The following is a 57671-nucleotide window of genomic DNA, read 5'->3' as shown; positions in this document are numbered from 1 at the left end:
AGACTCTGCGAAAGAATGAACAGCACTCCCCGCCCGTGACACCTGCGTCGCCGGCGCGGAGCGGTTGCGATGGAGAACTGCATGACCCGTTACGCTCTGATCACTGGCGCTTCCAGCGGCATCGGCCTGGCGATGGCCGAAGCGCTGGCCCGGCGCGGCCGCAGCCTGATCCTGGTGGCCCGACAGCGTGATCAGCTGGAAAGCATTGCGATTGAACTGACCCAACGTTTTGACGTAGAAGTGTTGTTCCGTGCCTGTGACCTGGGTGAGCCACTGCGGCTGTCCGGTTTCCTGCTCGAGCTTGAGGAAGGTGACCGGCAGATCGACCTGCTGGTAAATTGCGCCGGCATTGGCACATGCGGCCCGTTCCTCGCCCAGGACTGGATGACCGAGCAAGACCTGATCGAGGTGAACATCCTGGCGATGACTCGCCTGTGCCATGCCGTCGGAAACAGCATGGCCTTGCAGGGTGGCGGACAAATTCTCAACGTCGCGTCGGTTGCAGCCTTTCTCCCCGGCCCGTGGATGAGCACCTATTACGCCAGCAAGGCCTATGTGCTGAATTTCTCCGAAGGGCTGCGGGTGGAACTGAAGAAATGTGCGATCAAGGTGTCGGTGCTCTGCCCCGGCCCGACGCGCACCGGTTTTTTCCGCACGGCGCAGTTGAATACCGACAAGCTGGAGAACACCAACCTGATGATGAGCCCCGAGGAAGTTGCGCTCTACACCGTTCGCGCGCTTGAGAAGAATCGCGCCATCATCATCCCAGGTCGACGCAACCGCTGGCGGGCGTTCCTGCCGCGCCTCGGCTCACGCTGGCTGAACCGGACAATCGCCGGCATGGTCAACAAGGCCCACTGCCCGCGCTGAAGCCTTTCGCGTTAAATCCCTGGGCCCGGGCCAGACCCGTGGGTACACTCAGGCCAGATCAAATAACGGAGAAAACAGCTGTGGATACTCTGTTCACCAAGATCATCAACCGGGAAATTCCGGCCAAGATCATTTACGAGGACGACCAGGTTCTGGCCTTCCACGACATCGCTCCACAGGCCCCGGTGCATTTCCTGGTGATTCCGAAGAAGGCGGTGCGCACCTTGAACGACCTCACCGAGGACGACAAGGCATTGGCCGGGCACATCCTGTTCACCGCCCAGCGCCTGGCTCTGGAACTGGGTTGCGAGAAAGGCTTTCGCGTGGTGATGAACTGCAATGAAGATGGCGGGCAAACCGTTTATCACATTCATATGCATGTATTGGGTCAACGGCAGATGACCTGGCCACCGGGCTGACCCAAATTCTTCTTCTGTTTCGCTGCCTTTCCTGTGGGAGCAAGGCTTGCCCGCGATGGCGTCGTCAAAATCGCCATCGCGGGCAAGCCTTGCTCCCACAGAATCACAGGTATCAAAGGTATCTGTGGAGTTCCTGCCACAAATGACCCAACGCAAACTTTCCCCTGCCTAATCGGTTAAACTGGCCGCCGAGATTCTTCCCGGAGGTCAGCATGACTACCCAACGTCACTACTCGCCCATTGACCGTCTTCTGCTGCAAGCCGATGCCGCGATGCGTACCCTGCTGCCCTTCAGTGGTCAGCCGTACCGCCCGTCCCCCGCTATTGTGCAGCCGGAAGTGCAGATGAGCGACGAGGACACCCGGCACGTGGCCGGCCTCATGCGCATCAACCATACCGGCGAAGTCTGTGCCCAGGCGCTGTATCAAGGCCAGGCATTGACCGCGAAGCTGCCGCATGTGCGTGCAGCCATGGAACATGCCGCCGAAGAAGAGATCGACCATTTGGTCTGGTGCGAACAACGCATCCACCAATTGGGTAGCCACACCAGCATTCTCAATCCGCTGTTCTACGGCATGTCGTTTGGAATTGGCGCGGTGGCCGGGTTGATTAGCGACAAGGTGAGCCTGGGCTTTGTGGCCGCCACCGAGCATCAGGTGTGCAAGCATCTGAATGAACACCTGGAGCAATTGCCGGCCGAGGACGAGAAGTCCCGGGCGATTCTTGAACAGATGCGCATTGATGAAGAACATCATGCGGAAAGTGCACTGGATGCTGGCGGGTTTCGTTTTCCAGCGCCGGTGAAGTTCGGGATGAGCTTGTTGGCCAAGGTGATGACCAAAAGCACCTATCGGATCTGATCTGATCTGATCTGTGGGAGCAAGGCTTGCCCGCGACGGCATTCTCCAGATCGCCATCGCGGGCAAGCCTTGCTTCCACAAGAGCTCTGCATCCGCCAGTGATGTGCGCAAACCATAAAAAAGGCGACTACCGTGAGGAAGTCGCCTTTTTTTGTGCACGAAGATTTTAGGTCGGCATGTTGCGCGCGTAGAAGATTTCCAGCATTTCGTGCTTCACACGGTCGGTCACCTGGGCGCGTTGATCAGAGGACAGGCTGTTGGTGGCATCGCCGAACAGGTAGTTATCCAGTTCGAAGTTCTTCAGCAGCATTTTGGTGTGGAACAGGTTTTCCTGGTACACGTTCACGTCAGTCATCTGGTAGTTGGCGCGGGTGTCTTCGGACAGGTAGTTCTGGATCGAGTTGATCTCGTGGTCGATGAAGTGCTTCTTGCCTTCAACGTCACGAGTGAAACCGCGCACACGATAATCCACGGTCACGATGTCCGAATCGAACTGGTGAATCAGGAAATTGAGCGCTTTAAGCGGTGAAATGACACCACAGGTCGACACGTCAATGTCTACACGGAATGTCGCAATACCATCGTCCGGATGGATTTCCGGGTAGGTGTGCACCGTGATGTGGCTTTTGTCGAGGTGGGCCAGGATGATTTCCGGCAACGGGCCCGGGGACTCTTCGATCTGGCTGTCGGTCGGGGTTACCGGCTCTTCAGAGATCAGAATCGTGACGCTGGCACCCTGTGGTTCATAGTCCTGACTGGCAATGTTCAGGATGTTGGCACCAATGATATCGACAACTTCCGTGAGGATCTGCGTCAGGCGCTTCGCGTTGTACTCTTTATTGATGTACTCGACGTAGGCCTGCTGGTCTTGCGGGGTTTCCGCGTAGCAGATGTCATAGATGTTGAAGCTCAAGGTCTTTGTCAGGTTATTGAACCCGTGGAGCTTGAGTTTGCTTTTCACCGTTAAAAACTCTCTATGTATTGCGGCCCGGGCCGCGTGATCAAGCATGCCCGTCAGATGCGAACAACGCACCTGCGTAGGACGGTTAACACCTCTTCGCGATGGCGATTTTGGTTGTCTGTTCGGGTGAGTGGCCTGTCGGTAGACGGTCCACGACCCTGAAAAAAGTGGCGCATTATGCAGACGTCAGCTTGGGATCGCCAGAGTCTGCACTGCTTTTATGATAGTTGAATGTCGATTCAACCGAGTTCGATGATCTCGTAGTCGTGGGTAATCGCCACGCCTGCCGCCCCAAGCATGATCGAAGCCGAGCAATACTTCTCGGCGGACAGTTCGATGGCACGCTTGACCTGCGCTTCCTTGAGCCCCCGGCCCTTGACCACGAAGTGCATGTGGATCTTGGTAAAGACCTTCGGGTCCTCGCTCGCGCGCTCGGCTTCAAGGAAGGCTTCGCAGCTTTCGACCGCCTGACGGGATTTCTTGAGGATGCTGACCACATCGAAATTGCTGCAACCGCCGACACCCAGCAGGAGCATTTCCATCGGCCGGACACCCAGGTTGCGACCGCCTGCATCGGGCGGACCGTCCATGACTACGACATGACCGCTGCCGGATTCACCGAGGAACATGGCTTCGCCAGCCCATTGGATGCGTGCCTTCATCGCCCAGACTCCACTACATAAAAAAGGGTCGCCAGCTTAGCACAGGGCCCCGTTTTGACAGCGCTCACCCGCGCAGGACTTAACCTGCCCGCACTGCGGCAAAATCTCGAATATTGCAGAAAGTGTCTGTTATGCTGGCGCCAAATCGCTGGCGCATAACCAGCGCTGAAGCGAACTACAAGATCGTCCGATCGCGGCCCGAACTGTCGTCAGCTCCTGCAAAAAAACCAAATCTACCGTGCAGTCTTTTCGGGATACAACCATGGTTGCTATTGCCCCCACCCCCAAGATCAAGAATCTCGACAAGTTGCTGATGCACTGCCAGCGCCGTCGTTACCAGGCCAAGAGCAACATCATTTGCGCCGGCGACCGATCGGAGTCGCTGTTCTTCATTATCAAGGGTTCGGTCACCATCCTGATCGAAGACGATGATGGCCGGGAAATGATCATCGCGTACCTGAACACCGGGGATTTTTTTGGTGAGCTGGGCCTGTTCGAACAGGCCGGCCAGGAACAGCAACGCAGTGCCTGGGTGCGCGCCAAGATCGAGTGCGAAGTCGCGGAAATCAGTTATGCGAAATTCCGTGAACTGGCGTTGCAGGATCCGGACATTCTTTACGTGCTCAGCGGCCAGATCGCCCAGCGCCTGCGCAACACCACCCGTAAGGTCGGCGACCTGGCCTTCTTCGACGTGACCGGCCGCGTCGCCCGCTGCCTGCTTGAGTTGTGCAAGCAGCCAGACGCCATGACCCATCCCGACGGGATGCAGATTAAGGTAACCCGTCAGGAAATCGGGCGGATTGTCGGGTGTTCCCGAGAGATGGTTGGTCGCGTGCTCAAGGATCTTGAGGAGCGCAACCTGGTGAACGTCAAAGGCAAGACCATGGTGATCTTCGGCACGCGCTAAGCGCCGAACATCTGCGCCAGCATTTGCCGGTAGAGCTGTTCAAGCCGCGTCAATGCGTTCGGCGCGCTGAATTTCTCATGCAAGGCTATGTGGCTTGCTGCGCGCACTCGCTGCTCCAGGCCACAGGCTTCGTTGAAACGATTGACGGCGGCGACCATGAATTCGCGCTCGTTATCGAGCAACAACGCCCCATGTACCAATCCTACCGGCCGGGTGCCGCCCTTGCTTTGTCGCCAGCGCTGAGCGGTGCCGACCATTTTGCGCCCGTCGAGATTGACGTTGAAACGCCCGTCACAGAATGCGCCTTCCACTTCGCCAAGAGACGACGAGCCGCCCAGCTCATCCAGCAATTGACAGATTGGATCGCAAAGGCGTCGATAAGCAGTTTCGATACGATTCTGATCACCCTCGCTGCGCGGCGGCGCGTAGACCAATGCGATGTTGATTGTGGCGGCGGACTGCGGCACCGGCTCGCCCCCGGTTTCACGCAGGAGCACTGGCCAACCTGCCGCTGCGGATACTTCGCTGGCGGCTTCGAAGGCGGGCAAGCGACTCAAGCGCCTAGGCATGACCAGCGCCCGATCACTGGGCTGCCAGAACAGCAGGCCGAATTCTGCTTCGCCGGTGCAGATCTGGGCGAGCAGGTCTTGTTCGGCCAACAGGCCGGCTTCTACAGTGAGTGAGGTCGGGAGCATGAAGTATTCCGTGGTGATCTGAAAACCGCTATCGCGAGCAGGCTCACTCCTACATTTTGATCCGGGTGTACACAAGTTTTGTGTTCACCAACAATCACTGTAGGAGTGAGCCTGCTCGCGATGCTTTTCAGTCGAGTGTAGAAACGCTAACCGCACTACCGCGCTCAGGGAAAAACAACCGCTGCAACTCGGTGCCCGGGCTTTCTGCACGCATGAACGCTTCGCCCACCAGGAATGCATAGACATCGCTGATTTCCATCAGCTCGACATCGGCCCGGTTAAGAATGCCGCTCTCGGTAATCACCAGGCGATCACGCGGAATACGCGGCAACAGATCCAGGGTGATTTCCAGGCTAACGTCGAAGGTATGCAGATTGCGGTTGTTGATGCCCACCAGCGGAGTGTCGAGGGTTTTCAAAGCCCGCTCCAGCTCGTCACCATCGTGGACCTCTACCAGCACATCAAGGCCGACGGCTTTGGCCACAGCCGCCAGCTCGGCCATCTTCACGTCATCCAGTGCGGAGACGATCAACAGCACGCAGTCCGCGCCCAGCGCCCGGGCTTCGACGATCTGGTACGGGTCGATCATGAAGTCCTTGCGGATCACTGGCAGTTGGCAGGCGGCGCGCGCTTGCTGCAGGTAGGCATCGGCACCCTGGAAGTAATCAATATCGGTGAGCACTGAGAGGCAGGTGGCGCCGCCCTTTTCGTAGCTGCGGGCGATGTCAGCCGGCACGAAGTTTTCGCGGATCACGCCTTTGCTCGGCGAGGCTTTCTTGATCTCGGCAATGACCGCCGGCTGCTTCGACTTGGCCTGAGTGATCAGTGCGTTGGCAAAACCACGGGGGGCATCGGCCGCCTTGGCCAGGCCTTCCAGCTCGGCCAGGCTCACACGAGCACTGCGCTCGGCGACTTCCTGGACTTTGCGCGCCAGAATGTTTTCCAGAACCGTCGGTACACTCATCCTTCATTCTCCACTCTGAATACCGCGGTAAATGCACCCAGCTCCTCAAGCTTTTCCCGAGCAAGACCTGTGTGCAGCGCATCGTGCGCCAGGGCAACGCCCTCTTTCAAACTGGTGGCATGGTCGGCGGCGTACAGCGCGGCACCGGCATTGAGCACAATCATCTCCGCCGCTTTCTGACCATTCTCGGTTTTGCGCTTGCCCAAGGCATCGCGGATCAGTTCGAGCGACGCCGCCGGACTGTCGACTGCCAGGCCGTGCAGGCTCTGGCTCTTCATGCCGAGGTCTTCCGGCTCGACCCAATATTCGGTGATCTGGTCGTTCTTCAATTCCGCCACAAAGGTCGGCGCGGCGAGACTGAACTCGTCCAGGCCATCTTTCGAGTGCACCACCAGCACGTGCTTGCTGCCCAGGCGCTGCAGGACTTCGGCCAATGGCCGGCACAACGCCTGGCTGAACACGCCTACCACTTGATGTTTGACCCCAGCCGGATTCGTAAGCGGGCCGAGCATGTTGAACATAGTGCGCAAGCCCAAGTCGCGGCGCGGACCGGCGGCATGTTTCATGGCGCTGTGATGGGTCTGGGCGAACATGAAGCCGATGCCGACGTTGTCGATGCAGCGCGCTACCTGGACCGGTGTCAGGTTCAGGTAGATACCGGCCGCCTCCAGCAAATCGGCGCTACCGCTCTTGCCCGACACTGCGCGGTTACCGTGCTTGGCAACGGTGCAACCGGCCGCCGCGACTACAAACGAGGAAGCGGTGGACACATTGAAGATATTGGCACCGTCACCGCCAGTGCCCACCACGTCGACCACGCCGTTCAGGGTCTTGAGTTCGACCTTGTCGGCCAGCTCGCGCATCACCGACACGGCGCCGACGATCTCGTCGATGCTTTCGCTTTTCATGCGCATGGCCATCATGAATGCGCCGATCTGCGCATCCGTGCATTGTCCGGTCATGATTTCGCGCATGACATCACGCATCTCGTCCGTGCTCAGATCGAGGTGGCCGACGATACGGCTCAGGGCTGTCTTGATATCCATGGAAAGTCCTTAGCGCGTGCCGCCGGTTTGTTTGAGGAAGTTGGCGAACAGTTCGTGGCCCTGCTCGGTAAGGATCGACTCGGGGTGAAACTGCACCCCCTCGATGTTCAGCGTCTTGTGGCGCAGGCCCATGATTTCGTCCACCGAGCCATCTTCCAGCTGAGTCCAGGCCGTCAGTTCAAGGCAATCAGGCAAGGTTTCGCGCTTGACGATCAGCGAGTGATAACGGGTGACCGTCAGCGGCCGATTCAGGCCTTCGAACACACCCTTGTCCTCGTGGAATACCGGGCTAGTCTTACCGTGCATCACTTGGCGCGCGCGGACCACATCACCACCAAAGGCCTGGCCGATGGACTGGTGACCGAGGCAGACGCCGAGGATTGGCAGTTTGCCGGCGAAGTGCTTGATGGCTTCAATGGAAATACCGGCTTCGGTCGGCGTGCAAGGACCTGGAGATACCACGATGCGCTCAGGGTTGAGTGCTTCGATTTCGGCAATGGTGAGTTCATCGTTGCGCACGACTTTGACCTGGGAGCCGAGCTCACCAAGGTACTGCACAACGTTGTAGGTAAAAGAGTCGTAGTTATCGATCATCAGCAACATGGCGCTGGGAACCTCTTGAATTCACTGAGTTTGAACATGACCTTCAGACGATTACCCGCAGGGCGCTACGCTTTGTCGGGTGCTGGAAGGGCGCCAGCAAAGCGGCAGGTACAACGGGTAGAGAAGGTAAATCGGTACAGGTCCGGCGAGGCCGGCAAAGAATTCAGGCGCGCCAACGCCAGCGGGCGTGTGCCTTGATGACTTGATCCAGGATTTTGCTGATGATCAACACGGGGAAGGTCTCATTCATACGTTTAAGCACAGTAACTTAGCTGGGCGGAGCGTGCAATATGGCGGTGACGCTGGCTGCGCAAACAATAGAAGGGATCACGACGGATGGCAAAAGGCCGGATTTTTTTGGTACTGTCGTTCCGTCACTACAACAATAAATAAAACGGACTTGCTCATGATCAAACAGACGCTGTTTGTACCGCTTGCTGGATGCCTGCTCGCCATGGCTTGCGCACAGGCGATTGCTGCTCCCAATCCCTACTCGAATTTCGTCGTCTTTGGCGACAGCCTCAACGACGCCGGTACCTTCACCGACACGGGCGGGCCGGCCGGCGCCACCCAGCGCTTCACTAACCGGACGGGGCCGGTCTATCAGGATGGCAGCGGCGAGTTTCGCTCGCTCAACTCAACCCAGCTACTCGGCGGGCGCCTCGGTTTTTCAGCAGACGAGACGGCTGCATCGACCTCGGCGGTGCGCGCCAATGCAGGGCTGGTTGACGGCAATAACTGGGCAGTCGGCGGTTATCGCACCGACCAGATCCTCGACTCGATCACCACCCAGTCCGCTACAGGCGAGCGCACCCGGGTCGGTTATCTGCCATCGAACAATTTCCGCGCCGATCCGAATGCACTGTATTACCTCTCCGGTGGCGGTAACGACTTTCTGCAGGGGCGCATCCTCAGTCCGGCCCAGGCCAACGCGGCAGCGGACCGCCTGGCTGACAGCGTGCAAGTGCTGCAGACCGCCGGCGCCAAGTACGTGATGGTCTGGTTACTGCCGGATATCGGCCTGACGCCAGCGATCAATGGCTCCCCACTGCAAACGGCGGCCACCCAGCTCAGCAACCAGTTCAACCTGCAGCTGGTGCAACGCTTGCAGGGCATCAACGCGGAAATCATCCCGCTGAATATTCCCCTGCTGTTGCAGGAAACCTTTGCTGACCCGGGACGCTTCGGCCTGGCGACCAATCAGAACCTGACGGCCACCTGCTTCAGCGGCAACGGCTGCACGGAGAACGCCACCTACGGCATCAACAGTGCCACGCCGGACCCGACCAAGCTTATCTATAACGATGGGGTGCATCCGACCGAAGCCGGGCAAAAGCTGATTTCCGATTACGCCTATTCCCTGCTCGCGGCCCCCTGGGAACTGACGCTGCTCCCGGAAATGGCCCACGCTACATTACGCGCGCATCAGGATGAGCTGCGCAGCCAATGGCAATCGGACTGGGAAGACTGGCAAGCGGTCGGACAGTGGCGCGCCATTGTGGCCGGCGGCGGCCAGCACCTGGACATCGACAGCCAGAGCAGCGGCGCCAGTGCCGATGGCAGCGGCTATAACCTGAACGTGGGTGGCAGCTATCGCCTCAATGACGCCTGGCGCGTGGGTGTCGCGGGCGGTTTCTACCGGCAGAACCTGGAAGCTGGCAACAACGATTCGGACTACAAACTCAACAGCTATCTGGCCACGGCCTTCGCTCAGTTCCAGCAGAACCGCTGGTGGGCGGATGCGGCGCTGACAGGCGGCAATCTGGACTACGAAAACCTCAAGCGCAAGTTCGACCTGGGCGCCAGTGAAGGCGCGGAAAAAGGCGACACTGACGGGCATCTCTGGGCGTTCAGCACTCGCGTGGGCTACGACATTGCGCAACCGGGCAGCCAGTGGCACCTGTCGCCGTTTGTCAGTGCCGATTACGCCAAGGTGGAAGTTGACGGCTATTCGGAGAAGAGCAATCGGGCGACCGCATTGACGTTCGATGACCAGACCCGCGACTCGAAGCGCCTGGGCGTCGGCTTGCAGGGCAAATATCAGATCACCTCGCAAACCCGGGTGTTTGGTGAGTATGCCTTCGAGCGCGAGTACGAGGACGATGTGCAGAAGGTCAACATCGCCCTCAACAGCTTGCCGGCAAACGATTTCACACTTGAGGGCTATACCCCGCAAAGTCATTTGAACCGGTTGAATCTGGGCGTGAGTCACAACCTCACCAAGGACCTGGCGTTGCGCGCCAGCTACATCATTCGCAAGGATGACGACTTTACCCAGCAAGGCGTCAACCTGGGGGTGGCGCTGGATTTCTGATCCGCTGATCTGCAGGCACAAAAAAACGCGACGCCCTCACAGGCGCCGCGCTTATTTGTGAACAAAATTCCTGTAGGAGTGAGCCTGCTCGCGATAGGCCGGCACAGCTGACATTTATGCAGTCTGACCCACCGCTATCGCGAGCAGGCTCACTCCTACAGAGGGGGGTTGCTGAATCAGGTACCCGGGGTTTGCTCGGCCAGTGCCACCGCGCGGAACATCGCGCGACGCTTGTTCAGGGTTTCTTCCCATTCCAGCGCCGGTACCGAGTCGGCGACGATGCCGCCACCAGCCTGAACATGCAGTTCGCCATTCTTGATCACTGCCGTGCGGATCGCGATGGCGGTGTCCATGTTGCCGTTCCAGGCAAAGTAACCCACCGCCCCGCCATAGACTCCGCGCTTGACCGGTTCGAGCTCGTCGATGATTTCCATCGCGCGAATCTTCGGTGCACCGGACAAGGTACCCGCCGGCAGAATCGCCCGCAGCGCATCCATCGCCGTCAGCCCGGCTTTCAATTGGCCGGTGACATTGGAAACGATGTGCATCACGTTGGAATAACGCTCGATGACCATCTTCTCTGTGAGTTTCACCGAACCGATTTCCGATACCCGGCCAGTATCGTTACGGCCGAGGTCAATCAGCATCAAGTGCTCGGCGATTTCCTTGTCGTCGGACAGCAGGTCCTGCTCCAGCGCCAGGTCCGCCTCTTCGTTGGCGCCCCGCGGACGAGTGCCGGCAATCGGGCGCACAGTAATCAAGTTGTCTTCAACCCGCACCAGCACTTCCGGCGAACTGCCGACGACGTGGAAGTCACCGAAGTTGAAGAAGTACATGTACGGCGTCGGATTGAAGCAACGCAGCGCCCGGTACAGATCGATCGGGGCCGCCTTGAAGTCGATCGACATGCGCTGGGACGGCACGACCTGCATGCAGTCACCGGCAAGGATATATTCCTTGATGGTGTCGACGGCTTTTTCGTAATCGTCCTGGGTGAAGCTGGAACGGAACACCGGGTCAGCCGACTGCTGCTTGCTGAAGTCCAGGCCGCGGCGCGGAGTGATCGGCTGGCGAAGTTTTTCCAGCAGCTCCTGCAGGCGCGCCTGGCCTTGCTCGAAGGCATCTTCCTGCGCCGGGTCCGCCAGGACGATGGCGTGCATCTTGCCGGCGAGGTTGTCGAATACCACCACGGCATCGGAAACCATCAACAGGATGTCCGGCACGCCCAGCGGGTCGGGGTTCGGGCACTTGCCCAGACGCTTCTCGACATAACGCACGCAGTCATAACCGAAGTAACCCACCAGGCCGCCGTTGAAACGCGGCAGGCCAGGGATGGTTGGCACGTTGTAGCGAGCCTTGAATTCTTCGACGAAGGCTAGCGGATCTTCAGTCTCGTGAGTCTCGATCTCGGCGCCGTCGTGGGTCACGCTGACGTGGTGATCGTGTACACGCAGCACGGTGCGGCACGGCAGGCCGATGATCGAATAACGGCCCCACTTCTCCCCGCCCTGCACCGATTCCAGCAGGTAGGAGTTCGGCTCGTCGGCCAGTTTCAGGTAGATCGACAGTGGCGTGTCGAAGTCGGCCAGAGTTTCGCAGGCCAGGGGAATACGGTTGTAGCCGGCAGCGGCCAAACGCAGGAATTCTTCACGGATCATGGGGTAGCCTCGTGGCTTGAGGTGCTAACAGTCAGGTGTGCAAACGCGCCGGATGACCGGCCAGAATCAAGTCAGGCGCGCCAACGCCAGCGGGCCAGGGCCTTGATGACTTTCATCCAGAGTTTGCGGGTGACCACCACGATGGCGTTTCCAGAAGGGGGTTGGACAGCGTCGGGCAACGTTATCCCAGAGCCCGCATCCAGGCAACCGGGAATTAGCTTGCGCAAGTCATCGATCACCAGTGCCGGCAATTCTTCGGCAATCGGCCGGCCGTGGTTGTAGCCGTAACTGAGCGCGACACACTTGACCCCTGCCGCTTTCGCCGCCAACACGTCGCTGCGCGAATCACCGACGAACAACGATTGCGAAGCCGGGATGTTGGCCATTTTCATCACGAAGAACAGCGCGGCCGGGTCGGGTTTCTTCTGCGGCAAGGTATCGCCGCCGATGATCCATTTGAAGTAGCGACCGATCTTCATCTGATCCAGCAGCGGTGCGACGAAGCGCTCCGGCTTGTTGGTGATCAGGGCCATTTCCACGCCCTGCTTGTGCAGCCATTTCAGTGTGTCGCGCACACCCGGGTAGACCACGGTGAGTTCATGGCTATCGCTGTAGGCTTGCATGAAGATATCCAGCGCGCCTTCGGCTTCACCATCATCAACCGTCGAATGATCGATGCCGCCAGCCAATGCACGGCGCACCAGCACCGGCGCGCCGTTGCCCACCCACTCGCGCACCGACGCCAGGCCCGCCGGTTGGCGGCCGAGCTTGAGCAGCATGTTATCCACGGCCACCGCCAGGTCGGGGACGGAATCGATCAGCGTGCCATCCAGATCGAACATCACCAGGCGCGGCAAAGACCCCGGGAACAGCTGCTCAAAGCCACTCATGGACGCGCCAGCGCCAGTTCGGCGCGCATCTTCTCGATCACTTCCTGATAGTTCGGCGCATTGAAGATGGCCGACCCGGCGACAAAAGTGTCGGCGCCCGCTGCAGCTATTTCACGAATGTTGTTCACGTTGACGCCGCCGTCGATTTCCAGGCGAATGTCACGCCCGCTGGCATCGATCAATGCCCGCGCTTCACGCAGCTTGTCGAGGGTGCCGGGGATGAACTTCTGCCCGCCGAAGCCCGGGTTGACGCTCATCAGCAAGATCATGTCGACCTTGTCCATCACGTACTTGAGTACGTCCAGCGGAGTCGCCGGGTTGAACACCAGGCCCGACTTGCAGCCGCCCTCGCGGATCAGTTGCAGGGAACGGTCGACGTGCTGCGTGGCTTCCGGGTGAAAGGTGATGTAGGTCGCACCCGCTTCGATGAAATCTCCGACGATGCGGTCCACCGGGCTGACCATCAGGTGCGCATCGATCGGCGCGGTCACACCGTACTTGCGCAGCGCCGCGCAGACCATCGGGCCAATAGTCAGGTTGGGCACATAGTGGTTGTCCATGACGTCGAAGTGCACGAAGTCGGCGCCAGCGGCCAGGACATTGTCCACTTCCTCGCCCAGGCGGGCGAAGTCGGCGGAGAGAATCGACGGAGCAATTACGAAGGGCTGCATGACGCACCTTTTCTGAGCAAAATCACGATGGCGCGCATTGTATACCTCATGCTTTGACGCGCGCGACGTGACTGCGATGATCAGTACGCCGCCCGGTAGATCTTCTCGATATCGACGGCGCTCAATTGACGGGGATTGTTGCGCATCAGGCGCTCGATCCCCGCCGCTTCAACGGCCATGGCTGCAATAGCGTCCTCGGGCACCCCGAAGCTGCGCAGTCCCTGTGGGATTTCAACCGCGGCGCACAATCGCGCCATGGCCTCGACGGCTTTGTCTGCTGCCTCACTCGCACTCAGATGAGCGGTCCTGACCCCCATGGCCTCGGCAATATCCTGCATTCGCTCGACGCACGCCATCTTGTTCCAGGTCATCACATGGGGCAGCAACAACGCATTGCTGACGCCGTGGGCGATGTTGAAGCGCCCGCCCAGGGGATACGCCAACGCATGCACCGCACCGACCCCGGCATTGCCGAACGCCATGCCGGCCATCAGGCTGGCGGTGGCCATGTCCTCACGGGCTTGCAGGTTCGAAGGATTGGCGTAGGCCTTGGGCAGCGCCTTGGCAATCAACTTGACGGCGCCAATGGCCAGGGCATCGGTAATGGGCGAGGCATTGACCGACAGGTAGGATTCAATCGCGTGCACCAGCGCATCGACGCCACTGGCGGCCGTGACACTGCGCGGGCAGGTCAGGGTCATCTGCGGGCTGACCAGCGCGACGTCCGGCAGCAGGTAATCGCTGACGATGCCCTTCTTCAGTTGCGCGAGCTTGTCGGACAGGATCGCCACGTTGGTGACTTCCGAACCGGTGCCGGCGGTGGTCGGAATGGCAATCAGCGGCGGGCCTTTGCGCGGTACCTGGTCGACACCGAACAGATCTTCCAGCGCGCCGTGATAACCGGCGTAGGCGGCGACGCTCTTGGCGATATCGATCGCACTGCCACCGCCCAGGCCGATGAGTCCGTCGTGGCCGCCTGCGCGATAAACGCGCATGCAATCTTCGACGATGGCGATTTCCGGGTCAGGCAGCACCCGATCAAAAATCTCGTATGACCGACCGCCCAACTGCGCGAGTGCCAGCTCGACGGTACCGGATTTGACCAGGGCCGCGTCGGTGACGATCAGTGGGTTGTCGATATCCAGGCGGGTCAGTTCGGCGGCGAGTTGCTCGATGGCGCCTGCGCCGGTGAGCAGTTTGTGAGCGATTTTGAAGGAGGAAAGACTCATGTGCGCAGCCTCTTATAAGTAGGGGAGCTGGGCAACAATAGTAGCTGGGGATTGGGGGTTGTCTGCTATTCAGGTCATGAATGACCGAAGATCTCGAGGGCCATACAAATCCCCCCCTGTAGGAGCTGCCGAAGGCTGCGATCTTTTGACTTTGCTTCTTAAGATCAAAAGATCGCAGCCTTCGGCAGCTCCTACGGGGGATGCTTCAGACCTGGGCGGTGCGCAGTTTCTCGCTGCGCCCGCGCAGCCATTCCAGAGTCAGCAGCAGGATCACCGAGAAGGCGATCAACAGCGTCGCCGCTGCGGCAATGGTCGGGCTGAGGTTTTCGCGAATTCCGCTGAACATCTGCCGAGGCAAAGTCGCCTGCTCGGGACCGGCGAGGAACAGCGTCACGACCACTTCATCGAACGAAGTCGCGAAGGCGAACAGCGCACCGGAGATCACGCCGGGAGCAATCAACGGCAATGTCACCCGACGGAATGCCGTCAGTGGCGAAGCCCCCAGGCTTGCAGCAGCCCGCACCAGATTGTGGTTAAACCCCTGCAAGGTCGCCGACACGGTGATGATCACAAACGGCACGCCCAACACCGCGTGCACCACGATCAACGAGAAGAAGCTGTTGCCCAATCCCAGCGGTGCAAAGAACAGATAACTGGCCACGCCAATGATCACCACCGGCACCACCATTGGCGAAATCACCAGGGCCATGACCAGCGCCTTGCCGGGAAAATCACCCCGGGTCAGGCCGATCGCCGCCAGCGTGCCGAAGATCATTGCCAGCACCGTGGCTGCCGGGGCGACGATGATGCTGTTCTTCAGTGCACGCATCCATTCCGCCGATGCAAAGAAATCGTGATACCACTGCAGCGAGAAGCCTTGCAGCGGGTACACCAGGAAGCTTCCCGAGTTGAATGACAGCGGGATGATCACCAACACTGGCAGAATCAGGAACAACAGGATCAGCCCGCAGAGGATCCGCAAACTGTAGAACCACACCCGTTCGATCGGCGACATGTAAGGATTCAGCATTTCGTTCTCCCCTTAGCTCAGGCGCAGGCGACTGGCGCCCACCAGCCAGCTGTAAATCAGATAAAGCACCACGGTCGCCAACAGCAGCAGCCCACCGAGCGCGGTCGCCATGCCCCAGTTGATACTGGTGTTGGTGTAGAAGGCGACGAAGTAACTGACCATCTGATCGTTCGGGCTGCCCAGCAACGCCGGGGTGATGTAGTAGCCGATGGCGAGGATAAACACCAACAGGCAACCGGCGCCGACACCGGCATAGGTCTGCGGGAAGTACACCCGCCAGAAGCTGGCAAACGGATGGCAGCCGAGGGAAATCGCGGCGCGCATGTAAGTCGGCGAGATGCCTTTCATCACGCTGTAGATCGGCAGGATCATGAACGGCAGCAGGATGTGCACCATCGAGATGTAGACCCCGGTGCGGTTGAACACCAGCTCCAGCGGTTTGTCGATGATGCCCATGGCCATCAACCCGCTGTTGATCAGGCCACCCGATTGCAGCAGCACGATCCACGCGGCGACTCGCACCAGGATCGAGGTCCAGAATGGCAACAGCACCAGGATCATCAACAGGTTGCTTTGCCGGGACGGCAGGTTAGCCAGCAGATAAGCCAGCGGATACGCCAACACCAGGCAGATCGCCGTGATGACCAGGCCCATCCAGAAAGTGCGGGCGAAGATGTCCAGGTAAATCGCCTGGTCAGGGGTGGCCGGGGCGACTTCGCCGAGGTCGTCGATGCGGTGATCGACGGCCGCCAGCAGGTAATAAGGCGTAATGCTACTAGTGTTGCGGCGCACGGCTTGCCAATAGGCAGGATCGCCCCAGCGCTCGTCGAGACCTTCCAGCGCTTCTTTATAAGAGGCCGGTTCAGTGGCGAATGGCAAGGCACGGGCGGTCTTGGTCAGCAGGCTGCGGTAGCCGGCCAGCTCCATGTTCAGGCGCTTGGACAGGTCGCCCAGGGTCTGATTCTTGCGGGCTTCGGCGAGGTCTTCGCTGGCGGCCTTGTACACCGGTTCAGCGGGCAGGCCGCGGCCGTCCCAACTGGCGATGGCGGTCACGGTGCGCGGCATGCCGCCGACCACTTCCGGGTTGCCAACACTTTTATAGAGCAGCGCCACAATCGGCACCAGGAACACCAGCAGCAGGAACAGCACCAGTGGCGCGATCAAGGCCTGGGCCTTCCAGCGGTTGATCCGCTCGGCGTGCTTGAGCCGCTGCTTCAAGGTGGGGTCAGTGCCCGCGTTCAGGGGAATGGCGGTGGCCATGGCGTACTCCGGAAATCTTTGGATGGGCGACATCACTCTCGGTGATGCCGCATTACATCAATATTCTTGAAACAGACACCGGCCCTGTAGGAGCTGGCGCAGCCTGCGATCTTTTGCTTCTGGCTTTGCGAAACCGCATTTAAACCAAGATCAAAAGATCGCAGCCTTCGGCAGCTCCTACAGGCGAAGCATTACTTCGCTGCCCAGGAATTGAAACGCTGCTCCAGTTGCTCGCCGTTGTCAGCCCAGAAGCTGACGTCGATCTGCACCTGGTTGGCGATGTTTTCCGGGGTGGTCGGCATGTCTTTCAGCACTTCCTTGGACAGCAACGGTACGGCCTGGGTGTTGGCCGGGCCGTAGGCGATGTTTTCCGAGTAGGTCTTCTGCTGCTGCGGTGCCACCGAGAACGCGATGAATTTCTTCGCCGCTTCAGCCCGTGCTTTATCCAGACCCTTTGGAATCGCCCACGCGTCGAAGTCGTAGATGCCGCCGTTCCACACGACCTTCAGGTTGCTTTCTTTCTGCACGGCAGCGATCCGGCCGTTGTAGGCCGAGCTCATGACCACGTCACCGGAAGCGAGATATTGCGGCGGTTGTGCGCCGGCTTCCCACCACTGAATGCTTGGCTTGAGTTCATCGAGCTTCTTGAACGCGCGGTCCTGACCGTCTTTGCCGGCCAGCACTTTGTAGACGTCCTTCGGCGCTACGCCATCGGCCATCAAGGCGAATTCCAGGGTGTATTTGGCGCCTTTACGCAGGCCGCGCTTGCCCGGGAAGGTCTTGGTGTCCCAGAAGTCGACCCAACTGGTCGGCGCGGTTTTCAGCTTGTCGGCGTTGTAGGCCAGCACGGTCGACCACACGAAGAACCCCACGCCGCAAGGCTGGATGGCGCCCTTGACGTAGTCTTCGGTCTTGCCGAACAGCGCAGGGTCAAGCTGCTCGAACATGTCTTCGTCGCAACCGCGGGACAGTTCCGGCGATTCAACTTCCACCAGGTCCCAGGACACGCTCTTGGTATCGACCATGGCCTTGACCTTGGCCATCTCGCCGTTGTATTCGCCCGCCACGATCTTGCCGTTGCCCGCTGCTTCCCACGGTGCGTAGAAGGCTTTGACCTGAGCCGCCTTGTTCGCCCCACCAAAAGACACGACAGTCAGGTCCGGACCTGCCGCCATTGCGTGTGCCGCACCGATCATGCCCATGACCAGGGCGGTGAATTTCAGGGATTTCAACATTTATATTGTTCTCCACGTGCAGGGTTGGTGTTGCAGGGGGCGATCAATTCGCCTCTAGAAGGGGGTCGAGCGCGCGAACGTGTTCGACTTGCCAGCCAAGCGGTACCACGTCACCAACGGCCAGCGCGGGATCGAGCTCGGCAATCGGCTGTTTCACAAAGAAATCGGTCTTGCCGCAGACTTCCAGGCGTACCCGGACGTGGTCGCCCAGATAGATGAATTCCGCCACCCGTCCCGAGAAGCGATTGACGCAGGACTCGCTGGAACCGTTAAGGCTCACCCGCTCCGGGCGAATCGATAACGTGACGGGTTCGCCGGTCTTGCCAACGTTCACCGCCAGCGCCTCGACCTTCTCGCCGCGGCCCAGCTCGACCACGCAGCGGTCGCCGGTGTGGCTGTGCAAGCGACCATTGAGGCGGTTGTTCTCGCCGATGAAGTTGGCGACGAAGGTGTTTTTCGGTTCTTCATAGAGGCTGCGCGGCGGCGCGATCTGCTGGATTTCACCCTGGTGGAACACAGCCACTCGATCAGACATGGTCAGGGCTTCACCCTGGTCGTGAGTCACGTAGACCACGGTCACGCCGAGGCGCTGGTGCAGATGTTTGATTTCCATCTGCATGTGCTCGCGCAGCTGTTTATCCAGTGCGCCGAGGGGTTCGTCCATCAGCACCAGCTGGGGTTCGAATACCAATGCCCGGGCCAGGGCCACGCGTTGTTGCTGACCACCGGAAAGTTGCGCCGGGTAGCGCTGGGCGAAGGCGTCGAGCTGCACCATGCTCAGGACTTTCTTGACCTTGTCGCTGACGTCGCTCTTGTTCAGGCCGCGCACGGTCAGCGGGAACGCGAGGTTCTCGGCCACGGTCATGTGCGGGAACAAGGCGTAGTTCTGGAACACCATGCCGATGTCGCGCTTGTGCGGCGGCACATTGTTGATGGAGCGCCCGGCGAGGAGGATTTCGCCTGCGGTCGGGGTTTCGAAACCGGCGAGCATCATCAGGCTGGTGGTCTTGCCGGAACCGGACGGCCCGAGCAACGTGAGGAATTCGCCTTTGCGAATATCCAGGTTGAGGTCTTTGACGATCAGGTTCTCGCCGTCGTAGCTCTTCTGCACTCCACGAAAGCTGACCAGAATATCGCTGGCCCCTGCGCTTGAATCGACCTGGCTCATACCCACACCTTTGTTGTTGATGACTGCTGTGGACTAAGCCTAGTGGACGCTGGGAGCGGCGCAAATCGGGGGGCAGGAGAGAATGGCCTCAGCCGGATGGAAGGTTGGGGGTAGGGATTGCCCTACAAGGATGGCGCGTTTTGACTAATGCAGCGGCGAATTACCGGCTGCAACCCTCAAGCACAGGCGAAAACAGTTTTGAGGGATGTCGCAGATGGATACGTCGCCGCATCCTCCACTGTAGGAGCTGCCGAAGGCTGCGATCTTTTGATCTTTCTTGAAGGCGCCAAGATCAAAAGATCGCAGCCTTCGGCAGCTCCTACGCCGGTCACCGCAATCAGAGGAGTTTATGCTCCATCGCATACTTCACCAGCTCTGCCAGGGAGGTGATGTTGAGCTTCTGCATCAGCCGCGCCTTGTGGGTGCTGATGGTCTTGCTGCTCAGGGCCAGTTGCTGGGCGATGTCGTTGACGTTAGCGCCCTGGGCCAGGCGTTCGAACACCGAAAATTCGCGCTCTGACAGCAGCGAATGCAATGGCCGCGAATCGGTCAGCCCCACCTCGAAGACCATCCGATCAGCCAGGTCAGGATCGATATAGCGCCCACCCGCTGCCACCTTGCGGATCGCCGTCAGCAGCAGCGCCGGATCGCTGTCCTTGGTCGCGTAGCCTGCCGCGCCCACCTTTAATGCACGCGCAGCCATTTGCGCTTCGTCGTGCATCGACAGCACCAGGATCGCCGGTGGATTGTTCAGCGCGCGAATCCGCGGGATCGCCTCCAGGCCATTGACCCCAGGCATGGAGATATCCAGCAGCACCACTTCGCAAGGCACATGGCGCAGGGTCTCGAGCAACTGTTCGCCATTGCTCGCCTCGCCTACCACCAGCAGGTCCTTGGCCAGGCCGATCAGCTGCTTGATGCCTTCGCGGACAATGGTGTGGTCTTCGGCTACCAGTACACGGATCACATTTTTCTCCATTTTTCTTGTGTCAGATCCAAAATCTATCGCGAGCAGGCTCACTCCTACAGGATCGGAGTCGGTGCACAGACCCTGTAGGAGTGAGCCTGCTCGCGATGGCGCACGCACAGACAAGACAAAATTATCAGGCACCCGCCAAAGGCACCCGCACCATCAGCGTCGTGCCCTCCCCCGGTTCACTCTCCAGCGACAACCGCCCGCCCATGATCAACACCCGCTCGCGCATGCCCACCACCCCAAAAGATGTCGGCCGACCGCTACTGGCGACAAATCCTACGCCATCATCACTCACCGTCAGGCACAACTCGCCGCCTTCGCGCACCAGTGTCAGTTCAACAGTATGCGCCTGGGCATGGCGCATGACATTGGTCAGTGCTTCTTGAAGAATGCGGAACAGCCCAATGGCCATGGCATCGCTCAGCACTGGCAAGTTATCCGGCACCTGCACCAGGCACGGAATCTGCGTGCGCGCCTCGAAGCGCCGGGCCTGCCATTCAATAGCCGAGGCGATCCCGGCGTCGAGAATCGGCGGGCGCAATGCCGTCGCTACATCGCGCACCAGCTGGAACAACTGGGCGATCAGGCGCTTCATGCTGTTCAAGCGTTCCTGCAGACCAGGGTCAAGCTGGGCGTAGGCCAATTCGCACATGGAGGTTTCCAGTTTCAGCACGGTGAGCATCTGACCGAGCTCATCGTGAACCTCCCTGGCAATGCGCGCCTTTTCCTCTTCTCGCACGCTTTCCAGATGCGCGGACAACTCACGCAGTTGTTCACGGGAGCTGGCCAGCTCCAGTTCGATGCGCTTGCTCTCGCTGATATCCCAGACAATGCCGTCCCAGACGTAGGCGCCATCTTCGAGGCGACGGGTAATGGCCTTGATCTCGGCCCAGCGCTGTTCGCCCTGACGGGTGAGAATTCGCCCCTGCCATGACCAGTCGCTGTCGGTATCCAGCGCCAGGTCCTGGGTTTGGTGATAGCTGGCCTTGTCATCCGGATGCACCAGACTGCGCAAGCCCTTATCACGATGGGCCAGGGTCGCCGGGGAGTAACCCACCAGGCTTTCACTGCCTTCGCTGATGTAGGCAAAGTCGATCTGCCCTGTCACCGGCGCCCGCTCCAGGCGAAAGACCAATCCCGGAACGTTGGCGGCGATCCCCTGCAGCCGCGCTTCACTTTCCTGCAGCGCTGCCAGCGCACGGCGGCGCTCGGTGACATCGTTGAGGTAAACCACCAGGTACTCGCCATCGCGAAATCGCAGGAAGCTCAACGACACATCCGTGGGCAAGATACTGCCGTCCGCCCGCACACAGTTGCTTTCGAAACTTTGCGGACCCTCCTCACTGGCCCTCGCGCGCTTCCACAGACTCAGCCAGCGATCCATGTGCAGGCCTGGCTCGAAGTCGATCAAGGGTCGATCCATAATGCCGCCAGGCGCATAACCGAGCATGGTTTCGGCCGCGCGGTTGGCGTAACGCACATGGCTATCCCAGTTCACCCAGAGGATACCGACGGTACTCTGATCGATGGAAAACTGCGTCAGCCGCAAGGCTTCTTCGCTGGCTGCACGCAAGGCAATGTCCTCACGGGCAGCGACCAGGCGCTGTTCCAGGCTGTGCTGCTGGCGACGTTGCCAGAACACGATGGCCATACTGCTGAGCATCAACACTGCAAACAACAGGCATAGGTTCTGCCAGAACCCCGGAGACTCACTCAGCCTTGGATATTTGGGTTGCAGCCACTGATTGTGCAATTGCTCGAGATCCTTGGCCGGAATCGCCCGCAACCCCGCCTCGACAATGCCAGCCAACTCGGGCCAGTCGCGACGAGTCGCTACCCGCAGCAACTGCGGCAAGCCAATGTCGCCGACCACCACCAACCCGGCAAACTCCGGCTCAGCCGACAGTCGTCCGAGCTGCGCTTCATCGACCACCGCGTAGCTGGCCTGCTGGCTCAACAGCAGTTGCAAGGCCTGGCGCTCGATGGGCACGCCCTGCAAATTCAGGTGCGAATAATTGCTGCGCAGGTAATCGGCGGTGGCGCTTGGCATGCGCACCGCAACACGGGTCTGGCTATCGAGTTTTTCCAGCTCGACTACGCCTGCGCTTTTCTGATCACTAACCACCAGTTGCGGCACCCGCATGTACGGGTCGGAAAATTGCCACAGGCGCAGACCGTTCGGGGTTTGCGCCAGGCCTGGGGCAATATCGATTTCGCCTTCTCGCGCCGCGGCTTCCAGTTGCGCAAGGTCAGGGAAATTGCGCCAGCTCAACTCGACCTTGAGCGATTTGGCCAACCATTTCATCAACTCGACATTGACTCCGGACAGCCTCTGCAAGCGTCGATCGTATTGGGCATAAGGCGCTTGCAACACCAGGCCCACGCGCAACTTGTTGTGGCTCGCCAACCACTGGCGCTGCGCTGACGACAGTTGCGCGGCGTGCTCGGGGGGCGCGGATGCCGCCCAACCCGCCAAGGGAAACCACAGGAAGCCGATCATTAACAGGCAGCGCACAACCATCATTGAAGCCCCATACACTGACAAATACTGACTAACCCATTAGGCTGCCGGAATCACTTCTGGCCTGGAATATCCGATGCCCCCTGTCTACCGCCTGGCACTGCCAGCATTGTGCCTGTCGCTGATCCTGCCTTGCGCGTTTTCCGTCGAGGCGGCTGAACCATCCCCAGTTACTGCGGATAGCCCCGCGACAACAGAACGCCAGCCGCTGCTTGAGCGTAGTCAGGAAGACGCCGCAGCACTTGAGCGCACCCTGCCCGCCCAGGAGCAGCAACAACTGCAAGCTGGCAGCGAAACCTTCCTGGCGCTATGGAAGCCGGCGAACATCGCCGAGCCCAGGGGCGCGGTGATTATCGTCCCGGGCGCCGGCGAGACTGCTGATTCACCGCAAGCAGTCGGTCCATTGCGCCGCAAACTGCCGGACGCGGGCTGGAGCAGCCTGAGTATCACCTTGCCGGACCTGCAAAGCGATGCCATCGCCCCGCGCGTTCTCGATGTACCCCCAACCATCAAGGCGCCTGACACCGAAACCAAGGACTCGACAACCTCCAAGCCAATTGAACAAGCGGCCGGTGGTGAGGCGGATGTGGCCGACAAAGCCGTGGTCGAAAGCGTCGACGAACAGCGCAGAGTCGATGCCGAACGAATATTCGCGCGCATCGACGCGGCAATCTCCTACGCCGAAGGGCAAAGCGCCCGCAACATCGTGCTGTTGGGCCATGGCACCGGCGCTTACTGGGCGGCGCGCTACCTGAACGAGAAACAACCGCCGCAGGTCGAGAAGCTGGTGATGGTGGCGGTCAAAACGCCGGCAGCGATCAAACCCGAGCTGATCGAGCTGACCTCGACCCTTAAACTGCCGACCGCAGACATTTTCTACATGGACAAGCCGCTGGATCGCGATTCAGCACTGGAGCGGTTGCAGGCGAGCAAGCGGCTGAAGACGCCAGCGTTCAGCCAGGTTTCGTTGAAAGCCTTGCCGGGTAATGCCAAGGATCAACAGGAGCAGTTGGTGCGCCGGGTGCGGGGTTGGTTGAGCCCGCAGCCGGCGGATTGAGTTGATCGCTAGCGGAAATCCCGGCGCTGACGGATTACCGTGTAGGCGTTGTGCAACTCGCGGGTTTTGTCCGTCGCCTCGCGAACCTGCGAAGTGGTGGCGCCGCTGCCGGCGATCTTGTCCGGGTGATGCCGGCTCAGCAGGCGCCGGTAAGCGCGCTTGATCTGCGCCGGCTCGCTGGTGGCAGACACCCCCAATAGCCGCAAGGCATCCTGATAGGTCACCGTGCTGCTGATCACCTGACGTTTCTGCGGTTCGTAGTCATTCGCCAATGCCTGCACTTGCTGCGGCGTCCAGCCCAGCCAACGGCCCCACTGGGCAATCAGTTCGCGCTCGCTGCGACCGGCGCGACCGTCAGCCCAGATCATTCGCCAACAGGCGCGCAACACGCCCTCGGCAGCGAACGGCTGCGCGCTCAAGCGCCGCAGATAACCGCGCAGGCGGTCATGCCCCGACTTGCCACGGTTGAACGCGGCAATCGCCCGCCGTTGCGCCGCCTCGGTCATATCCAGCGCTCGCATCTCGTCGCGGGCCTGCTGGATGTGACCCGCCACCACCTGCCCGTCGGATTTGGCCAACCGCCCCAGCAGGATGAACAGCAGTTCATCGTTGCGCAGGACCGGCCGGCCACCGAGCTTTTCCCGCAAATGCGCCCAACTGTGCAGTTGCAAACGTCGATCCAGCGCCTGTCCCAGCAGCGCGCCGAGCAAGGCCCCCGGAATGCTGGCTATGGCAAAGCCCGCTCCGGCTCCAATCAGAGTCCCTGGCCACAGCATGTCAGCGGCTCGCTTCGATCAGGATTTCGGCTTCCGCCAGGCGCTCATGAGTGCCGACATCCACCCAGCGCCCTTCGAGATGCTCGCCGGTCACTTGTCCTTGCGCCATGGCGTCGCGCAGCAAAGGGGCGAGTTTGAACGCACCCGCTGTGCAATTTTTGAACAACTGCGGATGCAGCACGGCAATACCGCTGTAGGTCAGCTTCTCAGCACCCGCTTGCCCATCCAGCACCTCCCCGTCACGGAGGATGAAATCACCAGTCGGGTGATGCGCGGGGTTGTCCGCCAAAACCAGATGCGCCAGCCCGGTGATGGGCTGATGCAATGCGCTGAAGTCGTAGTCGGTCCAGATATCACCGTTGACCACCAGGAAAGCCTCCTCGCCCAACAGCGGCAGCGCACGATGAATACCTCCGCCGGTCTCCAGCGGCTCACCTTCCGGTGAGTAGCGGATCCGTACGCCGTATTGCGAGCCATCTCCCAGATAATTCTCTATCAGTTGGCCGAGCCACGCGTGGTTGATCACAACCTCGGTAAACCCGGCGATCGCCAGGGCCTTGAGGTGATACTCGATCAGCGGCACGCCGCCGGCGCGAACCAGCGGTTTGGGTGTAGTCAGGGTCAGCGGGCGCATGCGCTCGCCTTTGCCTGCTGCAAGAATCATTGCCTTCATGCTGGAGCTCCAGCGCGCATGCTATCGAGCAGCGCACCCATTTCGGCCAGTTCCGGCCGGCGTGCGATCACTGCATCTATATAGGCAAAGAAGCGCGGCACGTCGGCCAGGTAGCGCGGCTTGCCGTCGCGGTGACAGATCCGGGCGAAAATGCCGATGACCTTGAGGTGACGCTGCACGCCCATAAGGTCGCTGGCGCGCAAAAAGCTGTCGAAGTCCGATTGCACCGGAATGCCCAAGGCACCGGCCTGCTGCCAGTAATCGTGCAGCCAGCCGTGCACACGCTCCTCGGGCCAGCTGAGGAAGGCGTCCTTGAACAGGCAGGTCACGTCGTAGGTAACGGGGCCATAGACCGCGTCCTGGAAATCCAGCACGCCGGGGTTCGGCTCGCTGAGCATCAGGTTGCGCGGCATGTAGTCGCGATGCACAAGGACCTTGGGCTGAGCCAATGCGCTATCGATCAACAAGTCGCTGGCTTGCTGCCAGAGTGCTTGTTGAGCGGAGTCGAATTCGACGCCCAGTTCGTGCTTTACGTACCAGTCCGGAAACAATTCCAGCTCACGACGCAGCAAGGCCACGTCATAACTCGGCAGCGGCGCCACCATCGGCAACTGCTGGAAGGCCAACAAGGCCTGCAAGGCGTCCTTGAACAGGTCGTCGGCGTTTTTGCTGTCGATCACATCCAGGTAGGTCTTGTTACCCAGGTCGTTGAGCAAAAGAAAACCGCGTTCGAGGTCCTCGGCGTAAATTTTCGGCACGTTGATGCCAGATTTCGCCAGTAAAAATGCGATATCGACGAAGGGTTTACAGTTTTCCTGGGGCGGCGGCGCATCCATCACGACGAAGCTGCGCCCCTCGCCTTCCCAGCGGAAATAACGCCGAAAACTCGCATCGCTGCTGGCCGCAGTCAACGTGGCCGGGGGTACGGCACCCCAGCCCTGCTCTGCAAAGAGGGTTGCCAGCTGTTCTTCGAGCCAAACTTTCAGGTGTTGCAAACGTACATCTTGGTCAGGCATTGCAAGGGTCTCCGACGGCGCTAGCCGTCAAGCGGGTCATGCTTTATTATCCAGCATCTTTTTCAGACCATCGAGAGGCGTGCGGCCCACACCGCGGGCAGATGGCACGCAGGAAGCCCGGACTAATAAGATGGCATTGAAATCCCCCGCGTTTCGTAAAAAATTTCCGTTGTTGGTTACCGGCAGTCTGCTGGCCCTGCAACCTCTAGCCACTTCGTTCGTGGTTGCCGCGGAACAGTATGACTGCTCAGTCTCTGCTTCGGGTGCCTGGGACTGTGCGCCAAAATCCCCAGCCGCTGCTTTGCCACCGCGCCCCGTCCATGACGGCAGTGCGGTAAGTGCAAGCGGCGAGACGCCTGCCGACAGCGGTACGAGCGAGGACACTGGCGCCAAACCGGCACTGGTGACCGAGGCCAAGGGCCGCGGCCTGAAGTCGCGCAGTGCAGACTACAGTCACCTCGACTGGGTTCCGCGCGAGAACCTCACCGCTGCGCAATTGGCTGAAACAGGTCCTTACTGCTCTGGTTCCTATATCGAACCAATTCGTCCTGGCATGAATGACAAGACGAATAAAAGTGACGCCCCGACCTTTATCGGCGCCAAGGCCTCTCGCTACAAGCAGGAAGAACAGGTTGCAGCACTGGCCGGTGACGTTGTCATGCGCCAGGGCAGCATGCAGGTCGAAGCCGACGAAGCAAACCTGTACCAGGCCGAGAGCCGCGGTGAGCTGAGCGGCAACGTGCGTATCCGCGACAACGGCGCCCTGATCGTTGGCGATCACGCCGACGTGCAGCTCGACACCGGTGAAGCCAAGGTCGACAACGCCGAATACGTGATGCACAAGTCGCGTATCCGCGGTAGCGCCCTGTACGCCAAGCGTGCGGAAAACGCGATCATCCGTCTCAAGGACGGCACGTACACCACGTGCGAACCGAACAGCAACGCCTGGCAGCTCAAGGGTAATAACATCACCCTGAACCCGGCGACCGGCTTCGGTACCGCGACCAACGTGACACTGCGGGTCAAGGACATTCCAGTTCTGTACACGCCGTACATCTATTTCCCGATCGACGACCGTCGCCAGTCCGGCTTCCTGCCGCCGACTATCGGCACGGGCAGCGATACCGGCTTCACGCTGGTGACTCCGTACTACTTCAACCTGGCACCGAACTACGACGCCACGTTGTACCCACGCTACATGAGCAAGCGCGGCCTGTTGATGGAAGGCGAGTTCCGCTACCTGACGCCGTCCAGCGAAGGCCAGTTCGGCGCTGCGTACCTGAACGACGACGACACCGAACGCAGCAAGCAGACCGACTACGAAAAAACCCGCTACATGTACAACTGGCAGCACAAGGGTGGCCTCGACTCGCGCGTTCTCACGCAGGTCGACTACACCAAGATCAGCGATCCTTATTACTTCCAGGATCTGCAGACTGACCAGATTGGCGTTAAAAGCTCCGACTACGTGAACCAGCAAGGGTCTGTCAGCTACCGTGGCGACAGCTACACCGCACGCGTGAACGCCCAGGCTTATCAGCTGGCGACTGTTTCGAACATCACGCCGTACGACCGCTTGCCTCAGGTAACCTTCGATGGAACCCTGCCGTATCATCCGTCCGGACTGGATTTCACGTACAACACGGAAGTAGTGCGGTTCGATCGAGACCTGAAGAAAGGCAACTTCTTTGACGAAGACGGCATAGATACCGGACCTCGCCTCGATCAGAACGTTTTTGGTCTGGCGCGCGCCAACGGCACTCGCCTGAATCTTGCTCCGGTGGTCAGCCTGCCGATGGAAGCGAGTTATGGGTTCATCAAGCCATCGTTGAAGTATCAATACACCCAGTACGATCTGGATCTCGATGGCAAGGGTAAATCCGACATCGCCGCTCAGGGCGCCGAGGGTGACCGACTCAACGGCACCTTCAGCAGCAACCAGAATCGTGCCGTACCGATCGCCAGCATTGATAGCGGTCTGTACTTCGATCGGAAAACCAGCTGGTTTGGCAAAAACTATAACCAGACTCTCGAGCCGCGCCTGTTCTACCTGTACGTTCCAGAGAAGGATCAGGCAGACATTCCGGTCTTCGACTCCAGCGAATACACCTTCAATTATTCGTCGCTGTTCCGGGACAACCGCTTCTCCGGTGTCGACCGCATCGGCGACGAGAACAAACTGTCGCTGGGTATCACCAGCCGCTGGATCGAAGACGATGGCTTTGAGCGCCAACGTTTGAGCGTTGGTCAGGCGGTCTACTTCAAAGATCGTGAAGTCCAGTTGCCGGGTATCGATGCCAAGACTCGTGATGACGCGAAATCCAATGTTTCGCCTTACGCGCTGGAATACGAGTACCGCTGGAACCGCGATTGGCGCACGACCGCCGATTACAACTGGGATCCGGACAGCCGCAGCCCTCGTTCGGGTAGCGCGATGTTCCACTACCAGCCTGAAGACAATCCGAACAAGGTTATCAACGCCGGTTATCGCTATCGCAATGACCAGGTCCGTTACGACCAGACCACTGGTAAGTGGACTGTGGGCGGCGGTGACTACGGCACCCCGGGCACTCCTGGCTACGTGAAGGATTACTACAAGATCCAGCAGCACGACTTCTCGGTTATCTGGCCGATCGTGCCGCAGTGGAATGCAATCAGCCGCTGGCAGTATGACTACAACCGCAACCGTACCCTGGAAGCCTTCGGTGGTTTTGAGTACGACAACTGCTGCTGGAAACTGCGCGTGATCAACCGCTACTGGGTTGACTACGACGAAACCAGTCAAGACGCTCCGCAAAACGAAAAAGGCGATCATGGCGTCTTCCTCCAAATTGTTCTGAAGGGACTCGGCGGCCTCACCGGCGCCAAAGTAGAGAGCTTCCTCGACAAAGGCATCCAAGGTTATCGTGAACGTGAAGACCAAGCTTTCTGATTGTCTGCGCCCGCTCATGCTGGGCGCGCTGTTCCTGGGTACTGCGGCCAACGCCGCGGTACAGTCCATCGATAAAGTGGTGGCCATCGTCGATAACGACGTGGTCATGCAGAGCCAGCTGGATCAACGGGTTCATGAAGTTCAGCAAACCATCGCCAAGCGTGGGGCCGCTGCGCCGCCGCCTGGCGTGCTGGACCAGCAGGTACTTGAGCGTCTGATCGTCGAAAACCTGCAACTGCAGATCGGCGAACGTTCCGGCATACGCATTACCGATGAAGAACTGAACCAGGCTGTCGGCACCATCGCCCAGCGCAACAACATGTCGGTGGATCAGTTCCGTGCCGCCCTGACACGTGACGGTCTGTCCTACGACGACGCGCGTGAGCAGATTCGTCGCGAAATGATCATCAGCCGCGTGCGCCAGCGTCGTGTGGCAGAGCGCATCCAGGTGTCCGAGCAGGAAGTGAAGAACTTCCTCGCTTCTGACCTGGGCAAGATGCAGCTGTCCGAAGAGTTCCGCCTGGCCAACATCCTGATTCCTACGCCGGAAAGCGCCAACTCCGAAGCGATTCAGAATGCCGCCAAGCAAGCCGACTCGGTGTACCAGCAGCTCAAGCAAGGCGCTGACTTCGGTCAACTGGCCATTGCCAAATCCGCCAGCGAAACCGCACTGGAAGGCGGCGACATGGGCTGGCGTAAAGCTGCTCAATTGCCACCTCCGTTCGACCGCATGCTGAGCACCATGACAGTGGGCGACATCACCCAACCAATGCGCACGCCGGGTGGCTTCATCATCCTGAAGATCCTCGACAAGCGTGGCGGTGAAGCTCAGGTGCGTGACGAAGTGCATGTACGTCACATCCTGGTCAAGCCAAGTCCGATCCGCGACGAAGCGAAAACCAAGGCCCTGGTCGAGTCGCTCTACACCCGCATCGAATCGGGTGAAGACTTCGCCGAACTGGCGAAAAGCTATTCGGAAGACCCAGGTTCTGCCCTCAACGGCGGCGACCTGAACTGGATCGACCCGAACGCACTGGTACCGGAATTCCGCGAAGTGATGGCCAATACGCCCCAGGGCAAGCTGTCCAAGCCATTCCAGACCCAGTATGGCTGGCACGTCCTGGAAGTACTGGGCCGTCGCGCCACCGACAGCACCAACCAGGCCCGCGAACAGCAAGCGATGACCGTACTGCGTAACCGCAAATACGACGAAGAGCTGCAAACCTGGCTGCGTCAGATCCGCGACGAAGCGTACGTCGAGATCAAACTCCCTGGTGCAGACCAGGCAGCACAGTGAAACCCAGACGTTTCGCGCTGACACCCGGCGAACCGGCCGGCATAGGTCCTGACCTGTGCCTGCTGCTCGCCTCGCAAGCCCAGCCACACCCCCTGATTGCCATCACCAGCCGCGACCTGCTCATCGAGCGGGCCGCGCAACTGGGTGTGGTCGTTGATCTGCTGGCTGTGACACCGGGCAACTGGCCAGACGTTCCAGCGCCGGCCAATAGCCTGTATGTCTGGGATACGCCGCTCAACGCCAAGGTGACTGCCGGACAGCTGGACAAGGCCAATGCCGCGTTCGTCCTGGAAACCCTGACCCGCGCAGGCCAAGGCTGTCTGGACGGCGTTTTTTCCGGGATGATCACCGCCCCGGTGCACAAGGGCGTGATCAACGAATCCGGGATCGCCTTTTCCGGGCACACCGAATTCCTCGCTGACCTGACCCACACCGCACAAGTGGTGATGATGCTCGCAACCCGCGGCTTACGCGTGGCGCTGGTCACCACTCACCTGCCCCTGCGCGAGATTGCCGATGCAATCACGCCGGAGCGCCTGGAGCGGGTCACCCGCATCCTGCACACCGACCTGAAAGAAAAATTCGGCATCGCCCAGCCACGCATCCTGGTCTGCGGCCTCAACCCGCACGCCGGTGAAGGCGGCCACCTGGGCCATGAAGAAATCGACATCATTGAACCTACATTAGAGCGCTTGCGCGGTGAAGGCATGGACCTTCGCGGCCCCCTCCCCGCCGACACTCTGTTTACCCCCAAATATCTGGAGCACTGCGACGCAGTGCTGGCGATGTACCACGACCAGGGCCTGCCAGTGCTGAAGTACAAAGGCTTCGGCGCGGCAGTCAACGTGACCCTCGGCTTGCCGATCATCCGCACATCGGTCGACCACGGCACAGCCCTGGATCTGGCCGGCAGCGGCAAAATCGACACCGGCAGCCTGCAAGTCGCCCTGGAAACCGCCTACCAGATGGCCGAGACCCGTTTATGACCGAGCACTACCAACACAAGGCGCGCAAACGCTTTGGCCAGAACTTCCTGCACGATGCCGGCGTTATCGACCGCATCCTGCGCTCCATCCATGCCAAGGCCGAAGATCGCCTGCTGGAAATCGGCCCGGGCCAGGGCGCGCTGACCCAAGGCCTGCTGAGCAGCGGCGGTCAACTTGATGTGGTGGAGCTGGACAAGGACCTGATCCCGATCCTCAACCAGCAGTTTGGCGGCATGAGGAATTTCAACCTGCACCAGGGCGATGCGCTGAAGTTTGACTTCAACAGCCTGAATGCAGCACCGGGCACCCTGCGGGTGGTCGGCAACCTGCCGTACAACATCTCCACACCGCTGATCTTCCACCTGCTGCACAACGCCCACCTGATCCGCGACATGCACTTCATGCTGCAAAAGGAAGTGGTCGAGCGCATGGCTGCAGGCCCTGGCGGCGGTGACTGGGGTCGCCTGTCGATCATGGTGCAGTATCACTGCCGGGTCGATCACCTGTTCAATGTCGGCCCTGGCGCGTTCAACCCGCCACCGAAGGTTGATTCGGCAATCGTACGCCTGGTGCCTCACGCCGTGCTCCCGCATCCGGCCAAAGACCACAAGCTGCTGGAACGGGTCGTTCGCGAAGCCTTCAACCAGCGCCGCAAGACCCTGCGTAACACCCTCAAGCTGCTGCTGAGCAACGCCGAAATCGAAGCCGCCGGCGTCGATGGCAGCCTGCGCCCGGAACAACTCGACCTCGCCGCCTTCGTGCGCCTGGCCGACAAGCTCAGCGAGCAGGTAGTGCAGGCACCTGCCGCAGACTGACCAGCGATGAACGCTATCGGGTAGGACGCCAGTCTGGTTTACTACCCGGTACTTGGCCTAGACTGAAACCATCAGCTACGCCCCGCGTCCCGCTTCGTTTTTAAGGCCTCTTGCATGTCCGATCCTCGCTATCAGGTCGACGTCAGCGTCGTCACCCGCTATCTGGCAGAACAATCGCAACCCGAGCACGAACGCTTTGCCTTCGCCTACACCATCACCGTGCAGAACAATGGCGCGCTAGCGGCCAAGTTGTTATCGCGGCACTGGGTGATCACCGATGGCGACGGGCATGTCGAGGAGGTTCGCGGTGCGGGCGTCGTTGGCCAGCAACCGCTGATCGATCCGGGCAAGAGCCACACCTACAGCAGCGGCACCGTCATGACCTCCAAGGTTGGCACCATGCAGGGCACTTACGAAATGATTGCCGACGACGGCAAGCACTTCGACGCCATCATCGCGCCGTTCCGCCTGGCGGTGCCCGGAGCCCTGCACTGATGGCAACGTACGCCGTCGGTGACCTGCAAGGCTGCCTTGACGCACTGCAATGCCTGCTCAAAAAGGTTGCCTTCGACCCCGCCCGCGACCGGCTTTGGCTGGTAGGCGACCTGGTCAACCGTGGCCCGCAGTCGCTGGAAACCCTGCGCTTTCTCTACGGCATTCGCGAATCACTGGTGTGCGTACTGGGCAACCACGACCTGCACTTGCTGGCGGCCGGAAATAACATCGAGCGCCTGAAAAAAGGCGACACCCTGCGTGAAATTATCGAAGCGCCCGATTGCGCGCAGTTGCTCGACTGGTTGCGTCAGCAAAAACTCATGCACTACGACGAACTACGCAACGTGGCGCTGGTGCACGCCGGCATCCCGCCCCAGTGGTCACTGCGCAAAGCCTTGAAGTGTGCCGCCGAAGTCGAGACCGCCTTGCGCGACGACAACCTGCTGCCGCCCTTCCTCGACGGCATGTACGGCAACGAGCCGGCGAAATGGGACAGCGAACTCAAAGGCGTGACGCGCCTGCGAGTGATCACCAACTATTTCACGCGCATGCGCTTCTGTACTGCCGAGGGCAAGCTCGACCTCAAGAGCAAGGAAGGCCTGGACTCGGCGCCACCGGGCTACAAACCCTGGTTCCAGCATAAAGAGCGCAAGACCAAGGGACTGAAGATCATCTTCGGCCACTGGGCCGCGCTGGAAGGCAAAGTTCTCGAGCCTGACATTTCAGCCCTCGACACCGGCTGCGTCTGGGGCGGAGCCCTGACCCTGATGAATGTCGACAGCGGCGAACGCCTGTCCTGCAAATGCGACGCGCATGGCCATGTTGCCGTGCCCATCGCCCCAACCCTCACCGCATCATCGTCAGCCAACGCCCAGCGCTAGGCTGCGCTTTCAGCCGAGCCACAGGAGCCCGCCATGAGCGAATTCAAACGTATCCCCCCAGAACAAGCCCAGGCCTTGCGTGAACAAGGTGCCGTGGTGGTCGACGTGCGTGACCCTGCGACCTTTGCCGCTTTGCACATTGCCGGGTCCAAACACCTGGACAATCACTCCCTGCACACCTTCATTCAGGGCGCCGACCTTGACGCTCCCACCGTCGTGGTCTGCTATCACGGCAACTCCAGCCAAGGCGCGGCCGCTTATCTGATCAGCCAGGGCTTCTCCGACGTCTACAGCATGGATGGCGGTTTTGAGCTGTGGCGTACGACTTATCCTGCAGAAACCGCGCAAGGCACCTCGGAATAATTTTTTTGTAACGCGCAAGCCCCGGCCCCCGCGGGCTCGCGCGGTGGCAGACGAACGGTCTGCCACAACTAATTACGTATCTCGCCTTTACCTGCCGAATTCCCAACTATCCTTAAGCCCAGGCCATCCAAAACAGGGGAGAGCCGGTACACCGGCGCGCGGGTCATCGGGAGTAGCTTTCGGAGTAGTCAGCTCTGGAAGAGTTCTGGGGGGTAAACAGCGACCGCCTGTTCGGTTGCTGCCAGCATCGACTGAGTGATCCGGCGTCGGCTCCACGTATCGAGCGAGGTGACGTCATGAGTATCTTTAGCCACTTCCAACAACGCTTCGAGTCCACACGCCAGGAAGAACTCTCGCTGCAAGAGTATCTTGAGCTGTGCAAACAGGACCGCAGTGCCTACGTTTCCGCCGCCGAGCGTCTGCTGCTGGCCATCGGTGAACCGGAACTGCTGGACACCTCGACCAACTCGAGACTGTCGCGAATCTTTTCCAACAAGGTGATCCGTCGCTATCCGGCCTTTGAAGACTTCCACGGGATGGAAGAATGCATCGACCAGATCGTGTCGTACTTTCGCCATGCTGCTCAGGGTCTGGAGGAGAAAAAACAAATTCTCTACCTGCTCGGTCCCGTTGGTGGCGGTAAATCGTCCCTGGCCGAGAAGCTCAAGCAGCTAATCGAGAAAGTGCCCTTCTACGCGATCAAGGGCTCGCCGGTATTTGAATCTCCCCTGGGTCTGTTCAACGCTACTGAAGATGGCGCGATCCTCGAGGAAGACTTCGGCATCCCGCGGCGCTACCTCAACACCATCATGTCGCCATGGGCCACCAAGCGCCTGGCCGAATTTGGCGGTGACATCAGCCAGTTCCGTGTGGTGAAACTCTATCCGTCGATCCTCAACCAGATCGCCGTGGCCAAGACCGAGCCAGGTGACGAAAACAACCAGGACATATCGGCACTGGTGGGCAAGGTCGACATCCGCAAGCTCGAGGAATACCCACAGAACGACGCCGACGCCTACAGCTATTCCGGTGCGCTGTGCCGGGCCAACCAGGGCCTGATGGAATTCGTCGAAATGTTCAAGGCGCCGATCAAGGTGCTGCACCCATTGCTGACCGCCACCCAGGAAGGTAACTACAACAGTACCGAAGGCCTCGGCGCGATCCCCTTCACCGGGATCCTGCTCGCTCACTCCAACGAATCGGAATGGCACACCTTCCGTAACAACAAGAACAACGAAGCCTTCATCGACCGGATCTACATCGTCAAGGTGCCGTACTGCCTGCGCGTCAGCGACGAAGTGAAGATCTACGACAAGCTGTTGTTCAACAGTTCACTGGCCAAGGCCCACTGCGCGCCAGACACCCTGAAAATGCTTGCCCAGTTCACCGTGCTGTCGCGTCTCAAGGAACCGGAGAACTCCAACATCTACTCGAAAATGCGGGTGTATGACGGGGAAAACCTCAAGGACACCGATCCGAAGGCCAAGTCGATCCAGGAATACCGCGACAACGCGGGCGTCGATGAGGGCATGAACGGCCTGTCGACCCGCTTTGCGTTCAAGATCCTGTCCAAGGTCTTCAACTTCGACCCTCACGAGATTGCCGCCAACCCGGTGCACCTGCTCTACGTTCTGGAACAACAGATCGAACAGGAACAATTCCAGGCTGAAACCCGCGAACGTTATCTGCGCTTTCTCAAGGAGTATCTGGCACCGCGCTATATCGAGTTCATCGGCAAGGAGATCCAGACGGCCTACCTCGAATCCTACAGCGAGTACGGGCAGAACATCTTCGATCGTTATGTGCTCTACGCGGATTTCTGGATCCAGGATCAGGAGTATCGCGACCCGGAAACCGGAGAAATCCTCAACCGTGTAGCCCTGAACGAAGAGCTGGAGAAAATCGAAAAACCAGCTGGCATCAGCAATCCGAAGGATTTCCGCAACGAAATCGTCAACTTCGTGCTGCGCGCCCGTGCCAACAACAACGGCAAGAATCCAACCTGGCTCAGCTACGAAAAACTGCGGGTGGTCATCGAGAAGAAAATGTTCTCCAACACCGAGGACCTGCTGCCAGTCATCAGTTTCAACGCCAAGGCCAGCAAAGAGGACCAGCAGAAACACAACGACTTCGTTACACGAATGGTCGAGCGTGGTTACACCGACAAACAGGTACGGCTGCTGTCCGAGTGGTATCTGCGGGTGAGAAAGTCCCAGTAAGGGAGCGGCAGGCGGCAAACGACGAAATACTCACAACTACGCGGAGTTTGCGTATTTGTGGCCATATGTCGCGCGCCGCTTGTTTCTGAAGCTTCTGTCTTGCAGCTTGAAGCTTATGACTCGAAGCTCCCCGGAGGGCCTATGAGCTATGTGATCGACCGACGTCTCAATGGCAAGAACAAGAGCACAGTAAACCGCCAGCGGTTTCTGCGACGCTACCGTGACCACATCAAAAAGGCCGTCGAAGAGGCGGTCAGCCGGCGCTCCATTACCGATATGGAACACGGCGAACAGATCAGCATTCCTGGTCGCGACATCGACGAACCAGTGCTTCATCACGGCCGTGGTGGCAAGCAGACCGTCGTGCACCCGGGCAACAAAGAGTTCACCAGCGGCGAGCACATTGCCCGCCCGCCCGGTGGGGGCGGCGGCAGAGGTCCCGGCAAGGCAGGCAACTCGGGCGAAGGGATGGACGAATTTGTCTTCCAGATTACCCAGGAAGAATTCCTCGAATTCATGTTCGAGGACCTTGAACTGCCCAACCTGGTCAAGCGCAATCTGACTGGCACTGACACCTTCAAGACCGTTCGCGCGGGTATCAGCAACGAAGGCAATCCGTCGCGGATCAATATCATCCGTACCTTGCGCTCGGCCCATGCACGGCGCATAGCCCTGTCCGGCAGCAGCCGGAAAAAGTTGCGCGAAGCCAAGGAAGAACTGCTGCGTTTAAAGCGGGATGAGCCAGACAACTTCGGCGATATTCAGGAAATCGAGGCGGAAATCGAGAAGCTCAGCGCACGCATTCATCGTGTGCCGTTCCTCGATACGTTCGACCTCAAGTACAACCTGCTGATCAAGCAACCGAACCCCAGCTCCAAGGCGGTGATGTTCTGCCTGATGGACGTGTCGGGCTCCATGACCCAGGCGACCAAGGACATCGCCAAGCGGTTTTTTATTCTGCTGTACCTGTTCCTCAAGCGTAACTACGACAAGATCGATGTAGTGTTCATTCGCCACCACACCAGTGCCCGCGAAGTGGACGAGGAAGAGTTCTTCTATTCCCGCGAAACCGGCGGCACTATCGTCTCCAGCGCCCTGAAATTGATGCAGGAGATCATGGCCGAGCGGTATCCGAGCAACGAGTGGAACATCTACGCGGCACAGGCCTCCGACGGTGATAACTGGAACGATGACTCACCGATCTGCCGCGACATCCTGATCAACCAGATTATGCCATTTGTGCAGTACTACACTTACGTGGAGATCACCCCCCGCGAGCATCAGGCCCTGTGGTTCGAATACGAGCGCATTGCCGAAGCCTTCTCTGACACTTTTGCCCAGCAGCAGCTGGTATCGGCCGGGGATATCTATCCGGTCTTCCGTGAACTCTTCCAGCGCAGGTTAGTGACATGACCGCCAAAGAGCAGAAGCGCCAACCCATTTCCACCGGCTCCGAGTGGACGTTCGAGCTGATCCAGGCCTACGACCGTGAAATCAGTCGTATCGCCGCTCGCTACGCGCTCGATACCTACCCCAACCAGATCGAAGTGATCACCGCCGAACAGATGATGGACGCCTATGCATCGGTCGGCATGCCACTGGGTTACCACCATTGGTCCTATGGCAAGCACTTCCTCAGCACCGAGAAATCCTACAGTCGCGGTCAGATGGGCCTCGCCTACGAGATTGTGATCAACTCGGACCCGTGCATCGCCTACCTGATGGAAGAAAACACCATCTGCATGCAGGCGCTGGTGGTGGCGCATGCGTGCTACGGCCACAACAGCTTCTTCAAGGGTAACTACCTCTTCCGCACCTGGACCGACGCCAGTTCGATCATCGATTACCTGGTGTTCGCCAAGCAGTACATCATGCAATGCGAAGAGCGCCACGGCATCGATGCAGTCGAGGACCTGCTGGATTCCTGCCACGCTTTGATGAACTACGGTGTCGACCGTTACAAGCGCCCCTACCCTATTTCCGCTGAAGAAGAACGCCGCCGGCAGAAGGATCGTGAGGAGCATCTGCAGAAGCAGATCAATGACCTGTGGCGCACCATTCCAAAGGGCGCGGACAAATACAGCGATAAGGACAACGCACGCTTCCCCGCCGAACCTCAGGAAAATATCCTGTACTTTATCGAAAAACATGCACCACTTCTTGAGCCGTGGCAGCGCGAAATTGTGCGCATCGTGCGCAAGATCGCCCAGTATTTTTATCCGCAGCGCCAGACCCAGGTGATGAACGAAGGCTGGGCTACGTTCTGGCACTACACGTTGATGAATGACCTGTACGACGAAGGGCTCGTCACCGACGGCTTCATGATGGAATTCCTGACCTCGCATACCAGTGTGGTCATGCAGCCGGGGTTCGACAGCCCGTATTACAGCGGCATCAATCCCTATGCCCTGGGGTTTGCCATGTACCGCGATATTCGGCGCATGTGCGAAAGCCCAACCGAGGAAGATTACCGCTGGTTCCCCGACGTTGCCGGTACGGACTGGTTGTCGAGCATCAAGTTCGCCATGAGCAGCTTCAAGGACGAGAGTTTCATCCTGCAGTACCTGTCACCCAAGGTGATACGTGACCTGAAGTTGTTCAGCATTCTCGACGACGATCAAAAGGACGACTTGCTGGTCCCGGCGATTCACGACGAAGGCGGTTATCGGACTATCCGGGAAACCCTGGCGGCGCAATACAACCTCGGTAATCGTGAGCCTAACGTGCAGATCTACAGCATTGATCGACGCGGCGACCGCTCCCTGACCCTGCGGCATCAGCAGCACGACCGCAAACCACTGGGCGATTCAACTGACGAGGTGCTCAAGCATCTGCACCGACTGTGGGGCTTCGACATTCACCTGGAAACCCTGCAAGGGGATCAGGTGATGAAAACCCAGCATGTGCCGCCCAGGAGTGAACACAGTGAAGGCGATTACGGCCGGCTGGACCTGGCTGTTATCCATCTTTGAAACCGTTTGTGCCTCCGCTGGCTCGACGCAAAGGTTATTCTGTCGAGCTAATGGAGGTTTTTTATGCAGATTTATAAAGTCGGCGGTGCCGTGCGCGATCGCCTGCTGGGTATTCCGGTCTCCGATATCGATTGGGTGGTAGTGGGCGCCACGACTGAAGAAATGCTCGCCAAGGGCTTTCGTCCTGTCGGCGCAGACTTCCCGGTGTTCCTGCACCCAAAAAGCGGGGAGGAATACGCCCTCGCCCGCACTGAACGCAAAAGCGGGCGCGGTTACGGTGGTTTCACCTTCCATGCCAGTCCCGACGTCACGCTCGAAGAGGACCTGATCCGCCGCGACCTGACGATCAATGCCATGGCCGAGGACGAGCAGCAGAACTTGACCGATCCCTACCACGGCCAGCGTGATTTACAGGATCGTATTCTGCGTCACGTTTCCCCCGCTTTCGCCGAAGATCCCCTAAGGGTACTGCGCGTAGCCCGCTTTTCGGCACGCTACGCCGCGCTTGGTTTCAACGTAGCGCCTGAAACCTTGGGCCTGATGCGTCAGCTCTCGGATTCCGGGGAGCTGGAGGCCCTGACGCCGGAGCGCAGCTGGAAGGAAATCTCACGGGCGCTGATGGAAGACCAGCCGCAAGTATTTATTGAAGTGTTGCGCGAGTGCGGCGCGCTCAAGGTGCTGATGCCGGAAGTCGACGCTTTGTTCGGCGTGCCACAACCAGAAGCCCACCATCCGGAAATCGATACCGGAATCCATACGCTGAGCGTGTTGCAGCAGTCAGCGCTGCACAAGCAACCACTGACGGTCCGCTGGGCCTGCCTGCTGCACGATCTCGGCAAAGGGCTGACACCCGCCGAGGAATGGCCGCGGCACATAGCCCACGAGCACACGGGCCTGAAGTTGATCAAGGCGGTCAATGAACGGTTCAAGGCACCGAAAGACTGTCAGGAACTGGCGCTATTGGTCGGTCAATATCATACCCACGGCCATCGCGCCCTGGAGCTGAAGCCCTCAACTTTGCTGGAGCTGTTGCAGAGTTTTGATGTGTACCGCCGGCCGCAGCGCTTCGAGGAGTTCATTGTCGCGTGCGAAATGGATGCGCGGGGACGCAAGGGGCTGGAGCAGCGGAGTTATCCACAGGCGGATTATTTGCGCGGGGCCGCGACAGCAGCAAGGGGCGTGGCAGTTCAGCCGCTGCTTGAGCAAGGATTCAAGGGGCCGGAGCTGGGTGAAGCGATCAAGCGCGAGCGGCTCAAGGCGCTGAAAGCCTACAAGCAACAAGCCTAAGGCAAGATCAAAAGATCGCAGCCTTCGGCAGCTCCTACGGATTAATGCACATCCTGTAGGAGCTGCCGAAGGCTGCGATCTTTTGATCCATGGGTTTTACAGCAGCTCAGAAGGCGTCAACTGCTCCCCACGCCACTCAAACGCCACCGGCGCCAACACCTGATCAATCCGCGCTTCACCCCACAAAGTCGCAAAGCTCTTGCCTACCCCCGGATGCACACGATCCGGTGCAATCAACGACAACGGCCACAACACAAAGGCATTCTTCAAAATCTCAGCCCGCGGCAAGACCAAACCGTCGAAATTACCCACCAGATCGCCAAACAACAGCACATCGATGTCCAGCGGCAAGCCCTTGCGCTCAGGCGCGTAACGGCCATTGTCCGCCTCGATGAACTTGAGCCGACGATCCAGCTCGATCAGCGGCAGATCGGTATACGCCGACACCACAAAATTGAAAAACGGCCCGCTCTTGATGCCCACCGGCTGGCTTTCGAAGACCGCCGAGCAGCGTATCTCCACCAGGAACCCCGCGAGGGCTTCCAGGCCCGCGTGCAAGTGCGCTTCGCGCTCGATATTGCTACCGAGCCCGAGATAAACCTGGGTCAGCGACATCCGCGCTCGATCTCCACACCCACACCACCGGTTGCAGCCGGCACAGCGCCCGGCTTGGTCAGCTTGAGCCGCACCCAGGTGATCTTGAATTCGCTCATCAACACTTCGACCAGGCGCTCGGCAAAAGTCTCCACCAGCTGAAACTGCGCCTGCTCGGCAAAAGCCTGGATGCGCGAGGACACACTGGCGTAATCAAGCGCCAGGGTCAGGTCGTCGCCAGCAGCGGCCGGGCGATTATCCCAGGCGAAACTCAGATCAAGACGCAAGCACTGTCGGATGCCTCGCTCCCAGTCGTAGGCACCAATGACGGTGTCGACTTCCAGGCCCTCGATAAACACTCTGTCCAAGCACTTCTCTCCACTGCACGACAAGGGCGCAATGCGCCGTTAGAATCAGGGCGTCCTCGCCCGGAATAGTTAGCATGTTTTGGTTACTGGCGACTCTCGCCTACCTGCTCGGCTCGCTGTCCTTCGCCATTTTGCTCAGCCGCCTGACCGGTAACCCGGATCCGCGAATGAGTGGATCGGGCAATGCCGGCGCCACCAACATGTTGCGCCTGGCCGGCAAGAAACTGGCGGTCATGACCTTGCTCGGCGATCTCTGCAAAGGCCTGCTGCCCGTATTGATCGCGAGCGCTGCGAGCCTGTCACTGCAGGAGCAGGCGTGGATCGGTCTCTGCGCCGTCATCGGTCACCTGTTCCCGTTGTACTTCCGCTTTCGCGGAGGCAAGGGTGTCGCCACCGCTGCCGGAATGTTGCTGGGACTCTACCCGCCTGCAGCGTTACTGGCCGTTTGCGCCTGGCTGCTGACGTTCTACCTGACCCGCACCAGCTCGCTCGCTGCGCTGATCGCCACACCCCTGACCCTGCCACTGCTGGCGTGGCAAGAGCCGGCGGCGCTGCTGCCCATGTGCGCGCTCACCGGGCTGATAGTCTGGCGTCACCGGGGCAATCTACGCGACCTGTTTGCCGGGCGCGAACGCCATTTCTGATTCCGCATATGAGCAGCGCTCATCACGGATCAATCATAGCGCCGACAACTGCTCCATTGGCCAGCGCGCCTGCACGCTGATCGCCAGACTTTCATGCTGGCCGGCCTGCAAGCGCTGACAACCGGCAAACGCAATCATCGCCCCGTTGTCGGTACAGAATTCCGGACGCGCGTAAAACACATCGCCCTGCATGTCGCCGAGCATTTTTTCCAGCGAAGTGCGCAGTGCCTTGTTGGCGCTGACGCCCCCAGCGATCACCAGGCGCTTCATACCGGCCTGCTTCAGGGCACGCTTGCACTTGATGGTCAAAGTCTCCACCACGGCCTGCTGGAACGCCAGCGAGATGTCGCAACGGGCTTGATCACCGTCGTCTCCGGCGCGTACGCACTGCTGCCAGGTATTCAGCGCGAAGGTTTTCAGGCCGCTGAAGCTGAAGGCCAGGCCAGGGCGGTCGCACATCGGCCGCGGAAAGGTGAAGCGTCCCGCTACCCCTTGTTCCGCCAGACGCGAGATCTCCGGACCACCTGGATAATTGAGGCCCATCATCTTCGCAGTCTTGTCGAAGGCTTCACCGGCAGCATCGTCGAGGGTTTCGCCCAGCAGGGTGTATTGGCCGATTCCGTTGACCTGAACCAGCTGCGTATGCCCACCGGACACCAACAAAGCGACGAACGGGAATTCAGGCGGTTGCGACTCCAGCATCGGCGCCAGCAAATGACCTTCCATGTGGTGCACCCCCAGGGCCGGAATGCCCCAGGCGAAGGCCAAAGCCTGGGCGCATGACGCGCCCACCAGCAATGCGCCGACAAGCCCGGGACCTGCGGTGTAGGCGATCGCGTCGATCTCGGTAGGCACGCAGTCGGCCTCGGCCAGGACCTGACGAATCAGGGGCAGCATGCGCTTGACGTGATCGCGCGAAGCCAGCTCAGGCACCACGCCACCATAGGCGCGATGCAGGTCAATCTGGCTGAACAGCGCGTCGGCCAGCAGGCCGCGTTCACTGTCGTATAATGCGACACCAGTTTCGTCGCAAGAAGTCTCTAATCCCAGTACTAGCATGGGTTTGCGCCTTGTTTAGGCTGAATTCGAAGGCGCGCATAATAGTCCCCACGGGATGCGCCGACTAGCGGTTTTCGATCAGAGGCTTTGCATTCCGGGCGATGAGGGGTTAACATCCGCAACCCTTAAAAACCGACGTCTTCAAGTGCTCTTTTGCCACGAGGATGTTGACCCCGGTAATGAATGAAGGTAGCTCTGGATGCCAGCCGTCAAAGTAAAAGAGAACGAACCCTTCGACGTAGCTCTGCGTCGTTTCAAGCGCTCCTGCGAAAAAGCCGGTGTACTGGCTGAAGTTCGTAGCCGCGAATTCTACGAGAAGCCTACTTCTGAGCGTAAGCGTAAAGCAGCAGCCGCTGTTAAGCGTCACGCCAAGAAAGTACAGCGCGAACAGCGCCGCGCCGTTCGTCTGTACTAATACACAGACGTTCGTAGCAAGCTTCTGCCAAGCCCGGCCTTCAAGCCGGGCTTATGGCATTTGCGGAAAACGCTTGATGCTTCACCGTCAAAGCCGCAGACGCGACCAAGACAAATCTGCTTCACAGCGTCAGACCTGGCTCTTTTGCCAGCGGTGCACGTCTTTTCTGACGAGCCTTCCAAGGCTACTGACGAGCACACCCACTGATTCCTCTCACGACGATCAGCCCAAGGCGCCTTCTTGCGTGCCCGCTTATGAGCTATCCGAGGCCACCGACTGGCGGTAGCGGATTTCAGCGCAATATTTTCAAATGGTCGAATACTGACAGGTACTAACGTCGGTTGATTTTCGACAGATACACTTCCCTACAGCGATTACGCAAACGACAGGTTCGAGCCGCCTTCATACGCGCCTCAAGCAACGAACCGCGCTCGCTCGCCGCAGGTTTTGGATCCATTTCAGCGCAGATGACGAGAACGCCATGGCCGGGCTAATTCCCCAGAGCTTCATTGACGACCTTCTGAACCGCACCGACATCGTCGATGTGGTGAGCTCGCGCCTGCAAATGAAAAAAGCCGGCAAGAACTACACTGCCTGCTGCCCGTTTCACAAAGAGAAAACCCCCTCCTTCAGTGTCAGCCCCGACAAGCAGTTCTACTATTGCTTCGGTTGCGGCGCTGGCGGTAACGCGCTCGGCTTCATGATGGACCACGACAACCTGGATTTCGTCCAGGCGGTCGAAGAACTGGCTAAAGCAGCCGGCATGGAAATACCCCGGGAAGAAAGCGGCCGGCCGCACAAACCGCGACAGCCGACTGACTCACCGCTGTATCCCCTGCTCACAGCGGCTGCCGAGTTTTATCGTCAGTCGCTGAAAAGCCATCCATCGCGCAAGGCCGCCGTGGACTATTTGAAAGGCCGCGGCCTCACCGGCGAAATCGCCCGGGACTTCGGACTCGGTTTCGCTCCGCCTGGCTGGGACAATCTGTTCAAGCACTTGAGCAGCGACACCTTGCAACAGAAAGCCATGGTCGACGCTGGCTTGCTGATCGAGAACGCCGAAACCGGCAAACGCTATGACCGCTTCCGCGATCGCGTGATGTTTCCGATCCGCGACAGCCGTGGCCGCATCATCGCCTTCGGCGGCAGGGTGCTGGGTGACGACAAACCCAAATACCTGAACTCGCCGGAAACCCCGGTGTTCCATAAGGGCCAGGAACTTTACGGCCTGTATGAAGCCCGCAAGAACAACCGCAATCTCGATGAAATCATCGTCGTCGAAGGCTACATGGACGTCATCGCCTTGGCCCAGCAAGGCCTGCGCAATGCTGTCGCGACCCTAGGTACGGCCACCAGCGAAGAGCACTTGAAGCGACTGTTTCGTGTGGTGCCCAACGTGCTGTTCTGTTTTGACGGCGACCAGGCCGGTCGCAATGCCGCCTGGCGCGCGCTCGAAGCGGCGCTGCCGTGCCTGCAGGACGGCCGGCGTGCGCGCTTCCTGTTCCTGCCGGAGGGCGAGGACCCAGACACCCTGGTTCGCTCGGAAGGCACCGACGCCTTCCGCGCCCGGATCAACCAGCACGCGCAGCCGCTGGCCGACTATTTCTTTCAGCAGCTGACCGAGGAATCGGACCCACGCTCGCTTGAAGGCAAGGCACACATGGCCACGCTGGCGGCACCGCTTATCGACAAGGTCCCCGGTGCCAACTTGCGCATCCTGATGCGCCAGCGCCTGAGCGAAATCACCGGCCTGAGTGGCCAAGCGGTGAGTCAGCTGGTGCAAAGCGCACCGCAAGATGCGCCGCCGGCCTACGATCCGGGCATCGATTACGACGCCATGCCCGACTACAGCGACTACCATCAGCCGCAGTCCCCCGACATGTACGCGCCGCAGCAGGAATGGACGCCGAAGAAACCCGGCGCCGGCGGCAAGAAGTGGGACAAGAAGCCATGGGACAAGGGCGCCAAGCGTGGCAGCGATCGCGATCAGCAAAGTGCACCACGCACGCCGATCGCGGTCGAAGCCCCTACGCTGATTGCACTTCGCACGCTGATTCATCATCCGCAACTGGCCGGCAAAGTGGAAACCGCCGACCATTTCGCCAACGAGAGCAATACCTACGCACAGCTGTTGGTAGCCCTTATCGAGGCGTTGCAGAAAAATCCTAAGCTAAACTCTATCCAGCTGATGGCCCGCTGGCATGGCACCGAACAGGGTCGCCTGCTCAAGGCATTGGCGGAAAAGGAATGGCTTATTGACGGCGATAACCTTGAACGACAGTTTTTAGACACCATTAATAGGTTATCGGCAGGTCAACATACAGACAGCCTGGAAGTTTTGATCAGGAAAGCAAGGCAGCCAGGATTGACTGCAGAGGAAGCAAATCAGATCGCAAATCAGATGCGCGACCTATTAAAACGTAATGTGGCTGTATCAAACCCGACCTCAACTGGCGCGTGAGGTCATAGCTCAGGTATAATCCTCGGCTTGTTTTTTGCCCGCCAAGACCTTCAGTGGATAGGGTGTTATGTCCGGAAAAGCGCAACAGCAGTCTCGTATCAAAGAGTTGATCACACTTGGTCGTGAGCAGGGCTACCTGACTTACGCGGAGGTCAACGACCACCTGCCGGAGGATATTTCAGATCCGGAACAGGTGGAAGACATCATCCGCATGATCAATGACATGGGGATCAACGTATTCGAGGTTGCGCCAGATAAGGATTCTCTTATGCTGGCGGACGCCGATACCGACGAAGCCGCGGCCGAAGAGGCAGCAGCAGCGTTGGCAGCGGTCGAGACCGACATTGGTCGCACCACCGACCCAGTGCGCATGTACATGCGCGAAATGGGTACGGTAGAGCTCCTCACGCGTGAAGGCGAAATTGAAATCGCCAAGCGTATTGAAGAGGGCATCCGCGAAGTGATGGGCGCAATTGCGCACTTCCCTGGCACGGTTGACCATATTCTCTCCGAGTACACACGCGTCACCACCGAAGGTGGCCGCCTGTCCGACGTCCTGAGCGGTTATATCGACCCGGACGACGGCATTGCGCCGCCTGCTGCAGAAGTGCCGCCGCCCGTCGATCCGAAAGCCGTGAAAGCGGAAGACGACACCGACGACGACGAAGCCGACGCGACTGATGACGAAGAAGAAGCCGAAAGCGGTCCGGATCCGGTCATCGCAGCTCAGCGTTTTGGCGCTGTCTCCGACCAGATGGAAGTTACCCGCAAGGCCCTGAAAAAGCACGGTCGTGGCAACAAGCTGGCAATTGCCGAGCTGGTGCTGCTGGCTGAGCTGTTCATGCCGATCAAACTGGTGCCGAAGCAATTCGAAGGCCTGGTCGAGCGTGTTCGCAGTGCTCTGGATCGTCTGCGTCAGCAAGAGCGCGCGATCATGCAATTGTGTGTGCGTGATGCTCGCATGCCGCGTGCCGACTTCCTGCGCCAGTTCCCGGGCAACGAAGTCGACGAAAGCTGGACCGACGCACTGGCCAAGGGCAAAAGCAAATACGCTGAAGCCATTGGTCGCCTGCAGCCGGACATCATTCGTTGCCAGCAGAAGCTGACTGCACTGCAAACCGAGACCGGTTTGACGATCGCCGAGATCAAGGACATCAACCGTCGCATGTCGATCGGTGAGGCCAAGGCCCGCCGCGCGAAGAAAGAGATGGTAGAAGCGAACTTGCGTCTGGTGATCTCCATCGCCAAGAAGTACACCAACCGTGGCCTGCAATTCCTCGATCTGATCCAGGAAGGCAACATCGGTCTGATGAAAGCGGTGGACAAGTTCGAATACCGTCGCGGCTACAAATTCTCGACTTATGCCACCTGGTGGATCCGTCAGGCGATCACTCGCTCGATCGCCGACCAGGCCCGCACCATCCGTATTCCGGTGCACATGATCGAGACGATCAACAAGCTCAACCGTATTTCCCGGCAGATGTTGCAGGAAATGGGTCGCGAACCGACCCCGGAAGAGCTGGGCGAACGCATGGAAATGCCTGAGGACAAGATCCGCAAGGTATTGAAGATCGCTAAAGAGCCGATCTCCATGGAAACCCCGATCGGTGATGACGAAGACTCCCATCTGGGTGACTTCATCGAAGACTCGACCATGCAGTCGCCAATCGATGTTGCTACCGTTGAGAGCCTTAAAGAAGCGACTCGCGAAGTTCTGTCCGGCCTCACTGCCCGTGAAGCCAAGGTACTGCGCATGCGCTTCGGTATCGACATGAATACCGACCACACCCTCGAGGAGGTTGGTAAACAGTTCGACGTGACCCGTGAACGGATTCGTCAGATCGAAGCCAAGGCGCTGCGCAAGCTGCGCCACCCGACGAGAAGCGAGCATTTGCGCTCCTTCCTCGACGAGTGATCAAAGAACCCCCGGCCCAGGCCGGGGGTTTTGCTTTACGCAGATAAAATTCCCCGCGCTTCCCTCCCGCCGATTTGCCCGTCTACACTCGAAACATTCCCCCCGAGCCATAACGAGACCGTTATGCCCAGACTGCCGACCGTGCTTGTTTTACTGTCGCTGATGAACTGGACTGCAACGGCTGGCGCGCTGACTCTGACCGACGAAGAACGTAGCTGGCTGAACGCTCACCCGCACTTGCGCCTGGGTGTTGATGCGTCATGGCCACCATTCGAGTTTCGTGACGATCAAGGACGCTATCAAGGCCTTGCAGCCGACTATATCGACGTCATCCGGCAACGCCTGTCAGTTGACCTCAAGCCCATAGAACCGGTCAGCTGGACGGTGGTCCTGGAACAGGTCAAGCAAGGCAAGCTGGACCTGTTGCCGGGGATCATGTCGACCCCGGAACGCCAGTCCTATCTGTCATTTACCCGTCCCTATCTGGACTTCCCGATTGTCATCCTTGCCCATGTCGGCGGCGCGCAGCCACGCAAGCTTGATGACCTGTACGGGCTGAAAATCGCCGTGGTGGAGAACTACGCCCCCCATGAACTGTTGCGCACTCACCATCCCGACCTGAACCTGGTGGCCATGCCCAACGTCAGCTCGGCGCTGCAGGCGCTGGCGACCGACGAAGTGGACGCGGTGGTCGGCGACCTGGCTTCCAGCGTCTGGAGCCTGCGCCAACTCAAGCTCGATGGCCTGTATGTCAGCGGCGAGACGCCCTATCGGTACCAACTGGCCATGGGTGTGCCCAAGGACAACAAGGTCCTGGTCGGCATCCTCGACAAAGTCCTGGCGGACATGACCCCCGCTGAAATCAACGCGATCCAGGAGCATTGGGTCGGCAACGTCCTGGACCACCGCACCTTCTGGTCGGACCTGCTGGTGTATGGCCTGCCCGGTTTGTTGCTGCTGATTACCGTGCTGGCAGTTGTCATCCGGATCAACCGCCGACTGAGTTCGGAAATCGCCCGGCGCGTGGATCTGGAACAGGAACTGCGCAGCAGCGAGTACCACTACCGCGGCCTGGTCGAGAGCCTGTCGGCCATCGCCTGGGAAGCGCGGATCAGCGACTTCACTTACAGCTATGTGTCACCGCACGCCGAAGACCTGCTCGGCTACCCACTTTCACATTGGCTGATCCCAGGCTTCTGGCGCAACATCATTCACCCTGCCGACCTGACCCGCGCCCAGTCGTTCTGCGACCACGAGGTCCTGGCCGGGCGCGATCACACCGTCGATTATCGGGTCATCACGGCGGACGGACGCTGCCTCTGGGTGCGCGATATCGTCAGCCTGATTGAGCATGGCCATGAACCGGTACTGCGCGGCCTGATGATCGACATCAGCGACGCCAAGCGCACGGAAGAGGCATTACGCCTGTCGGAGCAGAAGTTCGCCTCGGTGTTCCAGCAATGCCCGGATATCCTGGTCATCGCGCGTCTGTCCGACGGCTGCCTGATGGAGGTCAACAAGGCGTTCGAAGAGCAGATTGGCCTGACCGCCGAAGAAGTCATCGGCCAGACAGCCACCAACCTGAACATCTGGGGCATACCCGGCGTCGGCCCGGGCCTGTTGCAGCGCCTGCAGGCCGGCAGCATCCGCAACCTGGAAATGCCCTTCCGGCGCAACAACGGCCAGGTGTTTACCGGCCTGATCTCCGCCGAACCGTTTGACCTGGATGCGACCCCGGCGCTGGTCGTGGTGGTGCGCGATATCAGCCAGCTCAAGGAAACCCAGCAGCAGCTGCAAATCTCCGAAGAGAAATTCGCCAAGGCGTTTCACGCATCACCGGATGGATTACTGCTCTCGCGCCAGAGCGACGGTCTGCTGCTGGAGGTCAACGAAGGTTTCAGCCGCATTACCGGCTTCAACAGCGCGATGTCGGTGGATCGCTCATCCCTGGAGCTGGGCATCTGGGTCAACCTAAACGAGCGCAAGCAGATGCTCGACCTGCTCAAGCGCGATGGGTTTGTCCGCGACTTCAGCTGCCACATCCGCCGCAGCGATGGGCAGATCCGCCTGTGCGAGGTGTCCAGCCGGCCACTACCCATCGGCAATGAAGACTGCATGCTGACCATAGCCCGGGACATCACCGAACGCCACCTCATGCAGGAGAAGCTGCAACAGGCCGCCACCGTGTTCGAGAGCACCGCCGAGGGCGTGTTGATCACCGACACCCAGCAGCACATCAGCGCGGTCAATCGCGCGTTCACCGAAATCACCGGCTACAGCGAAAGCGAAGCGCTTGGCCACACCCCGCGCCTGCTCGCTTCAGGTCTGCATGACAGCGCATTCTATGCCGCCATGTGGCACCAGCTGACCGCCGAAGGTCATTGGCAAGGCGAGATTTCCAACCGGCGCAAGAACGGCGAGCTGTACCCCAGCTGGCTGACCATCAGTGCAGTACGTAACCGGGATAAATTCATTACCCACTTCGTCGCCGTGTTCGCCGACATTTCCAGCCTCAAACACGCCCAGGCCAGGCTCGATTATCAGGCGCATCATGACCCGCTGACCGGCCTGCCCAACCGCACGCTGTTCGAAAGCAGGCTGCTCACCGCGCTTAATAACCAGCAGGAAAACGGCGGTCAGGGCGCCGTACTGTTCCTCGACCTGGACCGCTTCAAACACATCAACGACAGCCTCGGCCATCCGGTCGGCGACCTGTTGCTCAAGGGCATCGCCGTGCGCCTGAAAGAGCAGCTGCGCGATATCGACACAGTGGCGCGCCTGGGCGGCGATGAATTCATCATCCTGCTCCCCGGACTGCAACAGCCCAGCGACGCCGACCACATTGCCAATAAGTTGCTCAATTGCTTCTCGGCGCCGTTCCAGGCCGGCGAGCATGAGTTTTTCATCAGTTCCAGCATCGGCACCAGCCTCTACCCCCGGGATGGCAATGACGTGGCTACGCTGGTCAAGAATGCCGATGCGGCGATGTATCGCTCCAAAGCCAAAGGTCGCAATCGCGTCGAAAGCTATACCCGTGACCTGACTGCCCAGGCGAGCGAGCGGGTTGCGCTGGAACACGAATTGCGCCGCGCCATCGAACGCAACGAACTGCATCTGCACTACCAACCGAAGATCAGCCTCGACGACCATCGCCTGGTCGGCGCCGAAGCACTGATTCGCTGGCGTCATCCCACCTTCGGTGACGTACCGCCGGAGCACTTCATCCCGCTGGCCGAAGAAAACGGCATGATCCTGCAGATCGGCGACTGGGTGCTCGAGACCGCCTGCCGGCAGATGTTCGAGTGGAACCAGATCTACCAATGCCTCGGCCCGCTGTCGGTCAACCTGGCCGGCGCCCAGTTGCGCCAGCCCAATCTGCTCGGACGCATCGAGCAACTGCTGAGGGACAACCGTCTACGGCCCGACCTGCTGCAACTGGAAATTACCGAAAACTTCATCATGAGCCAGGCCGAAGAAGCACTCACCGTCCTGCATCAACTCAAGCACCTGGGCGTGCAACTGGCGATCGATGACTTCGGCACCGGCTATTCATCCCTGAGTTACCTCAAACGCCTGCCGCTGGACATCCTGAAAATCGACCAGTCTTTCGTCCGCGGCCTGCCCGACGATCCGCACGACGTGGCAATCGTCCGAGCCATCATCGCCCTGGGCCGCAGCATGCAATTCACCGTGATCGCCGAAGGCGTCGAGACCCAGGCCCAGCAACAATTCCTCGCCGCCGAAGGCTGCGAACAGATCCAGGGCTACATCGTCAGCCTGCCCCTGCCCCCCGAAGAATTTGCCGCGACATTTCTTCGTACAACAGTTTCCAGCTTTTCGGATAGCACGACCGAGAAACCATCGTTATAATCCGCGACCTACTGAGGGCCTATAGCTCAGTTGGTTAGAGCAGAGGACTCATAATCCTTTGGTCCACGGTTCAAGTCCGTGTGGGCCCACCAAACAAAAAAGCCGCGCATTGCGCGGCTTTTGCGTTTTTATGATCGTGGCTAAAGTCAAAATCATAATCTTGCGCGGGAAACGTTCCACTCTGGGTTTATTTACGGCTTCATCGGATCAAAGCTAGACGAGCGGCTGACAGTGATTCCCTTACAGCCTGAGTCAGGATTCTGAGTTGACTGCAAGGGTATTTCTCCCCTAGATTCAACCCACTAGCCCCGGGACTTGTTGGTGAAAACCTCCCCCCGAGGACAGATGAAAGCTTCATTAAAACCCGCCTTTTTTGGCGGGTTTTTTTCTTCTTGCAGACGCCACGATCAAAACCCCAAGCGCAAAAACGTTCGCCACAGATTCTTGAGCACGGAGCGCTTGTGCCGCTTCCAGTTGCGCTCCCACCATTCATCCTCGTTGATACCCACTTTCTCGATATCGCTGCCGGTCACCATCGCCGCGTGTTGGCGGAAAAGCATCGGGAACACGCAATGCTGTTTTATCCGACGCTTGAATACGACATCAACCGGTACCCCACAGTAAGGGGCATCCGCCAGGATCTGACAGCCTTCGCGGGAGAGGATGTAAGCGTGTAGCGCCACCACTTTGCCGCGGGCGATGAAGGGGAACCACGTCAGCCATGTACGGCCCATGCTGTATCCCAGATGCAGCGCCTGAAATGGCTGCTCACGGATAAAACGGTTTACCCAACGCACCTGAACCTTGTGAAACGCGTAGGGCTGGGCATCGTCTTCGAAAATCAGGATTCTGTCCCACCCTTCAGCCAATACTCTTCTCGCGAGTGCCTGATGCGATTCATAGCACCCTTGGACCGGGTCGCTGCAGCGTTGTGTCACATGGAACTCGATCGGGTTGGTGATGAGTGATGCGACGGTTTGATTGAACAAGCAACGCCTGTCCGCCCTTTCGGTGAGCGATATGCAGTAAGCGCGGTCAACGTCGAAAGAGATCCTGGCCACAGGTCCTCCTCTCGCTTGTCCGATCACTCGACACCGGTAGATTGCGCGGAAAGCCCACGCTTGCACATACGCAATGCAGATTGGAGTACGCCACTGATTGTCCCTCATGGATCTCTCGCAGCTCGGTGCCGCAGAAAAGAATCCATGATCGACTTGGCGCAATTTGCTGTATGTCAGACGCGTCTCTGAATCGTGCCCGACAGTCAGCATTTCAAGCGGAGTTTTAGTTACTTCATGTGGCGTAATATCGGATGACTCCTACAAACGCTGTAGGCAAAATCCGAATGTTCTGTATGGGCGCTTTGATGCCTTGTTGTGCGTTTCTTTGACGGGATATTCTCAGACGTCGCTGACCAATTAGCGATCGGGCTTGGAAACCCGTCGAACCGAAGCGCAACAGTTCCTCTATCAGAAATACAGACCATATTCGACTGTGGTCCTCTGTTATGGCGGCTGTGCGCGGGACGCCTTTGGCGTGCCGGTTCCTCGGTTCCCGGTTTTCCAACCTGCGCACAGCTGCCACCCCTTCGCTTGGAAACGAACGCGGCAGCTCCCCGAACCAGGAGCAAAAGCATGACCAACAAAAAACCCTCCGAACCCTCAGAGCTGAAAACCGTCGGCTTCACCCCTCTCATCTACTGTTCGAACCAGGCGCTGTTCCATGTCAGCCGAGGCGTTCCTCTGGGTGATGCGTTAACTATGGCTTCTGATTTTCTATTACTTGCCAAAGAGCTTACGCAAGACGCTGCCTCCTCCAGAGGTACTAACCGCCATGCGCGGGCTGCGCACTACCTGACAACCATGAGCAAGGCCATAGTCGATGACGTAACGAAAGTGCTGATACGAGAATCCGCTACTAGCGCGGCTAATTTCAAGGCATAGACACTAGTAACTTAGCGAGATAAGCCCCGTAGTCCGGGGCGTTCAATGCATATCAGGCGATGGGTTCCACGGGACACTAACCAATGCAATTTGCTGCACCAAGCTCAGTTGTTCCAGCATCGCTCCCGTCAACACAACCTCATACGTATCCGCCGGCCTGCCCCACTGCTCAACGAGAGCCATCCGATCAACCAACACACCTGCCAATGCGGTGATCGTATCGGCCAGTTCCTCGACGATTTTTTGAGTCAGGGACCACAGTCGATCAGTGATCAACTTGAGCTGCGCCCCCACACGTTCAGCCAATGCTGGATCCGTATCGGGGTAGGCGATATTGCGCAGCAGATGCTGTAGCTCCTTAACTTTCGCATAGTCCTGCTCGGCGCCCTGAGCTCCTTTCAGAATGGCCACCGCTTCCGACTTATCGACACCCTTGGCGACAGGATTCGATGCAGACAGTGTCTGTCCCATGGCTCCCGCGAGCAGGACCATGATCCTGGCTTCCAGATGGGCCTTCAGCGCTTCCATTGACGTAATTGAACGAGCCAAGGTTATCCACGCGCCACCTTGATGCCGCAAGTCCATGGTCACCGACAGCGTCACGCCTCCGCTAGCAAACCCCAATGCTCGGGCTACCACGTAGTGCCCCATTTCATGGTGCGCAATCTGCAATGCACGTTCCCGCACGACCGGGGGCAACTTGCTTGTCATTGTTGTCGCCTCGCTCTTGGCAAATTGTCCCAGGCACAAATCCCCTGAACAGTAGCAAGCCTAGATCAAACAGCGCGAATCCAGCCGGGGCTGTAACATGCAGTCCCATTGATTTGTGCCGCTGGAGAAGCCCCTTGCCCGACATTCGCCCGCCCGTACTCGACGAAATTGACCGTCAGTTGATTGCCGCCCTGCAGATCAATGCCCGGGAAAGCGTGGCCATGCTCGCCAGGCAGCTGGGAATCGCCAGAACCACGGTGACTTCGCGGCTGGCGCGGCTGGAGAAGGCCAAGGTCATTACCGGCTATGGCGTGCGCCTGGGCCAGCGCGTGGTGGATGGCGGTCTGCAGGCGTATGTGGGGATCACCGTGCAACCGCGTTCCGGGAAGGAAGTGTTGCGCCGGCTCAGTGCCATGGCGCAGGTGCAGCAGTTGTGTGCGGTGAGTGGTGAGTTTGATTACGTGGCGTGGTTGCGTACTGACTCGCCGGAGCAACTGGATCAGTTGCTGGATCAGATCGGCAGTGTGGATGGGGTGGAGAAGACTACGACTTCGATTATTTTGAGTAGCAAGATTGATCGGGGCCAGCCAGGGTAGACGCTGTCTTAATGTGGGAGCGGGCTTGCTCGCGAAGGCGGTGGGTCAGTCAGTGTAATTTCCAATGACCCACCGCATTCGCGAGCAAGCCCGCTCCCACACTGGACACTGTGCATAGGAAGGTCGTCATATTGATCTATAAACCAGCAAAACGACGGCACTTTGCGTCTTATTAACGTGTTCAACGCTCTCTAGAATGGCTGGCATCTTTTCCTATACTCAGATGCGCATTCCGCGTCGGGTCGCCAGCAAGGTCAGCCATGAACAACAACAATCGCCATCCTGCAGACGGTAAAAAACCAGTCACTATCTTCGGCCCGGATTTCCCTTTCGCGTTCGACGACTGGATCGAGCACCCGGCTGGCTTGGGCCGCATTCCCGAGCACAACCTGGGTGCCGAGGTGGCGATTGTTGGGGCAGGCATCGCCGGCCTGGTGGCTGCGTACGAATTGATGAAGCTGGGCCTCAAACCCGTCGTCTACGAAGCCTCGAAAATGGGCGGGCGCTTGCGCTCCCAGGCCTTCAACGGCGCCGAAGGCATCGTCGCCGAACTCGGCGGCATGCGTTTCCCGGTGTCGTCCACTGCGTTCTATCACTACGTCGACAAACTCGGCCTGCAGACCAAACCGTTCCCGAACCCGCTGACGCCGGCGTCTGGCAGCACGGTGATCGACCTGGAAGGCAAAACCCATTACGCGCAGAAACTGGCCGATCTTCCTGCACTGTTCCAGGAAGTGGCTGACGCCTGGGCGGATGCGCTGGAAGCCGGCTCGCAGTTCTCCGATATCCAGCAAGCCATCCGCGACCGCGATGTGCCGCGCCTCAAGGAACTGTGGAACACCCTGGTCCCGCTGTGGGACGACCGCACCTTCTACGATTTCGTCGCCACCTCCAAAGCCTTCGCCAAGCTGTCGTTCCATCACCGCGAAGTGTTCGGCCAGGTCGGCTTTGGTACCGGCGGCTGGGACTCGGACTTCCCCAACTCGATGCTGGAAATCTTCCGCGTGGTCATGACCAACTGCGACGATCACCAGCACCTGGTGGTGGGCGGCGTGGAACAGGTCCCGTTGGGCATCTGGCGCCACGTACCGGAACGTTGCGTGCATTGGCCCCAAGGCACCAGCCTCAGCTCGCTGCACAGTGGCGCGCCGCGTTCCGGGGTGAAAAAGATTGCCCATGCACCGAACGGGCGTTTTACCGTCACCGACAACTACGGTGACTCCCGCGAATACGCGGCAGTGCTGACTACTTGCCAGAGCTGGCTGCTGACTACGCAAATCGAATGCGACGAAAGTCTGTTCTCGCAAAAAATGTGGATGGCCCTGGACCGCACCCGCTACATGCAATCGTCGAAGACCTTTGTGATGGTAGACCGGCCATTCTGGAAGGATAAAGATCCGGAAACCGGCCGCGACCTGATGAGCATGACCCTCACCGATCGCCTGACCCGCGGCACCTACCTGTTCGACAACGGCCAATACGAGAACGGCGTCGACAAGCCGGGAGTGATTTGTCTGTCGTACTCGTGGATGAGCGATGCGCTGAAAATGCTCCCGCACCCGGTGGAAAAACGCGTGAAGCTGGCGCTGGACTCCTTGAAGAAGATCTACCCGAAAGTCGACATTGCCGCGCGCATCATCGGCGACCCGATCACCGTGTCCTGGGAAGCCGACCCGCATTTCCTCGGTGCATTCAAGGGCGCCCTGCCCGGCCACTATCGCTACAACCAGCGCATGTATGCCCACTTCATGCAGGACGACATGCCCGCCGAACAGCGCGGAATCTTTATTGCCGGCGATGACGTTTCGTGGACGCCGGCATGGGTCGAAGGCGCAGTGCAAACATCTCTCAATGCGGTATGGGGCATCATGAAGCACTTCGGCGGTGAAACTCACGCCGCAAACCCGGGTCCAGGAGATGTGTTCAACGAGATCGGCCCGATCGCCCTGCCCGAGTAAAAGGAGTCCGCAATGCGCGTAGCCCTGTATCAATGCCCCCCGCTGCCCCTGGATGTTGCCGGCAATTTGCAGCGCCTGCATCAACTGGCCCTGGAGGCCAAGGGTGCCGACTTGCTGGTGCTGCCGGAAATGTTCCTGACCGGCTACAACATCGGCATCGATGCCGTCAGCGTATTGGCCGAAGTGCATAACGGTGAATCGGCGCAACAGATCGCACGCATCGCCAAATCGGCCGGGATCGCCATCCTGTACGGCTACCCCGAGCGCACTGCGGACGGGCAGATTTACAACGCGGTGCAGCTGATCGACGCCCACGGCGAGCGCCTGAGCAACTACCGCAAGACGCACCTGTTCGGCGACCTCGATAACTCGATGTTCAGCGCCGGCGGCAATGACTTCCCGGTGGTCGAACTCAACGGCTGGAAGCTT

51 protein-coding genes and 1 tRNA gene (2 of these 52 cut by a window edge) are annotated in these 57671 nt (G+C 59.3%); 28 read left to right on the top strand and 24 right to left on the bottom strand.

The features are described 5' to 3' along the window. The 4 genes from ACYZTK_RS17985 to coq7 form a co-directional block, all read left to right on the top strand. Nucleotides 1-19, top strand: the end of a protein-coding gene (locus ACYZTK_RS17985) for a DUF805 domain-containing protein (protein WP_462011113.1). Its footprint begins 953 nt before the window's first position; only the last 19 of its 972 coding nucleotides appear in the window; its start codon lies off the left edge, out of view; its stop codon occupies nucleotides 17-19. 62 nt (nucleotides 20-81) lie between these two features. Further along, entirely contained in the window at nucleotides 82-870 is a 789-nt protein-coding gene (locus ACYZTK_RS17980) for an SDR family NAD(P)-dependent oxidoreductase (protein WP_462011112.1), read from the top strand. An 80-nt stretch (nucleotides 871-950) separates the two neighbouring features. Further along, nucleotides 951-1289: a histidine triad nucleotide-binding protein gene (locus ACYZTK_RS17975; RefSeq protein WP_462011111.1), complete on the top strand. Its 339-nt coding sequence runs from the start codon at nucleotides 951-953 to the stop codon at nucleotides 1287-1289. A 212-nt stretch (nucleotides 1290-1501) separates the two neighbouring features. After that, nucleotides 1502-2149, top strand: coding sequence for a 2-polyprenyl-3-methyl-6-methoxy-1,4-benzoquinone monooxygenase (coq7, locus tag ACYZTK_RS17970; RefSeq protein ID WP_462011110.1), 648 nt, complete (start codon nucleotides 1502-1504; stop codon nucleotides 2147-2149). Nucleotides 2150-2315: 166 nt separating this feature from the next. Here the strand turns inward: coq7 and speD are convergent, their stop codons facing one another. Together speD and ACYZTK_RS17960 are read right to left on the bottom strand one after the other, a co-directional pair. Further along, a complete protein-coding gene (speD, locus tag ACYZTK_RS17965) occupies nucleotides 2316-3110 on the bottom strand; it encodes an adenosylmethionine decarboxylase (RefSeq protein WP_462011109.1) in 795 nt (264 codons plus the stop codon). 239 nt (nucleotides 3111-3349) lie between these two features. Next, a complete protein-coding gene (locus tag ACYZTK_RS17960; RefSeq protein ID WP_092277352.1) occupies nucleotides 3350-3772 on the bottom strand; it encodes an OsmC family protein in 423 nt (140 codons plus the stop codon). A 262-nt stretch (nucleotides 3773-4034) separates the two neighbouring features. Here ACYZTK_RS17960 and crp point away from each other — a divergent pair, with 262 nt between their 5' ends. Then, on the top strand, nucleotides 4035-4679 hold the full coding sequence (gene crp / locus ACYZTK_RS17955; protein ID WP_462011108.1) for a cAMP-activated global transcriptional regulator CRP: 645 nt from the start codon (nucleotides 4035-4037) through the stop codon (nucleotides 4677-4679). Here the strand turns inward: crp and ACYZTK_RS17950 are convergent. The 4 genes from ACYZTK_RS17950 to ACYZTK_RS17935 form a co-directional block, all read right to left on the bottom strand. Beyond that, a complete protein-coding gene (locus ACYZTK_RS17950; RefSeq protein WP_462011107.1) occupies nucleotides 4676-5374 on the bottom strand; it encodes a lipoyl protein ligase domain-containing protein in 699 nt (232 codons plus the stop codon). The two genes, crp and ACYZTK_RS17950, sit on opposite strands and share 4 nt — an antisense overlap. A gap of 127 nt (nucleotides 5375-5501) precedes the next feature. Next, entirely contained in the window at nucleotides 5502-6338 is an 837-nt protein-coding gene (gene trpC / locus ACYZTK_RS17945) for an indole-3-glycerol phosphate synthase TrpC (RefSeq protein WP_462011106.1), read from the bottom strand. Then, nucleotides 6335-7384 (bottom strand): anthranilate phosphoribosyltransferase, encoded by a 1050-nt coding sequence (gene trpD, locus ACYZTK_RS17940; RefSeq protein ID WP_462011105.1) that lies wholly within the window; start codon nucleotides 7382-7384, stop codon nucleotides 6335-6337. The genes trpC and trpD overlap by 4 nt, the downstream gene beginning before the upstream one ends. A gap of 9 nt (nucleotides 7385-7393) precedes the next feature. Beyond that, nucleotides 7394-7987 (bottom strand): aminodeoxychorismate/anthranilate synthase component II, encoded by a 594-nt coding sequence (locus tag ACYZTK_RS17935; RefSeq protein ID WP_007906885.1) that lies wholly within the window; start codon nucleotides 7985-7987, stop codon nucleotides 7394-7396. Nucleotides 7988-8393: 406 nt separating this feature from the next. Here ACYZTK_RS17935 and estP point away from each other — a divergent pair, with 406 nt between their 5' ends. Then, nucleotides 8394-10301, top strand: a complete 1908-nt coding sequence (estP, locus tag ACYZTK_RS17930; RefSeq protein WP_462011104.1) for an esterase EstP — start codon at nucleotides 8394-8396, stop codon at nucleotides 10299-10301. A gap of 176 nt (nucleotides 10302-10477) precedes the next feature. Here estP and trpE read toward each other — a convergent pair whose 3' ends face one another. The 10 genes from trpE to ACYZTK_RS17880 all read right to left on the bottom strand — a co-directional run bounded on the left by trpE (nucleotide 10478) and on the right by ACYZTK_RS17880 (nucleotide 22942). Then, a complete protein-coding gene (gene trpE, locus ACYZTK_RS17925) occupies nucleotides 10478-11959 on the bottom strand; it encodes an anthranilate synthase component I (RefSeq protein WP_462011103.1) in 1482 nt (493 codons plus the stop codon). 71 nt (nucleotides 11960-12030) lie between these two features. Next, a complete protein-coding gene (locus ACYZTK_RS17920; protein ID WP_462011102.1) occupies nucleotides 12031-12849 on the bottom strand; it encodes a phosphoglycolate phosphatase in 819 nt (272 codons plus the stop codon). Beyond that, nucleotides 12846-13520: a ribulose-phosphate 3-epimerase gene (rpe, locus tag ACYZTK_RS17915; RefSeq protein ID WP_059407370.1), complete on the bottom strand. Its 675-nt coding sequence runs from the start codon at nucleotides 13518-13520 to the stop codon at nucleotides 12846-12848. The genes ACYZTK_RS17920 and rpe overlap by 4 nt, the downstream gene beginning before the upstream one ends. Before the next feature lie 80 nt (nucleotides 13521-13600). Continuing rightward, entirely contained in the window at nucleotides 13601-14749 is a 1149-nt protein-coding gene (locus ACYZTK_RS17910; RefSeq protein WP_462011101.1) for an iron-containing alcohol dehydrogenase, read from the bottom strand. Between the two features lie 205 nt (nucleotides 14750-14954). Next, on the bottom strand, nucleotides 14955-15779 hold the full coding sequence (locus ACYZTK_RS17905; protein WP_462011100.1) for an ABC transporter permease: 825 nt from the start codon (nucleotides 15777-15779) through the stop codon (nucleotides 14955-14957). Nucleotides 15780-15791: 12 nt separating this feature from the next. Continuing rightward, nucleotides 15792-17039, bottom strand: coding sequence for an ABC transporter permease (locus ACYZTK_RS17900; RefSeq protein WP_462011099.1), 1248 nt, complete (start codon nucleotides 17037-17039; stop codon nucleotides 15792-15794). 191 nt (nucleotides 17040-17230) lie between these two features. Beyond that, a complete protein-coding gene (locus tag ACYZTK_RS17895; protein WP_462011098.1) occupies nucleotides 17231-18274 on the bottom strand; it encodes an ABC transporter substrate-binding protein in 1044 nt (347 codons plus the stop codon). A gap of 43 nt (nucleotides 18275-18317) precedes the next feature. Next, nucleotides 18318-19442, bottom strand: coding sequence for an ABC transporter ATP-binding protein (locus ACYZTK_RS17890; protein ID WP_462011097.1), 1125 nt, complete (start codon nucleotides 19440-19442; stop codon nucleotides 18318-18320). Nucleotides 19443-19779: 337 nt separating this feature from the next. Continuing rightward, complete coding sequence (locus ACYZTK_RS17885; RefSeq protein WP_174160275.1) at nucleotides 19780-20421, bottom strand: response regulator; 642 nt, start codon at nucleotides 20419-20421, stop codon at nucleotides 19780-19782. Between the two features lie 124 nt (nucleotides 20422-20545). Further along, nucleotides 20546-22942, bottom strand: a complete 2397-nt coding sequence (locus ACYZTK_RS17880) for a PAS domain-containing sensor histidine kinase (RefSeq protein WP_462011096.1) — start codon at nucleotides 22940-22942, stop codon at nucleotides 20546-20548. A gap of 73 nt (nucleotides 22943-23015) precedes the next feature. On the opposite strand from ACYZTK_RS17880, the gene ACYZTK_RS17875 reads away from it, so the two are divergent. Then, entirely contained in the window at nucleotides 23016-23996 is a 981-nt protein-coding gene (locus ACYZTK_RS17875) for an alpha/beta hydrolase family protein (RefSeq protein WP_462011095.1), read from the top strand. An 8-nt stretch (nucleotides 23997-24004) separates the two neighbouring features. On the opposite strand, the gene ACYZTK_RS17870 is transcribed toward ACYZTK_RS17875, so the two are convergent. The 3 genes from ACYZTK_RS17870 to ACYZTK_RS17860 are packed head-to-tail and all read right to left on the bottom strand — an operon-like array spanning nucleotide 24005 to nucleotide 26461. Then, nucleotides 24005-24772, bottom strand: coding sequence for a DnaJ domain-containing protein (locus tag ACYZTK_RS17870; protein WP_462011094.1), 768 nt, complete (start codon nucleotides 24770-24772; stop codon nucleotides 24005-24007). A gap of 1 nt (nucleotide 24773) precedes the next feature. Next, on the bottom strand, nucleotides 24774-25445 hold the full coding sequence (murU, locus tag ACYZTK_RS17865) for an N-acetylmuramate alpha-1-phosphate uridylyltransferase MurU (RefSeq protein WP_462011093.1): 672 nt from the start codon (nucleotides 25443-25445) through the stop codon (nucleotides 24774-24776). Further along, complete coding sequence (locus ACYZTK_RS17860; RefSeq protein WP_462011092.1) at nucleotides 25442-26461, bottom strand: aminoglycoside phosphotransferase family protein; 1020 nt, start codon at nucleotides 26459-26461, stop codon at nucleotides 25442-25444. Before ACYZTK_RS17860 ends, murU begins: the two co-directional genes overlap by 4 nt. Nucleotides 26462-26591: 130 nt before the next feature. Here ACYZTK_RS17860 and ACYZTK_RS17855 point away from each other — a divergent pair, with 130 nt between their 5' ends. The 11 genes from ACYZTK_RS17855 (at nucleotide 26592) to ACYZTK_RS17805 (ending at nucleotide 40708) form a co-directional block, all read left to right on the top strand. Then, a complete protein-coding gene (locus tag ACYZTK_RS17855; RefSeq protein WP_462011091.1) occupies nucleotides 26592-29393 on the top strand; it encodes an LPS-assembly protein LptD in 2802 nt (933 codons plus the stop codon). Continuing rightward, complete coding sequence (gene surA / locus ACYZTK_RS17850; protein WP_462011090.1) at nucleotides 29374-30690, top strand: peptidylprolyl isomerase SurA; 1317 nt, start codon at nucleotides 29374-29376, stop codon at nucleotides 30688-30690. The genes ACYZTK_RS17855 and surA overlap by 20 nt, the downstream gene beginning before the upstream one ends. Further along, entirely contained in the window at nucleotides 30687-31676 is a 990-nt protein-coding gene (pdxA, locus tag ACYZTK_RS17845; RefSeq protein WP_462011089.1) for a 4-hydroxythreonine-4-phosphate dehydrogenase PdxA, read from the top strand. Before surA ends, pdxA begins: the two co-directional genes overlap by 4 nt. Continuing rightward, nucleotides 31673-32491: a 16S rRNA (adenine(1518)-N(6)/adenine(1519)-N(6))-dimethyltransferase RsmA gene (gene rsmA, locus ACYZTK_RS17840; RefSeq protein ID WP_462011088.1), complete on the top strand. Its 819-nt coding sequence runs from the start codon at nucleotides 31673-31675 to the stop codon at nucleotides 32489-32491. The genes pdxA and rsmA overlap by 4 nt, the downstream gene beginning before the upstream one ends. Nucleotides 32492-32605: 114 nt before the next feature. Next, a complete protein-coding gene (gene apaG / locus ACYZTK_RS17835) occupies nucleotides 32606-32986 on the top strand; it encodes a Co2+/Mg2+ efflux protein ApaG (protein WP_462011087.1) in 381 nt (126 codons plus the stop codon). Further along, on the top strand, nucleotides 32986-33867 hold the full coding sequence (locus ACYZTK_RS17830; RefSeq protein WP_462011086.1) for a symmetrical bis(5'-nucleosyl)-tetraphosphatase: 882 nt from the start codon (nucleotides 32986-32988) through the stop codon (nucleotides 33865-33867). The genes apaG and ACYZTK_RS17830 overlap by 1 nt, the downstream gene beginning before the upstream one ends. A gap of 33 nt (nucleotides 33868-33900) precedes the next feature. After that, nucleotides 33901-34230, top strand: coding sequence for a thiosulfate sulfurtransferase GlpE (gene glpE, locus ACYZTK_RS17825; protein WP_462011085.1), 330 nt, complete (start codon nucleotides 33901-33903; stop codon nucleotides 34228-34230). Between the two features lie 296 nt (nucleotides 34231-34526). Beyond that, nucleotides 34527-36449: a PrkA family serine protein kinase gene (locus ACYZTK_RS17820; protein ID WP_028621509.1), complete on the top strand. Its 1923-nt coding sequence runs from the start codon at nucleotides 34527-34529 to the stop codon at nucleotides 36447-36449. Nucleotides 36450-36590: 141 nt separating this feature from the next. Further along, the gene (locus tag ACYZTK_RS17815; protein WP_462011084.1) at nucleotides 36591-37862 is read left to right on the top strand and encodes a YeaH/YhbH family protein; all 1272 of its coding nucleotides are present in this window, start codon (nucleotides 36591-36593) and stop codon (nucleotides 37860-37862) included. After that, nucleotides 37859-39421 (top strand): SpoVR family protein, encoded by a 1563-nt coding sequence (locus ACYZTK_RS17810; protein WP_462011083.1) that lies wholly within the window; start codon nucleotides 37859-37861, stop codon nucleotides 39419-39421. Before ACYZTK_RS17815 ends, ACYZTK_RS17810 begins: the two co-directional genes overlap by 4 nt. 63 nt (nucleotides 39422-39484) lie before the next feature. Then, on the top strand, nucleotides 39485-40708 hold the full coding sequence (locus tag ACYZTK_RS17805) for a multifunctional CCA addition/repair protein (protein ID WP_462011082.1): 1224 nt from the start codon (nucleotides 39485-39487) through the stop codon (nucleotides 40706-40708). A gap of 96 nt (nucleotides 40709-40804) precedes the next feature. Here ACYZTK_RS17805 and folK read toward each other — a convergent pair whose 3' ends face one another. Together folK and folB are read right to left on the bottom strand one after the other, a co-directional pair. Beyond that, a complete protein-coding gene (gene folK / locus ACYZTK_RS17800) occupies nucleotides 40805-41323 on the bottom strand; it encodes a 2-amino-4-hydroxy-6-hydroxymethyldihydropteridine diphosphokinase (protein WP_462011081.1) in 519 nt (172 codons plus the stop codon). Further along, nucleotides 41314-41670 carry a dihydroneopterin aldolase gene (gene folB / locus ACYZTK_RS17795; protein WP_007993198.1) on the bottom strand — a complete coding sequence of 119 codons (357 nt, stop codon included), beginning with the start codon at nucleotides 41668-41670 and terminating at the stop codon, nucleotides 41314-41316. Before folB ends, folK begins: the two co-directional genes overlap by 10 nt. 74 nt (nucleotides 41671-41744) lie before the next feature. Here folB and plsY point away from each other — a divergent pair, with 74 nt between their 5' ends. Beyond that, entirely contained in the window at nucleotides 41745-42314 is a 570-nt protein-coding gene (plsY, locus tag ACYZTK_RS17790) for a glycerol-3-phosphate 1-O-acyltransferase PlsY (RefSeq protein ID WP_462011080.1), read from the top strand. Between the two features lie 33 nt (nucleotides 42315-42347). Here plsY and tsaD read toward each other — a convergent pair whose 3' ends face one another. Beyond that, nucleotides 42348-43373: a tRNA (adenosine(37)-N6)-threonylcarbamoyltransferase complex transferase subunit TsaD gene (tsaD, locus tag ACYZTK_RS17785; RefSeq protein ID WP_462011079.1), complete on the bottom strand. Its 1026-nt coding sequence runs from the start codon at nucleotides 43371-43373 to the stop codon at nucleotides 42348-42350. A 199-nt stretch (nucleotides 43374-43572) separates the two neighbouring features. On the opposite strand from tsaD, the gene rpsU reads away from it, so the two are divergent. The 5 genes from rpsU (at nucleotide 43573) to ACYZTK_RS17760 (ending at nucleotide 52126) form a co-directional block, all read left to right on the top strand. Beyond that, entirely contained in the window at nucleotides 43573-43788 is a 216-nt protein-coding gene (rpsU, locus tag ACYZTK_RS17780) for a 30S ribosomal protein S21 (RefSeq protein WP_002551877.1), read from the top strand. A 481-nt stretch (nucleotides 43789-44269) separates the two neighbouring features. Then, on the top strand, nucleotides 44270-46249 hold the full coding sequence (dnaG, locus tag ACYZTK_RS17775) for a DNA primase (RefSeq protein WP_462011078.1): 1980 nt from the start codon (nucleotides 44270-44272) through the stop codon (nucleotides 46247-46249). A gap of 67 nt (nucleotides 46250-46316) precedes the next feature. Continuing rightward, nucleotides 46317-48164: an RNA polymerase sigma factor RpoD gene (gene rpoD / locus ACYZTK_RS17770; RefSeq protein ID WP_462011077.1), complete on the top strand. Its 1848-nt coding sequence runs from the start codon at nucleotides 46317-46319 to the stop codon at nucleotides 48162-48164. A 123-nt stretch (nucleotides 48165-48287) separates the two neighbouring features. Then, complete coding sequence (locus ACYZTK_RS17765; protein WP_462011076.1) at nucleotides 48288-52034, top strand: EAL domain-containing protein; 3747 nt, start codon at nucleotides 48288-48290, stop codon at nucleotides 52032-52034. Between the two features lie 15 nt (nucleotides 52035-52049). After that, nucleotides 52050-52126: transfer RNA gene (locus ACYZTK_RS17760), tRNA-Ile, on the top strand. Nucleotides 52127-52441: 315 nt separating this feature from the next. Here the strand turns inward: ACYZTK_RS17760 and ACYZTK_RS17755 are convergent. After that, nucleotides 52442-53095 (bottom strand): hypothetical protein, encoded by a 654-nt coding sequence (locus tag ACYZTK_RS17755; RefSeq protein ID WP_462011075.1) that lies wholly within the window; start codon nucleotides 53093-53095, stop codon nucleotides 52442-52444. Between the two features lie 573 nt (nucleotides 53096-53668). Here ACYZTK_RS17755 and ACYZTK_RS17750 point away from each other — a divergent pair. Beyond that, the gene (locus ACYZTK_RS17750; RefSeq protein ID WP_462011074.1) at nucleotides 53669-53977 is read left to right on the top strand and encodes a DUF3077 domain-containing protein; all 309 of its coding nucleotides are present in this window, start codon (nucleotides 53669-53671) and stop codon (nucleotides 53975-53977) included. A 42-nt stretch (nucleotides 53978-54019) separates the two neighbouring features. Here the strand turns inward: ACYZTK_RS17750 and ACYZTK_RS17745 are convergent, their stop codons facing one another. Then, nucleotides 54020-54688 (bottom strand): peptidase M41, encoded by a 669-nt coding sequence (locus ACYZTK_RS17745; RefSeq protein ID WP_462011073.1) that lies wholly within the window; start codon nucleotides 54686-54688, stop codon nucleotides 54020-54022. Between the two features lie 134 nt (nucleotides 54689-54822). On the opposite strand from ACYZTK_RS17745, the gene ACYZTK_RS17740 reads away from it, so the two are divergent. From ACYZTK_RS17740 to ACYZTK_RS17730, 3 genes are all read left to right on the top strand, one after another. Beyond that, on the top strand, nucleotides 54823-55284 hold the full coding sequence (locus ACYZTK_RS17740) for an Lrp/AsnC family transcriptional regulator (RefSeq protein WP_462011072.1): 462 nt from the start codon (nucleotides 54823-54825) through the stop codon (nucleotides 55282-55284). 260 nt (nucleotides 55285-55544) lie between these two features. After that, the gene (locus ACYZTK_RS17735) at nucleotides 55545-57242 is read left to right on the top strand and encodes a flavin monoamine oxidase family protein (RefSeq protein ID WP_462011071.1); all 1698 of its coding nucleotides are present in this window, start codon (nucleotides 55545-55547) and stop codon (nucleotides 57240-57242) included. 12 nt (nucleotides 57243-57254) lie between these two features. Further along, a protein-coding gene (locus ACYZTK_RS17730) for a carbon-nitrogen hydrolase family protein (RefSeq protein ID WP_462011070.1) crosses the window boundary here: on the top strand, nucleotides 57255-57671 show its 5' portion. The gene runs 378 nt beyond the window's last position; only the first 417 of its 795 coding nucleotides appear in the window; it begins with the start codon at nucleotides 57255-57257; its stop codon lies beyond the right edge, outside the window.

The sequence above is a fragment of the Pseudomonas sp. LB3P31 genome, from assembly GCF_054897945.1.
The sequence above is the reverse complement of the archived record's forward strand: the minus strand, read 5'-3'. Positions and strand labels throughout refer to the sequence as shown.

Bases quoted from the DNA above. Each gene is read 5' to 3' on its own strand.
- ACYZTK_RS17900 (WP_462011099.1), bottom strand. From the start codon at position 17,039: ATGGCCACCGCCATTCCCCTGAACGCGGGCACTGACCCCACCTTGAAG.
- ACYZTK_RS17905 (WP_462011100.1), bottom strand. From the start codon at position 15,779: ATGCTGAATCCTTACATGTCGCCGATCGAACGGGTGTGGTTCTACAGT.
- ACYZTK_RS17830 (WP_462011086.1), top strand. From the start codon at position 32,986: ATGGCAACGTACGCCGTCGGTGACCTGCAAGGCTGCCTTGACGCACTG.
- ACYZTK_RS17745 (WP_462011073.1), bottom strand. From the start codon at position 54,688: ATGACAAGCAAGTTGCCCCCGGTCGTGCGGGAACGTGCATTGCAGATT.
- dnaG (WP_462011078.1), top strand. From the start codon at position 44,270: ATGGCCGGGCTAATTCCCCAGAGCTTCATTGACGACCTTCTGAACCGC.
- trpE (WP_462011103.1), bottom strand. From the start codon at position 11,959: ATGATCCGTGAAGAATTCCTGCGTTTGGCCGCTGCCGGCTACAACCGT.
- rpsU (WP_002551877.1), top strand. From the start codon at position 43,573: ATGCCAGCCGTCAAAGTAAAAGAGAACGAACCCTTCGACGTAGCTCTG.
- rpoD (WP_462011077.1), top strand. From the start codon at position 46,317: ATGTCCGGAAAAGCGCAACAGCAGTCTCGTATCAAAGAGTTGATCACA.
- ACYZTK_RS17815 (WP_462011084.1), top strand. From the start codon at position 36,591: ATGAGCTATGTGATCGACCGACGTCTCAATGGCAAGAACAAGAGCACA.
- ACYZTK_RS17885 (WP_174160275.1), bottom strand. From the start codon at position 20,421: ATGGAGAAAAATGTGATCCGTGTACTGGTAGCCGAAGACCACACCATT.
- ACYZTK_RS17980 (WP_462011112.1), top strand. From the start codon at position 82: ATGACCCGTTACGCTCTGATCACTGGCGCTTCCAGCGGCATCGGCCTG.
- crp (WP_462011108.1), top strand. From the start codon at position 4,035: ATGGTTGCTATTGCCCCCACCCCCAAGATCAAGAATCTCGACAAGTTG.
- rsmA (WP_462011088.1), top strand. From the start codon at position 31,673: ATGACCGAGCACTACCAACACAAGGCGCGCAAACGCTTTGGCCAGAAC.
- ACYZTK_RS17810 (WP_462011083.1), top strand. From the start codon at position 37,859: ATGACCGCCAAAGAGCAGAAGCGCCAACCCATTTCCACCGGCTCCGAG.
- folK (WP_462011081.1), bottom strand. From the start codon at position 41,323: ATGTCGCTGACCCAGGTTTATCTCGGGCTCGGTAGCAATATCGAGCGC.
- ACYZTK_RS17950 (WP_462011107.1), bottom strand. From the start codon at position 5,374: ATGCTCCCGACCTCACTCACTGTAGAAGCCGGCCTGTTGGCCGAACAA.
- ACYZTK_RS17855 (WP_462011091.1), top strand. From the start codon at position 26,592: ATGGCATTGAAATCCCCCGCGTTTCGTAAAAAATTTCCGTTGTTGGTT.
- ACYZTK_RS17910 (WP_462011101.1), bottom strand. From the start codon at position 14,749: ATGAGTCTTTCCTCCTTCAAAATCGCTCACAAACTGCTCACCGGCGCA.
- apaG (WP_462011087.1), top strand. From the start codon at position 32,606: ATGTCCGATCCTCGCTATCAGGTCGACGTCAGCGTCGTCACCCGCTAT.
- plsY (WP_462011080.1), top strand. From the start codon at position 41,745: ATGTTTTGGTTACTGGCGACTCTCGCCTACCTGCTCGGCTCGCTGTCC.
- ACYZTK_RS17735 (WP_462011071.1), top strand. From the start codon at position 55,545: ATGAACAACAACAATCGCCATCCTGCAGACGGTAAAAAACCAGTCACT.
- ACYZTK_RS17860 (WP_462011092.1), bottom strand. From the start codon at position 26,461: ATGCCTGACCAAGATGTACGTTTGCAACACCTGAAAGTTTGGCTCGAA.
- ACYZTK_RS17880 (WP_462011096.1), bottom strand. From the start codon at position 22,942: ATGATGGTTGTGCGCTGCCTGTTAATGATCGGCTTCCTGTGGTTTCCC.
- estP (WP_462011104.1), top strand. From the start codon at position 8,394: ATGATCAAACAGACGCTGTTTGTACCGCTTGCTGGATGCCTGCTCGCC.
- ACYZTK_RS17750 (WP_462011074.1), top strand. From the start codon at position 53,669: ATGACCAACAAAAAACCCTCCGAACCCTCAGAGCTGAAAACCGTCGGC.
- ACYZTK_RS17870 (WP_462011094.1), bottom strand. From the start codon at position 24,772: ATGCTGTGGCCAGGGACTCTGATTGGAGCCGGAGCGGGCTTTGCCATA.
- ACYZTK_RS17895 (WP_462011098.1), bottom strand. From the start codon at position 18,274: ATGTTGAAATCCCTGAAATTCACCGCCCTGGTCATGGGCATGATCGGT.
- ACYZTK_RS17890 (WP_462011097.1), bottom strand. From the start codon at position 19,442: ATGAGCCAGGTCGATTCAAGCGCAGGGGCCAGCGATATTCTGGTCAGC.
- ACYZTK_RS17960 (WP_092277352.1), bottom strand. From the start codon at position 3,772: ATGAAGGCACGCATCCAATGGGCTGGCGAAGCCATGTTCCTCGGTGAA.
- ACYZTK_RS17805 (WP_462011082.1), top strand. From the start codon at position 39,485: ATGCAGATTTATAAAGTCGGCGGTGCCGTGCGCGATCGCCTGCTGGGT.
- rpe (WP_059407370.1), bottom strand. From the start codon at position 13,520: ATGCAGCCCTTCGTAATTGCTCCGTCGATTCTCTCCGCCGACTTCGCC.
- murU (WP_462011093.1), bottom strand. From the start codon at position 25,445: ATGAAGGCAATGATTCTTGCAGCAGGCAAAGGCGAGCGCATGCGCCCG.
- ACYZTK_RS17765 (WP_462011076.1), top strand. From the start codon at position 48,288: ATGCCCAGACTGCCGACCGTGCTTGTTTTACTGTCGCTGATGAACTGG.
- tsaD (WP_462011079.1), bottom strand. From the start codon at position 43,373: ATGCTAGTACTGGGATTAGAGACTTCTTGCGACGAAACTGGTGTCGCA.
- coq7 (WP_462011110.1), top strand. From the start codon at position 1,502: ATGACTACCCAACGTCACTACTCGCCCATTGACCGTCTTCTGCTGCAA.
- glpE (WP_462011085.1), top strand. From the start codon at position 33,901: ATGAGCGAATTCAAACGTATCCCCCCAGAACAAGCCCAGGCCTTGCGT.
- trpC (WP_462011106.1), bottom strand. From the start codon at position 6,338: ATGAGTGTACCGACGGTTCTGGAAAACATTCTGGCGCGCAAAGTCCAG.
- ACYZTK_RS17935 (WP_007906885.1), bottom strand. From the start codon at position 7,987: ATGTTGCTGATGATCGATAACTACGACTCTTTTACCTACAACGTTGTG.
- trpD (WP_462011105.1), bottom strand. From the start codon at position 7,384: ATGGATATCAAGACAGCCCTGAGCCGTATCGTCGGCCACCTCGATCTG.
- ACYZTK_RS17820 (WP_028621509.1), top strand. From the start codon at position 34,527: ATGAGTATCTTTAGCCACTTCCAACAACGCTTCGAGTCCACACGCCAG.
- ACYZTK_RS17875 (WP_462011095.1), top strand. From the start codon at position 23,016: ATGCCCCCTGTCTACCGCCTGGCACTGCCAGCATTGTGCCTGTCGCTG.
- ACYZTK_RS17920 (WP_462011102.1), bottom strand. From the start codon at position 12,849: ATGAGTGGCTTTGAGCAGCTGTTCCCGGGGTCTTTGCCGCGCCTGGTG.